Here is a 55453-nt window from a genome sequence, read left to right on the forward strand (position 1 = left end):
AGGGGTACGCCCCCGGCTCGCCCAGCTTCTCGGCCGGGTCCCAGCCCGCCTGGGTGTCGGGCCCGTAGACCGGCTCGATGGGCAGTCCGGACTCGGTGGATCGAGCACTGCCCGACTCGCGCGTCATGGTGCGTTGCCTCCCGCTGAGCATGTGTTCGAGCTGATCGGACCGACCGTCAGGTACTCGCCGGTACGGACCGAGCCTGCGACGGACTGTATCGGCGGGCGCGCACCCGGGTGGAGGGGCACGCGCTGGGACCTTCCTCACAACCGCGTTGCGGTCCCGGTCACAACGATGCCGTGCCGTTCGCGGCGCGTCATCCGCGGGGAGCATCTCCGGGGGACATCCGTGCGGAACCGCGAGACGACGGGGACTGTGATGCGCATGAGGGGCATGAGGAGCGGGCGGTACGGGCGGGGCGCGGTCGTCTGCGCCCTGGGCGCCGTGCTGGCGGCGGGCGGCTGCACGGTGCAGGGCCCCGGCATCGACGGCGCGGGCCGGCCGGTGCCGGGCGCCGGCGGCACGGGCGGACCGGTGCCCGGTGCCGAGGGTGCGGGGGGCGCGTCCGCGTCCGGTGCCGTCCCCGGGGTGCCGACGAGGCGGGCCCCGTCCGCCGGCCGGCCGGCCGCCGCCCCGCCCGCCGGTCCCCCGGCGCGGGTGCTGTGGTCGCGGGGCGCCACGGGTCGGGACGTCCGCGAGCTCCAGGCGCGACTGCGCCAGATCGGCTGGCTCGTCGACGGGCCGACGGGGACGTACGACGACCTGACCGAGCGGGCGGTGAGCGGCTTCCAGCGCAAGCGCGGGCTGCCGGTCACGGGCCGCACGGACACCGTCACCTGGCAGCGGCTGCTGGCGATGACGCGGGAACCGGGCAGGTGGCAGCTGTACCTGATGGGCGGGCAGCCGGCCGCCGCGCCCGACCCGCGCTGTCTGACCGGACGGGTGCTGTGCATCAGCAAGTCGAGCCGGACGCTGCGCTGGATGGTCGACGGACGGACGGTGTCGACGACGGCGGTGCGGTTCGGTTCCCAGTACACGCCGACCCGGGAGGGCGTCTTCCACGTCTACTGGAAGTCCCGCCACCACTGGTCGACGCTCTACCGCTCGCCGATGCCGTACGCGATGTTCTTCAGCGGCGGCCAGGCCGTGCACTACTCGTACGACTTCGCCGCCCGCGGCTACGCCGGCGCCTCGCACGGATGCGTCAACGTGCGGGACGAGGGGGCGATCGCGGACCTGTACGCGCGGGTGCGCAACGGCGACAAGGTCGTCGTGTACCGGTGAGACGGCGCGGGAGCGGAAGGGGCGCGGGCGGGACCGGGGGAACAAGTCCCACCCGCGCCGGGGTGCACGAGCCGTGGGTACGGGGGGAACCCGGGCTCGGTGCGAAAGCCGATGACCAGTCGGCTCACTCAGTACTGCGCCCCGGCGGCCAAAAGTGTCACACCTCCGCCGGAACACACGCCGCCCGCTGACGAAAACGCAGGTCAGGCGGTGTTGCCAAGCGACGTCAGCTCCTGCAGCGCGCGCGTGGGCCGCAGGCCCGGGAGGGGCAGGAGGACCGTGGGAGCACCCGTGACGTGGGCGGGCCGCAGCGCCGGGGCCCCTTGGCCGCGGGGAGTTGCGCGGACACCGTCACCGTCCTCGTCACCGCCGTCCTCCCCCTGCTTCGCACCGCCGCCGCCCTTGCCGCCCTTGCCGCTCTCGCCGCCCTTGTCGCCGTTGTCGCTCTTGTTGCCGTTGTCGCTCTTGTTGCCCTTGTCGTTCTTGCTGTCCTTGCTGTCCTTGCCGCTCTTGCTGTCCTTGCCGCCGGTGTCCTTCCGGGGCTTGCCGTCACCCGTCGCCCCGCGCAGAAGGCCCTCCGCGGCCTCTCCGGCACCGGCTCCGGCTCCGGTCCGGTTCCGGGTCGTGGCGTCGGGGCCGGCGAGGACGCTCCGGCAGAACGCGCCCACCTGTGAGGTGCCGCCGGCCGCCTCCGTCAGTGCGCGCCGGCGGGCGCCGTCGAGTTCCTTGCCCGAGCCCACGTCACGGCAGGACCTGGCGAGTTCCGGCCGCCGGCCGCCGGCGTCCGGGCCGTGGCCGCCGGCCGTGCCGCCGCCCGCCTCGTCGCGCGTGGTCCCGGAGGGGCCGGGCGTGGATCCGCCCCGCGGGTCGTCCAGCGGCGTGGGCGGGCCGAGCGTGCCGTCGGGGGTCACCGCCACCGAGGCGGTGGGCACGGGGTCCGGATCGGTACCGCCGAACGGCGTCGGCAGGACTCCGGTTCCGGCCGCGACCGCGACCCCGCCGACCATCCCGGCGGTCAGCGCCGCGGCCAGTCCGAGGCGCAGGGGACGGCCCCAGCGGGAGCGCCGGGCGCCGTCGCGACGCGGGCCGATGCGGACCAGTCCGGCGTCGGAGGGCCGTGCCGCGGCGCCGAGGGCGGACGGCGCGTCGGCCCGGTCCCCGGCGCGATCGGCGCGCGCCTCGCGGAAGGCGGCCAGCGCGGCGGCCTCACCGGGCAGTTCGCCGCCGGTCGGGGCGGGGAGCGCCGCGAGCGCGTCCAGGGTTCCGGCGAGCCGTTCGGCCCGGTCCCGGACCGCGGGGTCGACCGCTTCCAGTGACTCTCCGCGCAGCAGGATCTCCGCCGTTCCGCGGTCCAGCCACCCGTCCTGCTCGTCCGCCATCACATGTCCTTCTGCGTCCGTGCACGCGTATGCGTCACAGTCGCGGACGTCACCGCGCGGCGGCGCGGTTCTCGCTGGGGCGGCACGGCGTCGAGCACCCCGGTGGATTCCGGATCCCCGCCGAGCAGTTCGGCCAGGCGCTTCAGACCGCGGTGCGCCGCCGTGCGGACGGCGCCGGGGCGCTTGCCCAGCGTCCGGGCCGCGCTCTTGGCGTCGAGGCCGACGACCACCCGCAGGACGACCGCCTCGGCCTGGTCCTGGGGCAGCCGTGCGATGAGGGAGAGGGCGCTGTCGGTGGCCAGGGCCTCGATGGCCTCACCGGCGGTGTCGGACTCGGCGGGCCGGCCGGCCAGCTCGGTCTCGTCGCCGCCGATCGCGGGCCGGCGACCGCGCAGGCGGATGTGGTCCAGCGCGCGGTTGCGGGCGATACGGGCGGCCCAGCCGCGGAACCGGTCCGCGTCACCGTCGAAGCGCTCCAGGTCACGGGCTATCTGCAGCCACGTCTCCGATGCCACGTCCTCGGCGTCCGGATCACCGACCAGCGTCCGTACGTACGCGAGCAACCGCGGGTGCACCGCGCGGTACACGGTCCGGAACGCGGTCTCGTCCCCGCCCTGTGCCGCACGCACCGCGGCGGTCAGCTCCGCGTCGTCCCCCAGCACCGAACGCGCCTCTCTCTGCGCCTAGGCCGGCGCCGCTCTCGCGGACCGGGTACTCGCCGTCGTGGTTCCTCAATGAGTGGTTGCGGTGATCCACCGCTGTTCGGACGCGGGAGGGAACCCCCGCTGGTCGGCGCGAAAGGCACGTTACGTCTTGAAACCGTCGCTCGTCCATGTCCTCATCGCATTGCCGTACAAGACGCAACTAAGCCGTGACTCAGTGAGGTGTGACAGAAAACGCGGTGGCGGCGCTGTAGGGAGTACGGGCCGCCGCGCGGCCCGTGTCACGCGGCGGCCGGGGCCTCTCCTGTGGGGGGTGGCGGTCCCGGCCGTCGCCTTGGCCTCGAAGGCCCTGGACCGGGGCGGTGCGCGAAGTCCGCGGCGGGCCGGCCGGCTTTCCGGCGGGCTGCGGTCCGGGCGGGCGGCCCGCGTACGGCGGGCCGCGTGTCACAGCGGCAGCACGCCCAGCCGGTCGAGGAAACGGAAGAAGAGGTCCTCGGCCGTCGGCGCCACCCCGGACGCCGAGCCCGGGCCGGAAGCCGCGTCGTCCCCCGGCTCCGCCGCCAGCACCTCGGTCAGTTCCCCCGCGTCCGCGGTGCGCCCGGCCTCGGCGGCCCAGGCGACGGCGCGCTCGGCGGCGTCGCGGGGTTCGAGGAAGTAGTCCTCCAGCGTGAGCCCCTCGTTCTCGGCGCCGAGGTACCCGGCCATCGCGGCCCGCGCCAGACAGGTCGTCCACGCCCCGCTCCCGGGCGCCGCCGCCTCCACGGCCACGCAGTCGCTGTCCATGACGTACCCGAACAGCGCGGGCGCGCCGGTCTGCGCGGCCAGGTCGTTCATGTTCCCGACGTCGCCCTCGCCGCCCGGGTACTCCCACATCTGCCAGCCGTCCGGCGCGGACACCCGCAGGTTCATGCCCGCGGCGCCCGCCAGCGCGTCCAGCTCCGCGAGCGGCCGCTCGGCGCGGCCCACGACGAAATATCCCCAGTAGCCCATGTCCCGGCTCCCCCTGGCATGTCGGTTCAGCTCGTCCAAACATCACCACAGTCGTACGGGAGTTCGCAGCCGTATCGGACAATCCGGCGCGTCCGGCCCGCGTCCCCGGTCAGCCGAGCCGGCCGGCCAGCGCCTTGAAGTCCGTCCAGGACAGTTCGGGTTTTCCCGGGTCCCACAGCTTCTGGACCGTCGCCGCGAGCGGCAGCCGGATGCCGGCGGCGACCTGGGCCTGGGTCTGGGCGTTCGGGATGTCGCCCCAGACCGCGAAGCTGCCGCCGAGGATCTGGTCGTCGTACTTCGCGTCGACGGCCGTGGTGCCCCGCAGGACGCGCGGGGTCCACTGCTTGTAGATGCGCTCGCCGGTCGGGTAGACGAAGGTCTGCGGCTCGCCGAGCACGTAGTAGAGGAACTCGTCGTTGTAGTTGAGGACCTCGCGCCCCGCGCTCAGGTACTCCGTGGGCTTCCGGGCGCCGATCTCCTTGCCGGTCCAGTAGGCGACCTCGATGTCCTTCAGGGGCTCGACGGACGTGTTCTTGAAGAAGCCGTCGTTCCAGGCGCGCGGGGTGCGGTCGTCGGCCAGGACGGTCCTGGCGCGGCCGTTGAGCCAGCCGGTGGTGAGGTCGGCGACGGTGCCGCCGGTGCCGTAGGCCTTGCGGGCGGCCGCGGCCAGCGTCGGGTAGGAGGCTTCGGGGTCCGGCACCACGAGCGCCTGGTACTCGTCGGCGCCCAGGTGGAACCGGGAACCGGGGAAGAGACCGGCGTACTCGTTCAGCAGGTCGTCGACGATCTCGGCGGCCTGCGGTTTGGAGATGTCGATGGCGCCGCGCGTGGCCGTGCCCCGGGCGTTGCGCAGCTGGAGGTCGGGGTGGGCGGCGATCACCGCGCCGAGGTGGCCCGGCGAGTCGATCTCGGGGACGACGGTGATGTGCCGGGAGGCGGCGAGGTCGGTGATCTCCTTGACCTCGGCCTTGGTCAGGTGGTCCTGGGAGACGATCTCCGGGTGCGAGTCGGACTCGATGCGGAAGGCCTGGTCGTCGGAGAAGTGCAGGCCCAGCTCGTTGTACTTCAGGTCGCCCAGCTCGCGGACCCGGTCCTTGATCCAGTCGGCGTCGTAGTGCTTGCGGGCGATGTCGAGCATGAAGCCCCGCCTGGGCTTGGCCGGCTCGTCCTTCACGACGCCCTCGGGCGCGGTGCCGCCGCCGTCCACCGCCTGCTTCAGGGTGCGGGTGCCGTAGAAGACGCCCGCCTCGGCCGGCCCGCTGACGGTGACGCGTCCGTCGCGCACGGTCATGGTGTACGACTCCGGGTCGGCGCCCTTGTCGGCCTTGACCTCCAGCCGCAGGTCCCCGGCGCGCGCGTCGTCCTTCTCGCCGGCGTACGCCATCCCCAGCTCGCCGGCCACCAGACGTCCCTCGTCGGCGAGGGAGGCGTCGGTGACGACGACCCGGTGACCGGGGGCGGGCTTCCAGCCGGGGCCGCGGGCCGGGGTGTGCTGTCGTACGGCCGGTATGGTCCGTGGCGCCTCGGACAGGGCGTAGGAGCGGCTGGGGCCGGGTGGGGCGGAGGGGGCGGCCGCCTCGCCGGTGGACCGCGCCGCCGGACCCGCGGGCCCGCCGTCGCCGTCGCCGTCGGTGGCCCACAGGCCGACTCCCGCACCGAGCGCCGCGACCGCCGCGCCGGCGATCACCGCCCGCTGCCTCACCTTGTGTGCCGGTGTCCGGCGTCCGTGCTGGCTCACAGCGCCAACCTAAGTCCGCCGGCTCCACAACGCGTCCACCACATGTTCCGAAACTCTCCCGTTCGGGTGAAATTCGGGCAGCGTACGGACAGCTGACGCCCTTGCTCGATAACGTGACGCCACACCTTTCGCACAATCCCCTGCCGACACACACGTGACGCCCACAAGGACCCACGCTGCCTGCACCCCGTCTTCCAGAGCTCCCGGGCCGAGTCGCCATACCGGTGCCGGCGCAAACCCGCGCCGCGCCGGTCACCGGCTCTCCTCTGGCACGCTTCAACACCGCCCCCGCCGACGAGGCCGTCCGCACCCTGCTCACCTGCCTGAACAGCCACCGCTGGGCCCGGCGCCTCGCCTCCCACCGCCCCTACCCGGACCTGCCGGCCCTGCTGGCGGCGGCCGACGAGGCGGCGTACGACCTGGCCCCCGGGGATCTGGCGGAGGCCCTGGCCGCGGAGGCCCTGCCCGCCCTGCCGGAGGACACGTACGCGGCCGCCCACACGGCCCTGAGCGCGGCGACGGCTGCGTACGAGGCCCGCTTCGGGCACGCGTTCGTCATCTGCGTGGACGGTCTGGACACCGACGAGGCGCTGGACCACGTACTGGCGGCCATCCGGTCACGATTGGCGAACGATCCGGACGAGGAACGCCCGGTGGCGGCCGAGGAGCTCCGGCGCCTGGCGAGAGGCAGACTGACCAGCACCCTCACGGGCGCGGGGCGGTGACATCAGCGGCTCCGCCGCTCGGGCACGGGCAGCCGCTGACGCCCCGCACCCGGCAGAACCACCCAAACCCCCGCCCCGGCGGCCTGTCCGCAGTCGGCCGACTGCTCCTTTGAGTGCAACTTTGATCACACAAGCAGGCCCCCCGTAAGAGCCGCAGGCACACGTCGCTACCATGCTGGGGGCCGGTGGACCGTACCCGGCCGGGCCCGACCGACAAGGAAAGCCGGCGCGGCCCCAATCCCCGCTCCCGGAGGAAATTTCCGTGCCGGCTGGAACGCTGTACCGCGGCCGGGAAGGAATGTGGTCCTGGGTGGCTCACCGAGTCACCGGCGTCCTCATTTTCTTCTTCCTGTTCGTTCACGTGCTGGACACCGCGCTCGTCCGTGTGTCCCCCGAGGCCTACGACAACGTCGTGGCCACGTACAAGTCGCCGATCGTCGCGCTGCTGGAGTACGGCCTCGTCGCCGCCATCCTCTTCCACGCGCTCAACGGTCTGCGCGTCATCGCCGTCGACTTCTGGATCAAGGGCGCCCGCTACCAGAAGCAGATGCTCTGGACCGTCGTCGCCGTCTGGGTCGTGCTGATGCTCGGGGCGATCTACCCCGTCCTCGGCCACGCCGCTCGTGAACTGTTCGGGAGCTGACGCGTATGTCCACCTCTGAATCCACCGCTTCCGGGATCGGCCCCGTCGAGGGCGCCTCCGTCTACACGGTCGACAACCCGGCACCGCTGATCGAAGCTCCCCGCGCCCGGACCAAGAAGACCCCGAAGTCCACGCGCGGCAACTTCGAGCTGTACGGCTGGCTCTTCATGCGCCTGTCCGGCGTGGTGCTGGTCGTCCTGGTCCTCGGGCACCTGCTCATCCAGCTCGTGCTGGACGGCGGCGTCTCGAAGATCGGTTTCGCCTTCGTGGCCGGCCGCTGGGCGTCGCCGTTCTGGCAGGTCTGGGACCTGCTGATGCTCTGGCTGGCGATGCTGCACGGCTGCAACGGCCTGCGCACGGTCATCAACGACTACGCGGAGCGCGCGAACACCCGGCTGTGGCTCAAGGGCCTGCTCTACACCGCCACGGTGTTCACCATCCTGCTGGGCACGCTGGTGATCTTCACCTTCGACCCGAACATCCGCTAGGCACGGGGCTGCGAGAATCATGAAGATCCACAAGTACGACACCGTCATCGTCGGCGCCGGTGGCGCCGGCATGCGCGCGGCCATCGAGTCGACCAAGCGCAGCCGCACCGCCGTCCTGACGAAGCTCTACCCCACCCGCTCCCACACGGGCGCCGCGCAGGGCGGCATGGCCGCCGCGCTCGCCAACGTGGAGGAGGACAACTGGGAGTGGCACACCTTCGACACGGTCAAGGGCGGTGACTACCTGGTCGACCAGGACGCCGCCGAGATCCTGGCGAAGGAGGCCATCGACTCGGTCCTCGACCTGGAGAAGATGGGCCTGCCGTTCAACCGGACCCCGAACGGCACCATCGACCAGCGCCGCTTCGGCGGTCACTCCCGCAACCACGGCGAGGCCCCGGTCCGCCGCTCCTGCTACGCGGCCGACCGCACCGGCCACATGATCCTCCAGACGCTGTACCAGAACTGCGTCAAGGAGGGCGTGGAGTTCTTCAACGAGTTCTACGTCCTGGACCAGCTCATCACCGAGGTCGACGGCGTCAAGAAGTCCGCCGGCGTCGTGGCGTACGAGCTGGCCACCGGCGAGATCCACGTCTTCCAGGCGAAGTCCGTGATCTACGCCTCCGGCGGCACCGGCAAGTTCTTCAAGGTCACCTCGAACGCGCACACGCTGACCGGTGACGGCCAGGCGGCCGTGTACCGGCGCGGGCTGCCGCTGGAGGACATGGAGTTCTTCCAGTTCCACCCGACCGGCATCTGGCGCATGGGCATCCTGCTGACGGAGGGCGCCCGCGGTGAGGGCGGCATCCTCCGCAACAAGGACGGCGAGCGCTTCATGGAGAAGTACGCGCCGGTCATGAAGGACCTCGCGTCCCGTGACGTCGTCTCGCGCTCCATCTACACGGAGATCCGCGAGGGCCGCGGCTGCGGTCCCGAGGGCGACCACGTCTACCTGGACCTCACCCACCTGCCGCCGGAGCAGCTGGACGCCAAGCTGCCCGACATCACGGAGTTCGCGCGGACCTACCTCGGCATCGAGCCCTACACGGACCCGATCCCGATCCAGCCCACCGCGCACTACGCCATGGGCGGCATCCCGACCAACGTCCAGGGCGAGGTCCTCGCGGACAACACCACCGTCGTGCCGGGCCTGTACGCGGCCGGCGAGGTCGCCTGCGTGTCCGTGCACGGCGCCAACCGCCTGGGCACCAACTCGCTGCTGGACATCAACGTCTTCGGCAAGCGGGCCGGCATCGCCGCCGCGGAGTACGCGCAGAAGGCGGACTTCGTCGAGCTGCCGGAGAACCCGGAGTCCCTGGTCGTCGAGCAGATCGAGCGGCTGCGCACCTCCACCGGCTCCGAGCGGGTGTCGACGCTGCGCCGCGAGCTGCAGGAGACCATGGACGCCAACGTCATGGTGTTCCGCACCGAGCAGACGATCAAGACGGCCGTCGAGAAGATCGGCGAGCTGCGCGAGCGGTACAAGAACGTGGCGATCCAGGACAAGGGCCGCCGGTTCAACACCGACCTGCTGGAGGCCGTCGAGCTGGGCAACCTGCTCGACCTGGCCGAGGTCATGGCGGTCTCCGCGCTCGCCCGCAAGGAGTCCCGCGGCGGTCACTACCGCGAGGACTACCCGAACCGCGACGACGTCAACTTCATGCGCCACACCATGGCGTACCGCGAGGTGGGCGACGACGGCACGGAGTCCATCCGTCTGGACTACAAGCCGGTCGTCCAGACCCGCTACCAGCCGATGGAGCGTAAGTACTGATGGCTACCCCTGTCATGGAGAAGAGCGACAAGGCCCCCGAGCCCGGTTTCGCCGACTCCCCCTACATCACCGTCACCGTGCGGGTCCGCCGGTTCAACCCGGAGGTCTCCGCGGAGGCGACCTGGCAGGACTTCCAGCTGGAGATCGACCCGAAGGAGCGCGTCCTCGACGCCCTTCACAAGATCAAGTGGGACCTGGACGGCACGCTGACCTTCCGCCGTTCCTGCGCCCACGGCATCTGCGGGTCCGACGCCATGCGGATCAACGGCAAGAACCGGCTGGCCTGCAAGACGCTGATCAAGGACATCAACCCGGAGAAGCCGATCACGGTCGAGCCCATCAAGGGCCTGACGGTCCTGAAGGACCTCGTGGTCGACATGGAGCCGTTCTTCCAGGCGTACCGGGACGTGATGCCCTTCCTGATCACGAAGGACACCAACGAGCCGACGCGTGAGCGGCTGCAGTCCGCCGAGGACCGCGAGCGCTTCGACGACACCACGAAGTGCATCCTGTGCGCCGCCTGCACCTCCTCGTGCCCGGTGTTCTGGAACGACGGCCAGTACTTCGGTCCGGCCGCGATCGTCAACGCCCACCGCTTCATCTTCGACTCGCGCGACGAGGCCGGCGAGCAGCGGCTGGAGATCCTCAACGACCGCGACGGCGTCTGGCGCTGCCGCACGACCTTCAACTGCACGGACGCCTGCCCGCGCGGCATCGAGGTCACCAAGGCGATCGCGGAGGTGAAGCGGGCGCTGATCACGCGCCGCTTCTGACCTCCGCCGGCTGACGCCGCCTCACGTCCACGAGGGCCCCGCTTTCCCTGGAAGCGGGGCCTTCTGGCATATGCCACACGATCGGGTGGCAGGACGATGAAGGGCCTCGCCCGTCCGGTCCGGCCTACGATGATGCTCTCGACACCAGCCCCTAGGAGGCACGCGATGTCCGCAGCATCCGTCGAGCTGCCGCACGGCGAACTTCCGTTGATCGCGGAGGCGAACCGCATCATGGACCGGCTCCCGGGCTACCGCGTCGAGATCATCGGAGGCCAGCTCGTCGTGACCCCGCCACCGGACGTCCCGCACTCGCGTGCCCTGACCAAACTCATGCGCCCGTTCATCGCGGCGGGCCTCGATGACGGCGAGACCGAAGTTCACCAGGGCATCGGCCTCTGGCTGCCCACCGACGCCGAGGACTACGCCATTCCGGACCTGGCGATCGTGGACGCCGACATCGACGACCACCTCATCGAGAACAACTGCTACGACCCGGTCTGCTTCCGTCTCGTCCTGGAGGTCACCTCCAGCAACTGGAAGAACGACCTGAGGACCAAGGTCACCGCCTACGCCGCCGCCATGGTCCCCGTCTACGTCATCGTCGACCGCCAGCACCAGCGCCTCCACGTCCTCACCGACCCGGACTGCGCCGACTACTCCACCCACCGCGTCCACTCCCCCGGTGAGACCGTCACCCTCCCCGACTCCCTCGGCGCCGAGGTCACCCTGGACGTCGCCGGGATCCTTGCCGCCGGACGGCCCAATCCCGCACCCGACGAGGGCTGACAATCAGCCGTTCCGGGCGATGACCGTCCTAGCCTGACGGCATGTCAGATGACGAGTCGTACGAACTGCTCGGGTTCGACAACGTACTGCTGCCCGTCGGGGACCTCGGCGAGGCCGTCGGGTTCTACGAGCGGGCCGGTTTCCCGGTCGCGTTCCGGCTCGACGAGGCCGGGATCGCGCTGCTGAAGGTCGGGGGCGAGACGCCCGGGATCCTGCTGCGGGCCGAGGAGGAGTTCGGCCGGCGTCCGCCGCCGTGGCCCTCCGCGCGGGTGTGGCTGGAGGTGCCCGACGCCCGCACGGCGGCCCGGGCGCTGCGCGCGGCGGGGATCACGCCGCTCGACGAGCCGTTCCCCGGCGCCACCGGCTGGACCGTCGAGTTCACCGACCCCTGGGGCAACGTCGTCGGCCTCACGGACTACTCCAAGCGCCCCGAGCTGGGCCGCCGCCCGTAGCCGCCGCGCCCGCGGCCCCCGGCCGCGTGACGCGGACCACTCCGCCCTTGAGTTGAACACGTTCAAAAGCAGGTCTAGAGTCACTCCCGTCAGCGTTTTGAACGCGTTCAAGAAGGGGTGGGGCATGGACCGCACCGTCATCGCCTACGTCATCTACCTGGCCGTCAGCATCGGTCTGACCGCCTGGGTGGCCCGCACGCTCAGCCGCAACGGCCGGGTCTTCCTCGCCGACGTCCTGCACGGCAACGAGAAGCTCGCCGACGCCGTCAACCACCTCCTGGTGGTCGGCTTCTACCTCGTCAACCTCGGCTTCGTCGCCCTCTACCTGAGCGACGACGAGACGATCACCGACACCCGCGGCATCTTCGAGGCGCTGTCGACCAAGCTGGGCGTGGTGCTGCTGGTGCTCGGCGTGATGCACCTCGGCAACGTGTACGTCCTCAACAAGATCCGGCGGCGCGGGATGATGGAACGCGAGCAGGTGCCGCCGGTCCCGCCGCAGGGCTGGGTGACCCCGACGGCCGGGGCCTGAGCCGATGGCTCCCGTTCCCGGGACGGCCGGCGCCCCCGTGCGCCGGCTCACCGTCCTCTACGACGCCGAGTGCTCCCCGTGCACCCACGTACGGGACTGGCTGCTGCGGCAGCCCCGGCTGGTGCCGCTGGAGCTGGTCCCGGCGGGATCGGCCGAGGCGCGCCGGCGCTTCCCCGGCCTCGACCACGCCGGCACCCTCGACGAGGTCACCGCCGTCGGCGACGCCGGGCAGGTCTACCGGGGCGCCGCCGCCTGGGTGGTCGTCCTGTGGGCGCTGCGCAGGTACCGCCGGCTCGCCCACCGGCTCTGCACGCCCGCCGGCGCCGTGCTGGCCCGGGGCGCCGTCCTGGCCGCCGCCCAGTGGCGCGGCGGGCAGCGGCGGTGGGGCGGCAACGGGTACCGCAGGGCGGACGGCTGGGTCTACGAGCCGGGCCTCGGCTGGATGTACACCGGGCCGGGCTGCGACGACGGCGCCTGCGCCACTCGTTAGGCTCTCGTCCTGTGCCTGCGAAGAACGACGGCCCCGGCGACGGCGCCCCCCTCAGCAAGTCCGAGCAGACCCGCGCGCTGATCCTGGAGACGGCCATGCGGCTGTTCCAGGAACGCGGCTACGACCGGACGACCATGCGGGCCATCGCCCAGGAGGCCGGCGTCTCCGTCGGCAACGCCTACTACTACTTCGCCGGCAAGGAGCACCTGATCCAGGGCTTCTACGACCGGATCGCCGCCGAGCACCAGGCGGCGGTCCGCGAGGTCCTGGCGCGGGAGACCGACCTGGAGGCGCGGCTCGCTGGCGTGCTGAAGGTGTGGCTGGACATCGCGACGCCGTACCACGAGTTCGCGGTGCAGTTCTTCAAGAACGCCGCCGACCCGGACAGCCCGCTCAGCCCCTTCTCCCCCGAGTCGGAGCACGCGCGCAGGGAGGCCATCGGCGTCCACCGGCAGGTGCTGGCCGGCGCGAAGACCAAGGTGCCCGAGGAACTGCGGGACATCCTGCCCGAGCTGATGTGGCTCTCCCAGATGGGCCTCTGCCTGTACTGGATCTTCGACCGGACCGAGGGCCGCGAGCGCAGCTACCGGCTCGCCGAGCGCGGCGCCCGGCTCACCGCACGGGGCGTCGTGCTGGCCCGCTTCCGGGTGCTGCGCCCGCTGGTGCGCGAGGTGCACGAGCTGTTCACGGACTTCCTGCCCGGCATGACCAGGGCGCTGCCCGACCCGGCGGCCCGGAGGACCACCGGTCAGGCCTGACGGGACGCCAGCTCGATCACCGTGATGTCCGACGGCGCGCCCACCCGCGTGGGCGGGCCCCAGGCGCCCGCGCCCCGGCTGACGTACAGCTGGGTGTCGCCGTAGCGCTCCAGGCCCGCCAGCGTCGGGTTGGCGGCGCCCGCGATCAGGCTGCCGGGCCAGAGCTGGCCGCCGTGGGTGTGGCCGGAGAGCTGGAGGTCGACGCCGTGCTCGACGGCGTCGTGGATCTGCACCGGCTGGTGGGCGAGCAGCACGCAGGCGCGGGCCCGGTCGCGGTCGCCGAGGGCGCGGGCGTAGTCGGGACCCTGTCCCTCGTCCTCGCCCGCCACGTCGTTGACGCCGGCCAGGTCGAAGTGGGGCAGCTCGGTGCGGGCGTTCTCCAGCGGGATGAGGCCGAGGCGGCGCACCTCGGCGACCCACTGCTCGGCGCCGGAGAAGTACTCGTGGTTGCCGGTGACGAAGTACGCGCCGTGCCGGGCCCGCAGCCGGGCGAGGGGCGCCGCGGCCGGGCCGAGGTCCTTCACGCTGCCGTCCACCAGGTCGCCGACGACCGCGATGAGGTCGGGCTGCGTGGAGTTGACGGTGTCGACGACCGTCTGCGCGAAGCCCCGGCCGAGCACGGGGCCGAGGTGGATGTCGCTGACCACCGCGATGCGGAACCCGTGCGCCGCGCGCGGCAGCTTGGCCAGCGGCACGGTGACCCGCTTCACCCTCGGGCCGCGCAGCACGCCGTACGTGCCGTACCCGACCGTTCCGACGGCCGCCGCGGCGGCGGCACCGGCGACGACGCGGGAGACGAACAGGCGGCGCGAGGGGACGGCGAGGGGGCTCGGCGGTGTGGCGTCGGACGCGGCGGACGGCTCGGGACCGGCGGAGGGCGCCGTACCGGACGGTGCGGTCCCCGCCGGTGCGCGCTCGGGGGCCGGGGCCGGCAGCTCACCCGGCTCGGCCGACCGCGCGGCCCGCCGCTCCAGGAACCGGCGCAGCAGCGGCCGTACGGCCTCGCCCGCGAGCACCGCCAGCAGCAGGTAGATCGACAGGGCCAGCCACAGGAAGCCCGGCCAGGCCAGGACCCGCTGGAGCCAGAAGGGGGCGCCCGTGCGCTCGGCGACCAGCGCGCCGACGGCCAGCGCCCAGCCCCCGGCGATCACCACGGCGCCCACGCGGCGCGCGGTGCCGGGCCCACGGGTCGTGTCCCGGAACAGGCGCAGCCACACGTACCGGTTGGCCGCCACCAGGACACCCACCACGGCCAGCGCGACCAGCGCGAAGACGACCACCATGCCGTCGGACCCCCTCGTTCGTGACCCGCGTGACGCTATGACGTTCGGCGCAGTGCGCGCAGTCCGCGCAACCCGATGACCCCGACGGCCGTCCCCAAGAGGAAAGAGACAACGGCGAGCAGCAGGTGCACCCAGAAGTACGCCGTGGGGTCACCGTCCTCGAAGGCCAGCCCGCTGCCGTCCTTGACGAGGTTCTTGACGAAAGTGATCCAGATGACCCAGCTCCACACCCCGAAGGCGAGCAGGAACCAGGAGACGGGGCGGCTGAGCTTCATGGGTCCAGTATCGCCGCCGCCCGTCCGGTTCCGTGCCCGGGGTGGGGAGCGGGGTGGGAGCGTGCCGCTGCCGGGCGGTACGTTCTCGCTCGTGCCCGCATCCAAGAAGACCGCCAGGCGTTCTCTGCCGGTCACCGCCGCCGCCCTGACCGCGCTCACCCTCCTCGCGCCCGCCGCGCACGCCGCCCCGGGGCCCTCGACGAGTCCGCCGGCGAGCCCGTCGGCCACACCCCCGGCGACGATGTCGTCCGTGGGCGGCGCGCGGCTCGGGCGGCCCGGGACGCAGGTCGAGCTCGCGGGCGGGGCGCCCGTCCTGCCCAAGGACCTCACCGCCCGCTCCTGGATCGTGGCCGACGCCGAGTCCGGTGAGGTGCTGGCCGCGCACAACGCGCACTGGCGCCTGGCCCCGGCGAGCACCCTGAAGATGCTGTTCGCCGACACGCTGCTGCCGAAGTGGCCGAGGACCGCGCAGCACAAGGTGACGGTGTCCGATCTGGCGGGCGTCGGCGCCGGGTCCAGCCTGGTCGGCATCAAGGAGGAGGAGACCTACAGCGTCCACGACCTGTGGCTCGGTGTCTTCCTGCGCTCCGGCAACGACGCCGTGCACGTGCTGTCCGCGATGAACGGCGGGGTCGACAGGACCGTGGCGGAGATGAACGAGCACGCCGAGGAGCTGCAGGCCCTCGACACGAACGTGGTCAGCCCCGACGGCTACGACGCGCCGCGCCAGGTCTCCTCCGCGTACGACCTGACGCTGTTCGCCCGCTCGGGGCTGCAGAAGAAGGACTTCCGGGAGTACGCGTCGACGGTCCGCGCGAAGTTCCCGGGCAGGACGGCCAAGGACAAGAAGGGCAAGGTGTCCCGTGAGTCCTTCGAGATCCAGAACACCAACCGGCTGCTGGCCGGCGACTCGGACATAGGGGTGTACCCCGGCATCGCCGGCGTGAAGAACGGCAACACCACCAACGCGGGCGCCACCTTCACCGGGGTCGCCGAGCGGGGCGGCAAGGTGCTGCTCGTCACCGTCATGAACCCGGCGAAGAGCGAGCACAACGAGGTCTACAAGGAGACCGCCCGGCTGTTCGACTGGGGTTTCCAGGCGGTCGGCAAGGTGAAGCCGGTGGGTGAGCTGGTGCCGCCGAGGAGCGCGGTGGGGGCGAGCCCGGCGCCCGGCGCCTCGGGGCGGGACCAGGGCGTCGACGGGAAGGGCTCCGTGGGGACGAAGCCGGTGGCGGGCGCCACCGCCGCGGACGGTTCCACCGGCATCGGCGCCGCGGCCGGCATCGCCGCCGGGGTGCTGGTGCTGCTCGCGGGCGGTGCGTTCCTGGTCAACCGTCGCTGGCCGCTGCCGGAGCTGGTGCGCCGCCGGTCCCGTCGGTGAGTTCCTCGTCCTTGCCGCCCGTGGCCGTCCAGGCGGCGCAGAACAGCACCAGCTTCGAGGTGAAGTTGATCCACAGCAGCAGGGCGACGGGGACGCCGAAGGCGCCGTACATGCTCTTCGCGGCGACGCCCTGCATGTAGCCGCTCAGCAGCAGCTTGAGCAGTTCGAAGCCGATCGCGCCGATCAGCGCGGCCACCAGCAGGCGGCGGCGGGTGGGGTGGACGCCGGGGAGCAGGGTCAGCACGTACAGCAGGAGGAGGAAGTCGGCGAGGACGGCGACGGCGAAGGCGGCGGCGTGGAGCAGGACGCCGCCGAAGCCGCCCTCGGCGATGCCCAGTTGGCGGATGAGCCAGCCGACGAGCGCCGAGGCGACGGTGGAGATGCCGACGGTGACCAGGAGCGCGCCGCCGAGGCCGACGAGGACGCCCGCGTCCTTGGCCCGGTGCAGGAGCGGATTCTCGTCCTCGTCCGGCACCTCCCACACGGCGCGCAGACAGCCCCGGGTGGCGTCGACCCAGCCCATACCGGTGAACAGCAGCAGGAGGCCGGAGATGAGGCCGACGGTGCCGGCGTTGTCGATCAGTCCCTGGATGTCCAGCTGGTCGGAGATGCCCGGCACCTGTTCGGCGATCTTGTCCTGGAGTTCGTTCTGCTGGTCCTTGCTGAGCAGGGCGGCGGCGACGGCGGCGGCGAGGCTGAGCAGCGGGAAGAGCGCGACGAAGCTGGTGAACGTCATCGCGGCGGCCAGCCGTGTCCACGTGACCCGGTCCAGTCGTTCGTACGACCGCCACGCGTGCGTGATCATCAGCCGTGCGATCCACGGCCCCACCACGGGGAGCTTCTTCAGCCAGTCCATGATCCGACTCTGCCCCCGGTCGTCCCGGTCCATGATCCCGGCCGGTGGCCGGTCGTCTCCCCGGAGCGGAAGACCAGTGTCCGTGTGCCCCAGAAACGCAGGACCGTGGCCAGTGCCATGCCGATTCCCGCCCCCGCGACGGTGTCGGCGCGCTGCGAGGTGAGGCCGAGGGCGTAGTGGCTGACGGCCAGGCACAGCAGTTGTACGGCGGCGCCGGCGAGGTTCACGGCGAAGAACACGGCGTAGGGGCGCAGGCCGCGCGGGCGGGTGTGCCGGTAGGTGCCGAGCGCGTTGCCCGCGTAGGCGACGGAGCAGCCGGCCACGAAGGACAGGGACTTGGCGGTGAGGGGACCGAGACCGGCGGGGCCGCGCAGCACGGTGAACAGGCCGAGGTCGACGGCGTAGGCGAGCAGTCCGGCGGTGGCGAAGCCCAGCAGTTCGCGTCGGGCGGCTACCAATCGGCCACCGCCAGGCCGTACATCGTCACCCACACCACGCCGATCAGGGCGAGGGCCCGGTCGCGCAGGACGACGTCCTCGGGTTCGCCCGCGGTGCCGCGGTCGGCGAAGACGGCGTAGCGCAGGACGGCGAGGACGAAGGCGACCATGGACAGCTGGCGCCAGGGCAGCACGCTGGTGTGCGGGACGCCGCCCTCCTCCATGGCCCACATGCAGTAGGCGAGGACGGCGACGCCGGCCGCGAGCTGCCAGACGAAGCGGAGGTAGCCGGTGGTGTACTCGGTGAGCAGTGCGCGGGTGGCGCCCGCCTTGCCGGCCATCTGCACGGCTTCGCTGTAGCGCTTGGCGGAGACCATGAACAGGGCGCCGAAGCCGGTGGTGATGAGGAACCAGCGCGACAGCGGGATGCCGAGGGCGAGTCCGCCGATCATGGCGCGCATCAGGAAGCCGGTGGTGACGACGGCGAGGTCGACGACGAGGACGTGCTTGAGGCTGACGCAGTACGCCAGTTGCATCGCGAGGTAGGCGGTCAGCAGGGCGGCGACGGGTGGTGGGCACAGCCAGGCGGCGAGGGCGGGCGCGAGGACGCCCAGGGTGCCGCCGACGGCGTAGGCGGCCGGGACCGGGACCTGGCCGGCGGCGACGGGGCGGTGGCGTTTGACCGGGTGGGCGCGGTCGGCCTCGGCGTCGCGGGCGTCGTTGACGAGGTAGACGGCGGCGGCGCTGGCGGTGAACAGGGCGAAGACGAGGGCTAGTTGGGACAGGGCGTGCCGGGAGAACAGCTGGCCGGCGGCGGCCGGGGCGGTGACGACCAGGACGTTCTTGATCCACTGGCGGGGGCGCGCGGTCCGCAGCAGGCCGCCCGCGAGGCCGCCGCGGTGGGGCGGGGCGGGCCGCGGGGGCTGTTCGGGGGAGCGCTGCCGCAGGACGGCCGTGTCGGTCACCGGGTCCCTCCCCGCATCCAGTCGGCGCCGAGCCGGGCGGTGAGCGCGCCGAGGGCGGCGCCCGCCGCCACGTCGGACGGGTAGTGGACGCCGACGACCAGCCGGGAGACGCACACCGCGGCGGCCAGCGGCCAGGCCGCGCGCACGCCGAGCGCGCCGAAGACGACGGCGGCGGCCGCGGCGGAGGTGGCGTGGGAGCTGGGGAAGGAGTGCCGGCCCGCGGTGCGCACCAGGGGCTGGACGTGCGCGGGGCGGGGGCGGCGCACGACCCTCTTCACCCCCATGCTGGCCAGGTGCGCGCCCGCGGTGAGGGCGGTGCCGCGCAGCCAGGCCGCGCGTCGCGGGCCGTCCACGGCGGCCGCGGCGAGCCCCGCCGCGAGCCACAGTGCTCCGTGCTCCCCGGCCCAGGACAGGGCGCGTGCCGCACCGGCCACGCGCGGGTCCGTGCCGCAGGCTCTGAGCGCCGTCACGATCCGGTGGTCCATGTCGTCGAGGTCGTCCATGGGGACTCACTGTTCACTCCGCGGGCGCGTGAAGTCCGGCATGATCGGGCGACATACCATTAATCACCCGTTTCGGGGAGGGGCGGAATGTTCCGGAACTGATCGTTCGTCCTAGGGGGATACGGTCACCGGCATGTCTGCCGACACCGTTCCCGTCGCCGAGTGGGGCCCCGTCACCGGCTGGGGCCGTACTGCGCCCACCGCGGCCCGTCTGATCCGTCCGCGGACGTACGAGGAGGCCGCGGCGGCGGTCCGGGGCTGCGGGGTCCGGGGCGGCATCGCGCGGGGGCTGGGCCGGGCGTACGGCGACGCGGCGCAGAACGCGGGCGGTGCGGTGCTCGACATGACGGGCCTGGACCGGATCCACGCCATCGACGCCGACGGCGGCACCGTGCTGTGTGACGCGGGCGTCTCCCTGCACCGGCTGATGGAGGTCCTGCTGCCGCTCGGCTGGTTCGTGCCGGTGACGCCCGGCACCCGCTACGTGACGGTCGGCGGGGCGATCGGCGCCGACATCCACGGCAAGAACCACCACGTCTGCGGGTCCTTCGCCCGGCACGTGCTGTCCCTGGAGCTGCTCACCGCCGACGGCGGGGTCCGCACCGTGGAGCGGGGCACGCCGCTGTTCGACGCCACCGCCGGCGGCATGGGCCTGACCGGGGTGATCCTCACCGCGACCGTGCGGCTCCAGCCGGTCGAGACCGCGCTGATGTCGGTGGACACCGAGCGCGCCGCCGACCTGGACGACCTGATGGCCCGTCTGTCGGCCACCGACCACCGCTACCGCTACTCGGTCGCCTGGATCGACCTCCTCGCGCGCGGCGCGGCGACCGGCCGGGCGGTGCTCACCCGCGGCGACCACGCCCCACTGGACGCGCTGGACGCCCGGGCCCGGCGCGAACCGCTGGCCTTCCGCACCTCGCGCCTGCCGGCCGCTCCCGCTTTCCTGCCGGAGGGGCTGCTCAGCCGGACGAGCGTGGGCCTGTTCAACGAGTTCTGGTACCGCAGGGCCCCCCGTGCGCGGCGCGGGCAGCTCCAGCGGATCTCCACCTTCTTCCACCCGCTGGACGGGGTGCCCCACTGGAACCGGATCTACGGCCGCGGCGGCTTCGTGCAGTACCAGTTCGTCGTCGGCCACGGCCGGGAGGAGACCCTGCGCCGGATCGTGCGGCGCATCTCCGCCCGCCGCTGCCCGTCCTTCCTGGCCGTCCTCAAGCGCTTCGGTCGGGCCGATGCGGGCTGGCTGTCGTTCCCGATGCCCGGCTGGACCCTGGCGCTGGACGTCCCGGCCGGGCTTCCGGGGCTCGGCGCGTTCCTCGACGAGCTCGACGAGCAGGTCGCCGCGGCCGGCGGCCGGGTCTACCTCGCCAAGGACTCCCGGCTGCGCCCCGAGCTGCTCGCCTCGATGTACCCGCGCCTGGACGACTTCCGCGCGCTGCGCGCGGAGCTGGACCCGCGCGGGGTGTTCACGTCCGACCTGTCCCGGCGCCTCGCCCTGTGACCCCTTCTGGAGCTGTCGTGAAGGACGCCTTCGGCCTCCCCCAGTCCCTTCTCGTGCTCGGTGGTACGTCCGAGATCGCGCTGGCCACCGCGCGCCGTCTGATCGCCCGGCGCACCCGCACCGTGTGGCTGGCCGGCCGCCCCTCCCCCGCCCTGGACGCGGCGGCCGGGCAGCTGCGGGGGCTCGGCGCCGAGGTGCGCACCGTCGCCTTCGACGCGCTGGACCCCGCCTCCCACGAGGAGGCGCTCGGCAAGGTGTTCGCCGAGGGCGACATCGACCTGGTGCTGCTCGCGTTCGGCGTCCTCGGCGACCAGGCGCACGACGAGCGGGAGCCGCTGAACGCCGTGCGGGTCGCGCAGACCAACTACACCGGCGCGGTGTCTGCCGGGCTGGTCAGCGCCGGCGCGCTGCAGGCGCAGGGGCACGGCTCGCTGGTGGTGCTGTCGTCGGTGGCCGGGGAGCGGGCCCGCCGGGCCAACTTCATCTACGGCTCCAGCAAGGCCGGCCTGGACGCGTTCGCGCAGGGTCTGGGCGACGCGCTGCACGGCACGGGCGTGCACGTCATGGTCGTACGCCCCGGGTTCGTGCGGTCGCGGATGACGGCCGGGAGGGAGGAGGCGCCGTTCGCGACGACGCCCGAGGCGGTCGCGTCGGCCATCGAGCTGGGGCTGCGGCGCCGCTCGGAGACGGTGTGGGTGCCGGGGGCGCTGCGGCTGGTGATGTCGGCCCTGCGGCACCTGCCGCGACCGCTGTTCCGGCGGCTGCCGGTGTGAGGTACTGGTGCCGCAACAGGCGACGTTCGCCCCGTCGCGACGCCCGGCACGCTCCCCCGGAGGGGGTGCCCCCACTCGCCGCACCGGACGCCGCTCCTCACCGGGCGAACGTCGCCCGCCGCGGCACTAGCGGGTCGGCAGGGTGCCGCTCTCCACGCGGTCGGCCTGCGGGGGGACGACCGCACTGCCGAAGGGGAACTCGCGCAGCTTGCGCCACACCCCGTCGGCGCCCTGCTCGTAGAGCGCGAAGCCGGTGCAGGGCCACTGGGCCTCGTAGTCGGCCAGTTCCTCGTAGGCGCGGTCCATCGCGGCCTCGTCGATGCCGTGCGCGACGGTGACGTGCGGGTGGTAAGGGAACTGCAGTTCGCGCGGGACCGGCCCGGAGGAGTCGCGGATCCGCTTCTGGAGCCAGGAGCAGGCCGCGGCGCCCTCGACGACCTGGACGTAGACGACGGGCGACAGCGGGCGGAAGGTGCCGGTGCCGGACAGCCGCATCGGGAAGGGCCTGCCGCGGGCCGCCACCTCCGCCAGGTGCGACTCGACGGCGGGCAGCGCCGCGCCGTCGATCTCGGTCGGCGGCAGCAGCGTGACGTGCGTGGGGATGCCGTGTGCCGCGGCGTCGCCGAAGCCCGCGCGCAGCTGCTGAAGCCGGCTGCCGTGAGGCTCCGGGACCGCGATCGACACGCCGATCGTTACGGTCCCCACGTCGTCTCCCTGTCGTTCTGTCGGTGCCGCCCGCCCACCGGCGTGCGGCGGTGGCCACCGGTGCGGCCACCCGGATATCGACTGTACGGCCACGGCCCCGTCCCGGGCAGGCGCAACCGGAGTGATGTGCAGCGCTACGGCGGCGTGCCGGGCGCTCGGCGCGGTGCCGCCGGTCAGTGCTTGGCGGGCAGGAAGCCCATGCCGTCGTACGCCCGGGCCAGGGTCTCCGCGGCGACGGAACGGGCCTTCTCCGCGCCCTTGGCCAGCACCGCGTCGAGGGTCTCCGGGTCGTCCAGGTACTGCTGGGTGCGCTCCCGGAAGGGCGTCACGAACTCGATCATGATCTCGGCGAGGTCCGTCTTCAGCGCGCCGTAGCCCTTGCCCTCGTACCGCTGCTCGAGCTCGGGGATCGACGTGCCGGTGAGCGTGGAGTGGATCGTCAGCAGGTTGCTGACGCCGGGCTTGTGCTCACGGTCGAAGCGGATCACCGTGTCGGTGTCCGTGACCGCGCTCTTGACCTTCTTCGCGGTGGCCTTCGGCTCGTCGAGCAGGTTGATCAGGCCCTTCGGGGTGGCCGCCGACTTGCTCATCTTGGCGGTCGGGTCCTGAAGGTCGTAGATCTTCGCCGTCTCCTTGAGGATGTACGCGCTCGGGACGGTGAAGGTGTCGCCGTAGGTCTGGTTGAACCGGTCCGCGAGGTCGCGGGTCAGCTCCAGGTGCTGGCGCTGGTCCTCGCCGACGGGGACCTGGTCGGCCTGGTAGAGCAGGATGTCGGCGACCATCAGCATCGGGTACGTGAACAGGCCGACGGTGGTGCGGTCGCTGCCCTGCTTGGCGGACTTGTCCTTGAACTGGGTCATCCGGGAGGCCTCGCCGAAGCCGGTGATGCAGTTCATCAGCCAGCCGAGCTGGGCGTGCTCGGGCACGTGGCTCTGGACGAACAGCGTGCAGCGCTCCGGGTCGAGACCGGCCGCGAGGAGCTGGGCGGCGGCGACCCGGGTGTTCTCCCGCAGGACCTTCGGGTCCTGCGGGACCGTGATCGCGTGCAGGTCGACGACCATGTAGAACGCGTCGTGGGTGTCCTGCATGTCGACCCACTGGCGGACGGCGCCGAGGTAGTTGCCGAGGTGGAACGAGCCGGAGGTCGGCTGGATACCGGAGAGCACGCGGGGACGGTCATTCACCATGCCAGCCATTCTCTCAGGCCGTGGCGGTCGGTCGGGCACTGGTCCGGTACGGAGGTGTTCCCGGCCGTCCGCGGTGGTGTACCAAGGGGACCGGGGCCGGGAGGGGGCGTCATGCGACGGTCGGTGGGTGCGGTGGCCGCGGCGGCGGCGGTGCTGTTCGGGGGTGTGCCGGGGGCGGCGGCGGCACCGGGCGCGCCGCGCGATCAGCCCGACGTGGCGGTGGTCGTGTGGTCCGGTACCGGGCGCACCGCGTCCTGGCACGCCGGGGAGCCCGACTTCGACCGGCTGCGGAGCCTGCTGGAGCCGGCGCACCCGGAGACGGCGCCGATCCCCACGGAGCGGGTCCCTGAGGACTGGACGACGGGCGGGGCTCCGCCCGTGCGGTTCACCGTGCTGTGGGGACTGACCGGGGTCGGGGGCTGGCCGCAGACGCGGCGGGCGCCCGGCGGCGACGTGGCGATGCTGCGCCAGGACCAGGTGCTGGTGGCCGAGGACGGCACCCCGTGGGTGCGCACGGATCCGGCGCCGGACGTGGCGGACGACGACATCCGCTGGCACCGGGCACCGCGGCGGGTGTACGACCGGCTGGTCGCCGAGGGATTCATCGGCGAGGAGCCCGCGGCCACCGGTGACGGTGGCGCCGGCGGCCCGTGGGACGGGGTGCGGTGGGCCGCCGCGGGGCTCGCGGCGGGGGTCGCCGCGACCCTGCTGGTACGCCGCGCGGCGGCCCGGCGCGGTGCCGGCCCGCCGCGCGGCGGGCCGCGTCAGGAACTGATCGACCTCTGACCGCCGCCGGGCGGGTCAGCCCAGGTCGATCTCCGGGTACAGCGGGAAGCCGGCGACCAGGTCGGTCGCGCGGCGGGAGATCTCGTCGGAGATCTTCCCGTCCAGGACGTGGGACGCCTTGGAGGGGGCGCCCGACTTGGTGGTGCCGGGCTCGGCGGCCGTCAGGACGCGGTCGATGAGGCCCGCGACCTCGTCCATCTCGGCGGTGCCGAGGCCGCGCGTGGTCAGCGCCGGGGTGCCGACGCGGATGCCGGAGGTGTACCAGGCGCCGTTCGGGTCGGCCGGGATGGCGTTGCGGTTGGTGACGATGCCGGAGTCCAGCAGGGCCTGTTCGGCCTGGCGGCCGGTGAGGCCGTAGGAGGACGCCACGTCGATCAGGTTCAGGTGGTTGTCCGTGCCGCCCGTGACCAGGGTGGCGCCGCGGCGCATCAGGCCCTCGGCGAGGGCGCGGGAGTTGTCGACGATGCGCTGGGCGTAGTCCCGGAACGCGGGCTGCCGGGCCTCGGCGAGGGCGACGGCCTTGGCGGCCATGACGTGCGGGAGGGGGCCGCCGAGGACCATCGGGCAGCCGCGGTCGACCTGGTCCTTGAGGGAGTCGTCGCACAGCACCATGCCGCCGCGCGGGCCGCGCAGCGACTTGTGCGTGGTCGTGGTGACGATCTGGGCGTGCGGGACCGGGTCGAAGTCGCCGGTGAGCACCTTGCCCGCGACCAGGCCGGCGAAGTGCGCCATGTCGACCATGAGGGTCGCGCCGACCTCGTCGGCGATCTCGCGCATGATCCGGAAGTTCACCAGGCGCGGGTAGGCGGAGTAGCCGGCGACGATGATCAGCGGCTTGAACTCGCGGGCCTGGGCGCGCAGGGCCTCGTAGTCGATGAGGCCGGTCGTGGGGTCCGTGCCGTAGGAGCGCTGGTCGAACATCTTGCCGGAGATGTTCGGGCGGAAGCCGTGGGTGAGGTGGCCGCCCGCGTCGAGGGACATGCCGAGCATGCGCTGGTTGCCGAAGGCCCGGCGCAGCTCGGCCCAGTCGGCCTCGGTCAGGTCGTTGATCTGGCGGACGCCGGTCCTCTGGAGGAACGGCGCCTCCACGCGGTCGGCGAGCACGGCCCAGAAGGCGACCAGGTTGGCGTCGATGCCGGAGTGCGGCTGGACGTAGGCGTGGCGGGCGCCGAAGAGTTCCCGGGCGTGCTCGGCGGCCAGCGACTCGACGGTGTCGACGTTGCGGCAGCCGGCGTAGAAGCGGCGGCCGACGGTGCCCTCGGCGTACTTGTCGCTGAACCAGTTGCCCATGGTCAGCAGGGTGGCCGGGGAGGCGTAGTTCTCGGAGGCGATCAGCTTGAGCATCTCGCGCTGGTCGGCGAGCTCCTGGCCGATGGCGTCGGCGACGCGCGGCTCGACGGCGCGGATCGCTCGCAGCGCGGCACGGTAGGCGACGGACTCGGGGGTGAGCGGCTGCTCCGCGGACATGAGGACCTCCGGACGTAGTGGTCGGCGTTCGGGTCGGCCCAGGCGCACGGCTCTCATCGCTCGGGCCGCTCCCCGATGGTTGGTCCCATCCCAGCGCGCCAGTCACGGCCCAGGGTCAGCGTACCTGTGCGTGGGGAGGGGCGCGGGGGGTGTCCGGGATGCGGGAGGGTCCGCGCGGTCGTCGTCCGTCGCGGGCTGCGGACTCGGCGTGGCTGGTCGCGCCCACGCGGCAAAGCCGCCCGTGTCACAGCCCCGCGCCCCTTCGGGGTGCTTCCCCCGAGGCCTCCTAAAGGATCACGTGGGGCAGGAACCTCGCGTACTCGTCCGTCACCAGGCCCGAGGACTCCCTGATGCCCAGGCCCGCCGACTCGTTCTCCACGACCCAGGCGCCCAGGACGACGTGGTTGCCGTCGAAGGCGGGCAGGGGGGCCAGCTCCTGGTAGCAGCAGGGTTCGGCGCGGGGCGTCGGGTCGGTGCCGGGGGCGTGGATCGTGACGCCGGCGCCCTCGCGGCCGAGGAGGGGCTTGGCGACCCAGCCCGTGGTGCCGGCCAGCTCGCGCGGGCCGTCCAGGTACGCCGGGAGGAGGTTCGGGTGGCCGGGGTACAGCTCCCACAGGACCGCCAACAGGGCCTTGTTGCTGAGCAGCATCTTCCAGGCCGGCTCGATCCACAGGGTGGTGCCGGTGCCTCCGCCGTTGTCGAGGGTGTCCAGGACGTGGCCGGCGAAGCGGTCGGTGGTGAGCCACTCCCACGGGTAGAGCTTGAAGATGCTGCGGATGAAACGGAGCCTGTTGTCGACGAAGCGGCCGGAGAGGCGGTCCCAGCCGATCTCCTCCATGGAGATCCAGTCGGTGGCCAGGCCGGCCTGCTCGGCGGTCTCCTTGAGGTAGGCGACCGTCATCAGGTCCTCGCCGAGTTCGTCGTCCGAGGAGTGCGCGAAGTACAGGGGGCTGCCCGGTGGCAGGAGGGCGGCCTGTTTCTTCCAGGCGTCGACGAGGCGCTCGTGGAGGGAGTTCCACTGGTCGGCGCCGGGGAAGCGCTCCTCCATCCAGAACCACTGCGGGGAGGCCGCCTCGACCAGTGAGGTCGGGGTGTCGGCGTTGTACTCCAGGAGCTTGGCCGGGCCCGTGCCGTCGTGGCGCAGGTCGAAGCGGGCGTAGACGGAGGGGAGTTCGGCACGCCGCCGCCAGGCCTCGGTGACCGCGTGGACGACGCGCGGATCGGTGATGCCGAGGTCGGCGAAGCGGCCGGCGGTCACGATGTGCTCGGCCGCCGCCAGGCACATGCGGTGCAGTTCCTCGACGACCTCCTCCAGCGCCTCGACCTCGTCCAGGGGGAAGACGTAGTAGGCGCTCTCGTCCCAGTAGGGGCGCAGGGAGTCGTCGGGGTAGCGGGTGAGGGGGTAGATGAGCCCCTGCTCCTCGACGGTCCGCTGCCAGTCGGGGCGGGGGGTGATGGTGCGGCGTTCCATCGCGGCTCAGCCGCCGCCGCTGCCGGAGCCCGAGCAGCCGAAGCCGCCGCGGTCGACGGCCTCGTCGCGGCTGAAGGTGCCGGAGTCGGCCCAGCCGTTGCTGACGTCGGCGTCGTAGTACCAGTCGGCGTCCGTGACGCGGGAGGTCTTGCGGCCCTTGACGGAGGAGCTGCCGGACGAGCCCGTCCCGCAGTTCTTGTCGGCGACGACCTTGTAGCCGTTGAGGTAGTCGTAGCTGTCGCGGTCCACGCAGCGGCGGTCGGGGTCCGAGCCGCATGCGCTCAGGGCCGCCGCGAGCACTCCCATGCCGCCGAGCACCACGGTGCTGGACCGCAGCCGTCGCCGGGTCTGAGCCATGTCCTTGTCTCCCCGTTGTCCACGCAGCTGTACGACAGTTGGGCCGATCGAGTGAGTGTACGGACTCTACGGCAGCGCCCGGCACAGCGCATCCAAGGCGCCGGCCCAGGCGTGGTCGGGCGGGGTGCCGTAGCCGACGACCACGGCGTCCAGCGGTTCGGTCGCGGCCTCGGGATGGCGGAAGAGGGACAGGCCGTACAGGCCGAGGCCCTGCCAGGCCGCCGCCCGGACCACCTGCTGCTCGGTGCCGGGCGGCAGCCGGAGGACGGCGTGCAGGCCGGCCGCGATCCCGGTGACCCGCACCTCGGGCGCGCGGTCGGCGAGCGCCGCGACCAGGGCGTCCCGGCGGCGCCGGTAGCGCAGACGGGCGGCGCGGACGTGACGGTCGTAGGCGCCGGAGGTGAGGAACTCGGCCAGGGTCAGCTGGTCCAGCACGCCGCTGGTGTCGAGGCCCCCGCGGGACGCCGTGAGGTCGTCGGCGAGGCCCGGCGGGAGCACCGCCCAGGCCAGCCGCAGGCCGGGGGCGAGGGACTTGCTCGCGGTACCGAGGTAGACGACGCGGTCGGGGTCCAGGCCCTGGAGGGCGCCGACGGGCTGGCGGTCGTAGCGGAACTCGCCGTCGTAGTCGTCCTCCAGGACCAGGCCGCCGGTGCGCCGCGCCCAGTCCACGACGGCGGCCCGCCGGTCGGGGTGCAGGGGGACGCCCATCGGGAACTGGTGGGCGGGGGTGAGCAGCACGGCGCCCGCGCCGGCCGGCCCGACGGGGTCGGTGCCGCGCGCGTCGAAGGGCAGCGGGACGGTGCGCAGTCCGGCGGCGGACAGCAGGTCGCGGTGCACGTGCAGGCCGTACGACTCGACGGCGACGGTGTGCACGCCGCGCGCCTTCAGCACGGCGGCGAGCAGGGTCAGGCCGTGCGCGAACCCGCCGAGGACCAGCAGGCGTTCGGGGTCGGCGCGCACGCCGCGGGCCCGGGCGAGGTAGCCGGCCAGCGCGGTGCGCAGCTCCGGGCGTCCGCGGGGGTCGCCGTAGCCGAGGGCCTCGTGGGGGGCGGCGGTGAGGGCGCGGCGGGCGGCCCTGAGCCACTCGGCGCGCGGGAAGGAGGCGAGGTCGGGCGTGCCCGGGCGGAGGTCGTAGGCGGGGCGGGTGGGGGTGCGGGGGCGCGGGGTCGTGCCGGCCTGCGGGACGACGGCGCGGTCCGCGACGCGGGTGCCGGAGCCCTGGCGCGCGGTGAGCCAGCCCTCGGCGACGAGGTCGGCGTAGGCGTCGGCGACGGTGTTGCGGGCGATGCCGAGGTCGGCGGCGAGGCTGCGGGAGGAGGGCAGCCGGGTGCCGGCGGCCAGCCGTCCGGTGCGGACGGCCTCGCGCAGGGCGTCGGTCAGCCCGCGGCGCAGCCCCGGCCCGGCCGGTTCCAGGTGCAGGTCGACGCCGAGAGTGGCCCAGGGTTTCGCCATGGAAGTGGACCATACCCCTGGGCTGCTTCGTTCCTAGGGTCGAGGCATGACGACGCACACCGATGACACGACGACCACGGAGTACGCCTCCGAACTGCCCGTACGGCTGGAGTGGGCCAAGCACGCGCCCGAGGTGTACAAGGCGATGATCCGGCTGGACGCGGCCGCGCGGCGCGGGGTGGACCCCACGCTGTCCGAGCTGGTGAAGATCCGCGCCTCCCAGATCAACCGCTGCGCGCTGTGCGTCGACATGCACAGCAAGGACGCCCTCGCGGCCGGCGAGAGCGTGGAGCGGATCGTGCAGCTCAGTGCCTGGGAGGAGTCGCGGCACTTCTACACCGAGAGGGAGCTGGCGGCGCTGGAGCTGACGGAGGCCGTGACCGTGCTGACGGACGGCTTCGTGCCCGACGAGGTCTACGCGAGGGCCGCTGAGCACTTCGACGAGTCCGAGCTGGCACAGCTGATCGCCGTCATCACGGTGATCAACGCCTGGAACCGCTTCGGCGTGACCTGCCGCATGACCCCGGGTCACTACCGGCCGGGGCAGCACGGATGACGGCCCGTAGCCGGCTCCTGGACCGGGAGGTCGCCCAGGCCATGTCCGCGCTCAGCGCGGCGGCGAAGAAGGGGCTCGGCGACCCCGCGCTCGCCGAACTGGTGATGATCCGGGCCTCGCAGCTCAACCACTGCGCGTTCTGCCTGGACATGCACCTCGCCCTCGCCCGGAAGAACGGGGAGAGCGAGCAGCGGCTCGGCCTGCTCGACGCCTGGGAGGAGGCCGAGGAGCTCTACGACGAGCGGGAGCGGGCCGCGCTCGCGCTGACCGAGGCGGTGACGGTCCTGACGGAGGGCTTCGTGCCCGACGCCGTGTACGAGCGGGCCGCCGCGCACTTCACGGACGGCGAGCTGGCCCACCTCGTCGGGCTGATCGCCGTCATCAACGGCTGGAACCGGCTGATGGTCAGCCGCCGGATCCCGCCGGGGGGATACACCCCCTGAGCAGGGCCGGCATCTTCCGCGCCCTGCCCAGCGCCCGTGAGTCACGCGGATGTCGTCCGCGGGGCCGGGTGCTCATGCCCTGGGCCCGAAGGCGTGCGGTTGCGGGAACGGAAGTGCGCCGGGTCCGCCGGTGTCCGTACGAGGGCCGCGGCGACCCCCGACGCACGTGGAGTCCGGCGACTTCGGGCGAGTCGGCGGGCAGCGGCACAGGGGAGCGACGGGACCGGCAGGACCGGAACGCCGACAGGGCGCCGGGTGGGACGTCGACAGGGTGCCGGCCGAAACGCACCGGTCCCCGGGCCGCCGGGGCGGCACCGGGGACCGGTGCACCGATCGGACGACCGATCCGTCGGTGTCGTGGTGCGGGGTGTCAGATGAGGCCGAGGCCGCGGACCGCCTCGCGCTCCTCCGACAGCTCCTTGACGGAGGCGTCGATGCGGGCGCGGGAGAACTCGTTGATGTCCAGGCCCTGGACGATCTCGTACTTGCCGTCCTCGCAGGTGACCGGGAAGGAGGAGATCAGGCCCTCCGGGACGCCGTAGGAGCCGTCGGACGGGATGCCCATGGAGGTCCAGTCGCCCTCGGCGGTGCCGTTGACCCACGTGTACACGTGGTCGATGGCGGCGTTGGCGGCGGAGGCGGCCGAGGACGCGCCGCGGGCCTCGATGATGGCCGCGCCGCGCTTGGCGACGGTCGGGATGAAGTCGTCGGCCAGCCACTTCTCGTCGCCCACGACCTCGGCGGCGTTCTTGCCGGCGACCGTGGCGTGGAAGATGTCCGGGTACTGGGTGGCGGAGTGGTTGCCCCAGATGGTCAGGCGCTTGATGTCGGCGACCGACGTGCCCGTCTTCTTCGCGAGCTGGGTCAGCGCGCGGTTGTGGTCGAGGCGGGTCATCGCGGTGAAGCGCTCGGCCGGTACGTCCGGGGCGGCGGCCTGGGCGATCAGGGCGTTGGTGTTGGCCGGGTTGCCGACGACGAGGACCTTGATGTCGTCCGCGGCGTGGTCGTTGATGGCCTTGCCCTGCGGCTTGAAGATGCCGCCGTTGGCCTCGAGGAGGTCACCGCGCTCCATGCCCTTGGTGCGGGGGCGGGCGCCCACGAGGAGGGCGACGTTGGCGCCGTCGAAGGCCACGTTCGGGTCGTCGGTGATCTCGATGCCCTGCAGGAGCGGGAACGCGCAGTCGTCCAGCTCCATCGCGGTGCCCTCGGCGGCCTTGAGCGCCGGAGTGATCTCCAGGAGGCGCAGCTTGACCGGCACGTCCGCGCCGAGCAGCTGGCCGGAGGCGATGCGGAAGAGCAGGGCGTAACCGATCTGGCCGGCCGCGCCGGTGACGGTGACGTTCACGGGAGTGCGGGTCATGGCGTTCTCCGTATGACAGCTGGCGGTGGGGCGTCCCTGCCCCGGGGTGCGGGATCCCGCTCCGGCTCGTGACCGGCCCGCCGTGATGATCGATCGCCGGTACGGATGGATCACCGACGGATGATCGATCTCTTGGCGTCAAGAGAGATCCAGCGGTCAGGCTATCGCGCCCGCGGTGTCCGGGACGTCCGGGTCGGTGTGGCCCGTCCCACAGACCCGTGTCCGGTCACCCGGAGGACGCACGGGCCGCGCGGCGGCGCGGTCGGGAAGCGGGCCAGGAAAAGGCGGCCGCCTGTCCGGGAGAGGAGGGACTGAGGCGACCGCCGTTCGGGGGCCGTTGCCGGACTCCCGTGGGGGGACACCTGTCGCGTGCCCCCGAAGGCGTCGGCCATGCCTGTGCGGGGAAGATTTTCTTCCGCACCTTCGCGATCTCCCCCGAACGGCCCATCGCGCCCCCGCGCGAGCAGCGGTTCCGTCCCTCCCGCACCCGAGCCGCCGGCCCGACACCGCCGGGGTGCGGCGCGCTCCGTCCCGGGCCGCGCCCCTCCGGCCGGGGCGCCGCTCCGGCGCGGGAGCCGCGCCCGGACCGGCGGACCTTCAGCCACGCCGCCCGCACGTTGTCCTGCCGGGACATCCGCTCCCATCGGGGGAGTCCGGGACGCGCCCGACAGCCGTCGGGTGGATTCGCCGACAGCGTTCCCGGCCCGGACGCGGGGCTCGGGCACCGGCCCGGGGCAGGTCCCTCAGTTCGTGCAGCCCTGGCCGCCCGCCGCCAGGGTCACGCATGCCTTGGCCTCGTCCGCGGTCTTCACCGCCACCATCGGGGTGTACGCGACCGTGGAGCCGGCGCTGGTGACCTTGCCCGTCTGCTCGTTCTTGCCGCCCGCGCTGACGTGGACCTCGTCACCCTGGGCGGCCTGGGTGACGCGGGCCCACGCGGTGCCGCAGGTCTTGCTGTAGCGGACCTCGACGGACGCCGTGCCGACGGTGGCCTTCGCGGCGGTGGTCACCAGGTCGCCGCCGCAGCCCATGGTCTCGGGGTCCTTGCCGGTGCACTGGTCGCCGCCGCACTTCACCCCGGGTGGCAGCTGGGTGCTGGTGCTGACGGTGGGCGACGGGGACGGCTTGGTGCTCTCGTCCTTCTTCTCGCCGCCGCCGTTCAGCAGGAAGAACGCGCCGGCGACCACGACGAGCACACCGACGACGCCCGCGGCGAGCATCCCCGTCCGCTTGCCGCCCCCCGAGGCGCCGTTCCGCGCCCCGGAGCCGCCCTGCGCGGGCTGGCTGTACGCGTCCGCGGCCCCGCGGCTCTCCGGCACCGGTGCGGTGGCGGCCGGACCGTTCTCGTACCCACCGGCCCCGGTGCGCGGTGCGCGCTCGCCGGTGGGTGCCGGCCCCCGGTATCCCGCGAGCCCCCACGAGTTGCCGTCGGAGGGCCCACCGGAGGACGTGACCGAGGGCCCGCCGAGCGCACCACCGCCCCGGACCCGGCCGACGGCCGAGTCGGGGCTGTCGGCGGCCGTCGGCTGCGCGGGGACCGTCGTCGGCGGCAGCGTGGGCGCCACACCGCCCGGCCCGGCGATCCCCGGCTTGGCCGCCGCGTCGCCGCTGTGCCGGCCCGGCTTGCCGGTCCGGCCCTTCCTGGAACCGGCCGCGGGCGTGCCCAGCTCACCGAGCGCGGCACGCGCCTGCGAGATCCGGATGGCCTCCATGGTCATGTCGTGGCGCATCTCCGAGCGGCTCCAGGCGCGCTCGGCCAGCTCCCACATGGTGGTCAGGTGGACGGGACTGGTCCCCGTCACCTCGGCCAGGGCCACGATCGCGCCCTTGGGCGCGAGCAGCCGGCCGTTCAGATAGCGCTCCCAGGACGTCTTGCTGTAACCCGTGGCGTCGGCCAGCGACGCGATGCTCAGGTCGCTGCGGTCCACGAGTCGGCGCAACTGGCCGACGAACTCTCTGATCTGTGGATCGAGTTCCTCCGGCAAGGCCTTCCAACGAGGCATCGCTTCCCCCCTCTTCCCCCGGTGACGTGCTGTTTCTTTCCCCGCTCGTTCCCCCGCGGCCCTCGCGCGCGGCGTCCCGCGGCGAGTCCCCGTTCTGGCTACCCACAGGGATGCGCCCGGTCAGGATCTCAGTTCCCGGGGTGGGGGCGCACAGGAGCATGGAGGCCGCGAGCATGCACCGTCGCACGCCCGCTGGTCCGTGGTCCAGTGTCCCACCGGCGTTCCTGTGCATCGAACGGAACCCCCGCCGTCGTACGGAACGACCCGACCGCCGTGCGGAACACCCCCGGCCCCCGACCCCGTAGGGGGCGTCCCGGGCCGTCCCGGTCGACCACGCTAGCCCCGCCCCTGAGCGGCTCGGGGCACATCCGCGAACTTGTCGACACTTCGGCACACGGAACGCACATGTCCGATCACACCGGGCACAAGGACCCCGTCATTCACGGACTCCGTAGCGGAACGGTCACTTCCGTGCCACAGCGCCCCGCCAGGCGTTGAACAGGGCGTTCCGTATGCAGGAGGGTTGGTCGCGGCGGCGGCCCGTCCTCCCACGGGGGTGGAGGACGGGCCGCCGCGGGCCGGTCACTGGCCTTCTTGGCTGACCGTGAAGTGCAGGGCGTCCTTCAGGAACGGGAGCTGCAGCACCGGATGGGGCTGGGCCATCAGCGCCAGCAGGGAGATGCAGAGCCCCAGGACGGTGTACGTGGCGATGTCCGTGAAGCGCGAGCGCACCGCGAGCATGCCGACGTCGGGCACCGTCCAGCGCAGCGCGGCGCCGACCAGCAGCGCGACACCGATCAGCACCGTGCCCCAGCGGAAGACGTCCAGCGCGGTCAGCAGCAGACCGGTCCCGACGAGGCCCGCCACCGTGAGCAGCGGCCACTGCCGGGCGGGCGCCGGGGCGTCCCGGGGCGCGGCCCGGCCGCCGCCCTCGGGGCGCGCGGTGTCCCGCGTGAAGAGCGGGAACCGCCGGGTGACGCGCCGCGGCCTGCCCTCGGCGTCGGGCGCGCTGACGGGATCCCGGACGGTGAGCTCGTCCTCCGGGCGCTCGTCCTCGCCCCCGGTCCCCTTCTTCCCCTCGGCCGACACCGCGCCGCGCCTCTCAGCCGGCACTGCGCTCCGCCGCCTCGACCACGTTGACGAGCAGCTGGGCCCTGGTCATCGGGCCGACGCCGCCGGGGTTCGGGGAGATCCAGGCGGCCACCTCGGCCACGTCCGGGTGGACGTCGCCGACGATCCTGCCCTCGGCGTTGCGCGAGACGCCGACGTCGAGGACGGCCGCGCCGGGCTTGACGTCCTCGGCGCGCACCAGGTGCGGGGAGCCGGCCGCGGCGACGATGATGTCCGCGCGCTTGAGGTGGGCGGACAGGTCGCGGGTGCCGGTGTGGCACTGGGTCACGGTGGCGTTCTCGCTGCGGCGGGTGAGCAGCAGCGGCATCGGGCGGCCGATGGTGACGCCGCGACCGACGACCACGACCTCGGCGCCCTTGATCTCCACGCCGTAGCGGCGCAGCAGGGTGAGGATGCCGTTGGGGGTGCAGGGCAGCGGGGCCGGCTCGTTGAGGACGAGGCGGCCGAGGTTCATCGGGTGGAGGCCGTCGGCGTCCTTGTCCGGGTCCATCAGTTCGAGGATGCGGTTCTCGTCGATGCCCTTGGGCAGCGGCAGCTGGACGATGTAACCGGTGCAGGCCGGGTCCTCGTTCAGCTCGCGGACGACCGCCTCGATCTCCTCCTGGGTCGCCGTGCCGGGCAGTTCGCGCTGGATGGAGGCGATGCCGACCTGGGCGCAGTCGCGATGCTTGCCCGCGACGTACTTCTGGCTGCCGGGGTCGTCGCCGACCAGGACGGTGCCGAGGCCGGGCGTGACGCCCTTCTCCTTCAGCGCCGCCACGCGGGCGGTCAGTTCGGACTTGATCGCGGCTGCGGTGGCCTTGCCATCGAGAATCTGGGCGGTCATGCCCCCATCCTCGCGGATGACCGGCCCCCTGTTCCAATCCGGCCACCCCGCGGACACCGGCCGGGGAGTCCCGGGCGCCCGGGGACGAGGCCCACCGTGTGCGGCCGTGATCAGGGATGTTGCACTTGCACAACACCTGGCGGAACCGGCTGGACAAGCAAGTGACAGTCGAGAACGATGGTGCAGCACAGTGCCGCGGGCAGTACCGGGGGGACGAACCGCAACCATCTGGAGAAATTCCTCCGAGCCGTGCCGCGCGTCCCCGCACACGGAGCACATCGGAGGAAGGACCGCCATGAGTTTCGGCGACCCGAACAATCCCTACGGGCCCCCGCCCGCACAGCCGCCCGCCGCACCGCAGCAGGGCTACGGCTTCCCGCAGCAGCCGCCCGCCGCTCCCCAGCAGGGCTACGGCTTCCCGCAGCAGCCGGCGTACCCGGGTTACCCGGGCGGGAACCAGATGTCACCGCAGTCGATGCCGGGGCTGATGGTCACCTCCCGCGTGCTCCTCTACATCGTGGCCGCCGTGCAGATCCTCATCGGCCTGCTCGCGATCCTCGGCGCCGCCGCCGTCAACGACGCCTCCAACGCGGGCGAGGACACCTTCGGCGACAACGCCCTCTCCGACTTCGGCCACGCCTCGGCCGGTGTCATGCTCGTGATCGCGCTGCTCTTCCTGGGCCTGGCCGCGCTGTCGATCACGCTGGGCGTGAAGTTCGGCCGCGGTGGTCAGGGCATCCGGATCACCACCGCGGTGTACGGCATCCTGGGCGCCCTCTTCGGCGTCCTGATCCTGATAGGCGCGGCCGGCGAGGGCTCCACCGTGGGACTGGTGTGGGCGCTGCTGTGGATCGCGTTCGGCGGCATCATGGCGGCGTCGATGCTCGCCCCGTCCGGTTCCGCCTGGTTCAGCCGCCCCCGCTACTGAGGGCGCACGGCGACTGAACAGTTCGCGCCAATCACTCCCCAGGGCCGTGTCTCACCCGTACGAGGGCAGACACGGCCCTGGTGCGTCGCCCTAGTCTGACGTGGGTAGCCGTCAGGCACGGGGAGACGCACCTTGTACAGCATCATCGTGGTACCTCCGCCGACCACGGAGGACGAACGCGACCGCACCCGCCCCCAGTTCCGGCTCGCTCCCGGCGAGCGGCTCGTCTTCGGACGGTCCGTGCCCGAGGGCGGCCTGCGGATCGGGCACGACGGGGTGTCCCGCAGAGCGGGTGAGATCACCGCCCACGGCACCTTCTGGACCCTGAGCAATCTGTCGTCCCGCCAGACGTACGTGGTGGAGAACCCGGAGGGCGCGGGCGAGCACATCAAGGTGGCGCCGGGGCGGCTGGACGCTCCGGTGCCGTTCGAGTTCTCGCGGATCGTGCTGCCCGCCGCGGGCGATCTGCTGCCCGTCGAGGTGTGGGCGCCGCGCCACGACTACCTGCGCGACGAGGGCGGCACCGACGGCGAGCCGACCGCCCCGGCCTTCTCCGTGGACCGCACCAAGCGGTACTTCGCGGTCCTGGCCGCCCTGTGCGAGCCACGGCTGCGGGGCACGCCGCACGCGCCGCTGCCCACCATGGACCAGGTCGTCGAGCGGCTGCGCCCGACCTGGCCGGCCGCCTCCCGTACGTCGGTGCAGTGGAACATCGACTATCTGGCCGTGAAGCTGCGCCTGAAGCCGGGCCCGGAGACGGCCGAGCCGGGTCCGCGGCTGAACGGCAAGAAGGAGTCGCTGGTCTCGCTGGCGCTCCGCTTCGACCTGGTCCGCGAGGACGACCTGGCGGTCCTCGCGGCACCGTCCGAACGGCCGCCGCGGTGAGCGAGCCGTACGCCGTGCCGGTGCCCCGGGGGTACCGGGTGGGCGTCTGGGAGGTGCGCGAGCCGATCGCGACGGGGGCCTTCGGCAGCGTGTACGCCGCCCGCCGCACCGGCGACGCGGGCGCCGGCCTGCCCCGCACGGCCGCCCTGAAGTTCCTGCCCACCGGCACGGGCACCCCGCGCCAGCTCACCCACCTGCGCGAACTGATCGAGCGTGAGGTCCAGTTGCTGCGGCGACTGCGGCAGCCCCGGCTGATCCGGATGTACGAGACCCTCACCGTCGACGACCCGGACCGTCCCCGGCTCGACGGTGCCACCGTCCTGGTGCTGGAGCGGGCCGAGGGGTCCCTCGCGGCCCGGCTGGCCGCGACGCCCCGCCCGCCGGACGGGCCGGCGCTGCTGGCGCAGGTCTGCGCGGGGCTGGCCCAGCTGCACCGGGCGGGCTGGGTGCACGGGGACCTGAAACCGGCCAACGTGCTGCTGATGGCCGACGGTTCGGTCCGGCTCGCCGACTTCAACATGGCCGCCGAGCTGGAGGGCACCCACGCCTACACGCCCGCCTTCTCCACCCCCGACTACACGCCGCCCGAGCTGCTGTGGTCCGAGATCGGCGAACGGGGCCGCAGGATCCGCCCGTCCGCCGACGTGTGGGCCTTCGGCGTCCTGGCCCACCTGGTCCTCACCGGCGCCTTCCCGCTGCCCGGCGGCACCCCGGCCGCCCGCCGCGACGCCGCCGTCGCCTACGCCCGCGGCACGGACGAGCTGCGCCTGTCGCCCGGACTGCCGGACATCTGGCGGGACATCGTGCGGGACTGTCTGACCCGTACGCACGCCGGACGCGTCGGCACGGACACGCTGCTGCGACGCGTGGCGGCGGCCACGGGCGGTGCGGGCGGTGCGGGCGGTGCGGCGGGGGCCGTACGCCGGTTCCGTGCGCGTCCCCGGCGGGCGGTGCTCGCCGCGTCGGCCGCGGGGATCACCGCCCTCGCCGCACTCGGCTACGGCATCACCGCCCTGGCCGGCGGCGGCCGGGACCCGTCCGGCCCGGCATCCGGCGGCCGGGGCGACGGCGCCGCCACGGTGGCCGCCGCCTACGGTGCCGCCGAGCTGCGCACCGACCGGGGCGTGCCGCCCGCCTACCGCCTGCTGATCGTCGAGACGGCGCACGACTGCGACCGCGAGGAGGTCACCCCGGCCCTCATCGCGGCGATGCTCAAGGTGGAGAGCGACTTCGACCCCGCCCTGTCCGACCCCGCGAAGGACGAGTACGGCATCGCCCGCTGGACCCCGACCGTCCTGCGCTGGTGGATGAACGCCGACGGCACGCCCGGGGAGACCGTGCCCGAGCCCCCCTTCCCGCCCGCCGAGTCCATCCCGGCGATGGGCAGGTACCTGTGCTGGATCGCGCCCCGCCTGGACGCCGGCCTGCCGGGCGACCGCCGGGTGCTGGTCGCCGCCGCCTACCGGACGTCGTACAAGAAGGTGAACGACGCGGACGGGGTTCCCCCGAAGTACCGCGACTACGCCGACCGCGTCGCCCACTTCCTCAAGGAGTACACGCCGCCCGCGCGGAAGTGACCCTGAGAGATGCGAGGTACCGCGCGGCGGGGGCCCCGGGCACGGTGTGAGCACACCGCTTCGGCGGTACGGAACACCGACGTTCATGGGGGAACCACAGTGAACATCACCACTTCCGCCGCACTGCTCCTCGCGGTATCGGCCCTGGTCGCCGGCTCCACGACCGCGGCCACCGCCGCCGACCCGGCCGGCACCCGCGTCACCGCCCTCCAGAAGGCGGCCGACGAGGTGCTGGCCGACAAGCCGAAGCCCCTGCGCGTGACCGCCGACGCGGTCACGTACGAGGGCCTGACCGTCACCAAGGCGGCCAAGACCAAGGCCGCCCAGGACCTGGCCTGCGGCTACGGCCACCTGTGCATGGTCGTCAAGGGCACCAAGTTCGACTTCTACAAGTGCCAGACGTGGAACCTCACCAACTGGTCCGGCGACGGTCCGTTCACCAACAACCAGACGCCGGGCACGGTGGCGAAGTTCTTCAACCGGGACGGCAGCGTCCGCTGGACGTCCACCGCCTACCAGGCCGGCACGGCCACCTGGGACCCGATCTGGTCCCTGCGTCCCTGCTGACCCGGACCCGCCCGACGGCGGTGGCCTCCGGTCCCTCGCAGGAGGGGCCGGAGGCCACCGCCGTCGGCGTGCCGGTCCTCGGCCCCAGGAGGGTCAGGGGGCCCGGCCGGGCCGGCGTTCGTAGACGGTCACCCGCCGGCCGCGGACCCGCTCGTCCGCCACCACCGTGAAGTGCTCGCGCAGGACGGCCACTTTCACCCCGTCCCGCGCGCCCGGTACCGGCCCGTCCGGCAGGGACGCGTCCGTCACCAGCAGAACCCGCCGCTCGGCCAGCGTCAGGGCCCGGATCCTGGCCGCCTCCGCCTCCACACCGCCCAGCGTCCCGGACTCCGCGGGGCTCCGGACCAGCGCGATGTCCCGCAGCCCGGCGAACGCGTCGGGCGAGACCAGCGCGGTGTCGCGCCGGAACGCGGGAACGAAGAGCACCGCGTCCCCGTCCCCGCGCAGTCTGCGCACCTGGTCCGCGACCGCCAGCACGTCGTCGACCCTGCTGCCCGGTGACCGGGTGGCCAGTGACTGCGGCAGCAGTGCGGCCACCGCCACGACGGCCACCGCGGGGACCAGCCACCCGGACGCCCGCGGGAACCGCGGGGCCGCGGCCCGTGCCGCCGCGTCGAGTGCGGCGCCGATCAGCAGGGCCAGTCCGAGCTGGCTGAACGCGACGTACCGGTCCAGGTACACCGGCTGGACGAACGAGAGGCCGATCAGGCCGAGGTGCGGCACCGCCAGCAGCGGCAGCCCGACGGCCGCCGCCGACAGCCGGCCCGCCCTGGGACGGGTCGACAGGGCGGCGAGGGCTCCCACCGCCAGCAGGACCGCCGGGGCGATCACCATGTGCCAGGTCAGGGGCGGTATCCAGGCCACCTGCCCGGACTGGTCCCGGCTGTAGAGGACCAGCGGCAGCGTCCCGGCCACGGCGAACGCCGAGGCCCCGGCCCACCGCGCCCACACCCCGCGCCCGGCCCGCGCCCAGACCAGCGTCACCGCGTGCGCGGGAAGGACCAGCAGGGAGAGCCAGTGCAGCAGCGCGCCCACCAGGACCACGCCGCCGTAGGCGGCCCACCTCGCCGGCCGGCCGCGCTCCCGCACCAGCGGGACCAGCAGCAGCGTCGAGAGACCGGTGCAGGCCGCGACCAGCGCGTACGAGCGGCCTTCCTGGAGCTGGAACTGCACGGCCGGCAGCAGCGCCAGGGCCAGCCCGCCCACCAGTCCCGCCCGGAATCCGCCCAGCCGGTGCCCGATGAGCGCGACGCAGGCCGCCGCCGCGGCCATGGCCAGCACGGAGGGCAGCCGCAGGGTCGTGATACCGGGTCCGAAGCAGCGGAAGAGGGCGTGCATCCACAGGTAGTAGAGCCCGTGCACGGCGTCCGCGTGCTGGAGCGTGTGCCATATCTGACCGGTCGTCCGCTGGGCCACCAGCCAGGTCGCCGCCTCGTCCCGCCACACGCTGTGCTGCCGGGAGAGCCCCCACAGGCCGAGGAGGACGGTCCACAGCGCCGGGACCGCCCAGACGGATGTGCGCGGCCGGGGGGTGGTCATGGAACGGCCAGGTCCTCACTGCGCTGATCACCGGGACGGGTCGCACCAGTATGGACGGCCGACCGCCGGATGGTGATCGACTGTGAGGAATTGGCCAACGATGGGGCGCGAACCTGTCGCCGCCCGGCCGGACGGGGAGGCACAGCCGGCACGCGGCGAGGGCGCGGCGCCACGGTGTCGCTCGTGCCGCCGCGCCCTCGCACGGTGATCGGTGGTCAGTAGCCGGTGGTCAGTGGGCAGTGGCCGGTGACCACCGGTCGCTGTCCGGTGCCCGGTGTCCGGTGATCAGTGGAAGAAGTGGCGCGTCCCGGTGAAGTACATCGTCACGCCGGCCTTCTTCGCGGCCTCGACGGCCAGCTCGTCACGGATCGAGCCGCCCGGCTGCACGATGGCCCGCACACCGGCGTCGATCAGGATCTGCGGCCCGTCGGGGAACGGGAAGAACGCGTCCGACGCGGCGAAGGAGCCGCGCGCCCGCTCCTCGCCGGCCCGCTCCACCGCGAGGCGGCACGAGTCGACGCGGTTGACCTGGCCCATGCCGACGCCGACCGAGGCGCCGTCCTTGGCGAGCAGGATCGCGTTGGACTTCACGGCCCGGCACGCCTTCCAGGCGAAGGCCAGCTCGGCCAGCTCCGCCTCGGACAGGGCCTCGCCGCTGGCCAGCGTCCAGGTCTTCGGGTCGTCGCCCTCGGCCTGCAGACGGTCGGCGACCTGGAGGAGGGCGCCGCCGTCGATGGGCTTGACCTCGACCGGGGCCGCGGGCGCCTCGGGGGCGCGCAGCACGCGGATGTTCTTCTTCCTGGTGAGGGCTTCGAGGGCGCCGTCCTCGTAGTCCGGCGCGACGATGACCTCGGTGAAGATCTCCGCGACCTGCTCGGCCATCTCCTTGGAGACCGGGCGGTTGACCGCGATCACGCCGCCGAACGCGGACAGCGGGTCGCAGGCGTGCGCCTTGCGGTGGGCCTCGGCGACGTCCGCGCCGATCGCGATGCCGCACGGGTTGGCGTGCTTGATGATCGCGACGCAGGGCTCGTCGTGGTCGTACGCGGCACGGCGGGCGGCGTCCGTGTCCGTGTAGTTGTTGTACGACATCTCCTTGCCGTGCAGCTGCTCCGCCTCGGCGAGGCCGCCGGTGCCCGCGGTGTAGAGGGCGGCGGGCTGGTGCGGGTTCTCGCCGTAGCGCAGGGTGCGCGCGCGCTCCAGGCTGGTGGCGGAGAACTCCGGGAACGGCGAGTCGTCGGCCGGCGCGTAGGCGGAGGCGAACCACGAGGAGACCGCGATGTCGTACTCGGCGGTGTGCCGGAACGCCTCGGCGGCCAGCCGCTTGCGGGCGGCGAGGTCGAAGCCGCCGTCCCGTACGGCGGTGAGGACGTCGCCGTACCGGGCCGGGCTGGTGACGACCGCGACGGACGGGTGGTTCTTGGCGGCGGCGCGGACCATGGACGGGCCGCCGATGTCGATCTGCTCGACGCACTCGTCGGGGGTGGCCCCCGAGGCGACGGTCTCGCGGAACGGGTAGAGGTTCACCACGACCAGGTCGAACGGCTCCACGCCCAGCTCGCCGAGCTGCTGCCGGTGGCTGTCCAGGCGCAGGTCGGCGAGGATGCCGGCGTGCACCTTCGGGTGCAGGGTCTTGACCCGGCCGTCCAGGCACTCGGGGAAGCCGGTGAGGTCCTCGACCTTGGTGACGGGCACGCCGGCGGCGGAGATGCGGCCAGCGGTGGACCCGGTGGAGACGAGTTCGACGCCGGCCTCGTGGAGCCCGCGGGCGAGTTCCTCGAGCCCGGTCTTGTCGTAGACGCTGACGAGCGCGCGACGGATGGCCCGCTTGTTGCTCTCGGCGGTGGCGGTCACTGGATAACTACCTTTCGTCCCTCAATGCGATAGCCGTTGCGGGCGAGCCGCCCCACGACATCGACGAGCAGCCTTCGCTCGACTTCCTTGATGCGCTCGTGCAGAGCGCTCTCGTCGTCCTCGTCCCGGATCTCCACCACGCCCTGCGCGATGATCGGCCCGGTGTCGACGCCGTCGTCGACGAAGTGGACGGTGCAGCCGGTGACCCTGGCGCCGTACGCGAGTGCGTCCCGCACGCCGTGGGCCCCCGGGAAGCTGGGGAGGAGGGCGGGGTGGGTGTTGACGAGACGCCCGCCGAACCGCGCGAGGAACTCCTTCCCCACGATCTTCATGAACCCGGCCGAGACGACGAGGTCCGGCTCGTGGGCGGCGACGGCCTCGGTGAGCGCCGCGTCCCACTCCTCCCTCGTCCCGTAGTCCTTGACCTTCCTCACGAAGGTCGGCAGTCCGGCGCGCTCGGCGCGGGCGAGGCCCTCGATGCCGTCGCGGTCGGCGCCGACGGCCACGATCTCGGCCCCGTAGGCGTCGACGCCGGTGGCGGCGATCTCGTCGAGGAGCGCCTGCAGGTTGGTGCCGGATCCGGAGACCAGCACGACGAGGCGCTTGGCTCGCTGGGCCACGGGCTTGGCGGCCACGGTGGGGGCCTTTCTCGGGGGAGCGGGTCTGGCGGTCGGTCCCCGCATTCGCCGGTTCGTGCGGACCTACGAATGCTTCGCGCCCCGGGATACGGGGGAGTCTACGAAGTGGCCGACCGCCAGCAACGATACCGGCACACCGGACGGCCCCCTCGGGACGGGGGCGCGGCCGACAGGTAGCGTCTGCGGGAAACCGGACCGGGAACGGGACCCGCGTGCCGCACGTTCACCAGTCGTGCGGCCCGTTCGCGCCCTCCGCTCCGGCGCCGCCCGTTCGTTATCGCCAAGGGGAAGACGCTCACTTGATGCCGGACCGCAGCCTGCGACTGCTCACGCTCCCCCAGCAGTCGGCGCAGCCAGACCAGCGCAGCGCCGTGTTGCTGCGGGAACGCCCCTCCACGCCGCCCGACGCCTCCTCGGACCGGAAGAGCGGCGACGAGCAGGGCGATGGCACTCCCCAGGACGACAACCCGTTCGCCCCGCCCCCGGAGGGCTCGCCGGACCAGCCCTGGCGGCCGCGGCACCCGTCGGGCGGTGACGGCTCGCAGGGCCCGCAGGGCGGCGGCGGGCGCTCCCCGTGGGGCCAGTGGAGCGACCGCCAGCCCGGCCGCTCCTCCGGCGGCTTCGGCGAGCGGCCCGGCGGCTCCGGCCCCGAGGGCCCGGGCGGCGCCGGGGGCCCGCGCTGGGACCCGATGGACCCCGCCCAGCGACGCGCCCGCTACGCCCTGCTGTGCGGCATGTGGGCCCTGTTCCTCGCGATCTTCTCCTGGTCGTACGTGGCCCTGCTGCTCGGCGTGCTCGCCCTGTACTGGGGCATCAGTTCCCTGCGCGCCAAGCCCCGCGCGGCCACCGCCCCGGACGATCCGGCCCCGGCCGCCCCGCAGGACACCCGTGCCCAGCGGACCGCCGCGATCACCGGCCTGGTCACGTCCTCCCTGGCCGTCCTCTTCGTCGCCTCGTCCTTCACCGCGCAGCTGGTCTACAACGACTACTACACGTGCCGGAACGACGCCCTGACCCACGAGGCGGAACAGACCTGCGACAAGCTGCTCCCCGAGCCTCTGCGCGACATTCTGAGCACGGACGACTGACCCGGCCCCGCCGCAGCCCGTCCGGCACGACCCCACCCCGCCCGGCGTGGACGCACCCCGCCGCCCGCCCCACCAGCCCGTCCCCGGGGCACCCCACCGGGGCGCCCCGGGACGAGGCCGTTCAGGTCTAGTGCCGCGGCAGTCGACGTTCGCCCGGTGAGGAGCGGCGTCCGGTGCGTGCTCTGGACCCCCCGGCCGGAGGCTGGGGGAGTGCCGGTCGGAAGCCCCCGTACTGGACGCACGCGGGCTTCCGACCGGTGCGGCGAGTGGGGGCATCCCCTCCGGGGGAGCGTGCCGGGCGTCGCGACGGGGCGAACGTCGCCTGCCGCGGCACTAGGCGGGGCCCCGGAGGGGCACAGCTCCCGGGGCCGGGAACGGGGGAAGGCGGCAGGGACGGAAGAAGCCCTGCGAACGGCCGAGGCGGACGGCCGAGGCGGACGGCCGCTCAGGGCCTCCGGGGCGGCTCCTCCGGCGCGTCGACGGGCAGCAGGTCGTACGCCTCTCCGCCCCCGGGCGTCCGCACCGCACCACGCCCCCACCAGCCCCCCACCGAGGGCACCCACCCCCGCGTCCTCCCCCACCACGACCCCTCGCCGACCCCGGCACGGGCACCCGCGCCCGCCCCCCGGCACAGCCACCACCGCCCCGCCACCGCCACCGGCACGGCCACCACCGCGACCCACGCCACCGTCGCACCCCCGGCCTGCCACCACACCGGCCCGAACCGCGCCAGCCCCGCACCCCCGAGCGGTCCACCCGCCCACGCGGCCAGCACGGCGACCATCACCCCGCACAACAGCGCGGCCACCCAGGCCGCGCCCACGGTCCGCCGCACGGCCCACGGCTCACCGGCCTCCTCGTCCCCCGCACCCCCGCCGCTCCCCCCGGCCTTCTCCCGGCCGCCCGTCCCCGTCGTGGCGAACCTCGCCGTACCGAACCCCACCGTGACGAACTGCGCCGTGGCGAACCCCACCGCCCCGCCCCCCGCCGCGGCGACCCGCGCCGTGAACCACCCCACGACCGCCCCCGCCGCCAGCGGCACCACCCCCGCCGCCCAGTGCAGCGGCGTACCGGCCCCCGCCTCCGGCACCGCCGCCAGCAGCGGGAACGGCGGCAGCAGCGGAGCCGGTGCGGTGGACAGGGGCCCCACCACATGCCCGGTGCCGAGCACGAAGCCCGGCCCGAGGCCGTACACCGCCGCCCAGACGGCCGCGTTCGGCACCAGCGTCAGACAGAGCAGCAGCACGGCGAACTGCCCCGACCACCCCTCGCTCAGCCGCTGGAACGCCCCGCGGGCGGCGCCGCCGTGCCACACCAGGGAGACCGCGAGCAGCAGCGCCCCGCCCCCGACGAGCGCCGCCACCCCCGCGGCCGCGGCGCGCGTCGCGACACCCAGGCGGGCGTCCGGTTCCACGAGCAGGTCCCGCAGGTTCCGGGGCAGCACGCGCAGCGCCCGCCCCACCGGCCCGCCGGGGCGGCCGAACGCCGTCCACGCGCCCGCGCCCGCCGCCGCCATGGTGACCAGCGGCAGGCACACCGCGGCCCGGAGCGGGGAGGGCCGCAGTTCCCCGCCCGCCGTGTACAGCACGACGGGCGCGGCGACGGAGAGGTAGCCCACGACGACCCCCGCCCAGGCGAGGCGCGCGGAGAGAGGGTGGGGCCCCGCGTCCCGCCCCCCGGCGCCGCCCAGGCGCACACCGACGCCCGCCTTCACGCCCGCGCCCACGGCCACCCCCACACCGTCCCCGGGGTCCGTGGCGTCCCGTGCCGCCCGGTGCACCAGCCACACGGGCGGTGCGAGCAGCAGCAGCGGGGTGACACCCACGGGCGCGGGAACGCCGGAGAGCGTGTCGGTGCGGATCAGCTCGACGCCGTGCGCCAGCACCCACAGCGCCGCGGCGACGTGCAGGGTGTCGTCGGGCCCGTGGTCGGGGTACGGCGAACCGATCCACAGCAGGGTGACGAGCACGGCGACCGCGGCCAGCCCCAGGGCCGCCGCGAACACACCGCCCAGGAGGCCGGCGGCCATCCCGGGCGCCCGGTCGTGCCACCGGGCGCGGAGCAGGGACAACGGGGCTCGGCGAGCGGTCGTCTGGATCACGCCCGCCATGCTCCCAACGACACGCGCTTTCGCGACGTAACGGGCGAAGCTCCGTTGTGTCGCTCAATATATGTTTATGTACTTTTTCGTACGAAGGGGTGTCCTGTGAAACGGAGCCCCGCACCCCCGCTCCCTCCTCCCCCGGTGCGCCGACAGCTGCGCGAGGCCGCCGCGCTGACGCAGGATCAGCTCGCCGCGCGGGTGGGCGTCACCCGCGAGACGGTCGGTGCGTGGGAGAGCGGCCGCGAGACTCCACGCGGCCGCAGAGGGACGGCGTACGCGAAGCTGCTGGGCGTCCTGGCCGACGAGGCGGCGGCCCGGCGGCCGGAGCCCGGTCCGGCGGCGCCGCCCGCCTTGACGCCCGCTCAGGCCTTCGACGCGCTGTACGAGTTCGGCGCCCCCGCCCTCGTACGCCAGACGTACCTGCTGACCGGCCGCCGCGAGCTGGCGCGCGAGTCGGTGGAGAGGGCCTTCCAACGCGCCTGGGAGCTCTGGCCCGAGGTGGCCCGTGACCGGGATCCGGTGGGCTGGGTGCGGGCGACGGCGCACGAGTACGCCCTCTCGCCCTGGCACCGGTTCCGGCGGCGCCACCGGCAGCCGGAGCCGCCGCCCGCCGATCCCGGCGACCGCACCCTGCTGAACGTCCTGCTGAGGCTCCCCCCGCCGCACCGCCGCACGCTCCTGCTGTACGACGGCGTCGGCCTCGGCCTGCCCGAGACGGCCGCGGAGACGGAGGCGAGCACCCCGGCGGCGGCCGGCCGACTGCTGCGCGCCCGTGAGGCCGTCGCCGACCGGCTGCCCGAGCTGGGCGACCCGCAGGTGCTGCACCGGCGGCTGGCCGAGCTGGCGTCCACCGAGCGGCTGCGGGCGTCCCGGCCGCAGACGGTGCGGGCGGGCAGCGAACGCCGGGCGCGGCTCTGGACGCGGGCGGCGATCGCCTTCACGGCCGCCCTGATCGGGACCACGGCCCTGACACTGCGCACCGCTCCCACGCACTACGAACCGCCCGTGCCCCCGGGGCAGGCGATCCACGGCGTGCCACCCCGGGTGGCACCGGGCGCGCTGTCGGACGAGGAGCTGAGGCTGCGCCAGAAGCTTCGGGACCAGCTGCAGGACGGGCCGGAGAGACTGGTGCCCCGGCCGGGGTGAGCGGGGCCCGCCGGAACGCCGAGTGGGCCCGCCCCCGTGCGGGGGCGGGCCCACTCGTGTGGCGCGGTGGCTCAGCCGGCGAGGATCTCGCGAGCGAGCTCGGCGGTCTCGGTCGGCGTCTTGCCGACCTTGACGCCGGCGGCCTCCAGGGCTTCCTTCTTGGCCTGTGCGGTGCCGGAAGAACCGGAGACGATGGCGCCGGCGTGGCCCATGGTCTTGCCCTCGGGCGCGGTGAAGCCCGCGACGTAGCCGACGACCGGCTTGGTCACGTTCTTCGCGATGAAGTCCGCGGCCCGCTCCTCGGCGTCGCCGCCGATCTCGCCGATCATGACGATCAGCTCGGTCTCGGGGTCGGCCTCGAACGCGGCGAGCGCGTCGATGTGCGTGGTGCCGATGATCGGGTCGCCACCGATGCCGACGGCGGTCGAGAAGCCGATGTCACGCAGCTCGTACATCATCTGGTACGTCAGCGTGCCGGACTTCGAGACCAGGCCGATGCGGCCCGGCTTGGTGATGTCACCCGGGATGATGCCGACGTTCGACTGACCCGGGGTGATGATGCCGGGGCAGTTCGGGCCGATGATCCGGGTCTTGTTGCCCTTCTTGCCGGCGTACGCCCAGAAGGCGGCCGAGTCGTGCACGGCGATGCCCTCGGTGATCACGACGGCCAGCGGGATCTCGGCGTCGATGGCCTCGACGACCGCGTCCTTGGTGAACTTCTCCGGCACGAAGATGACGGAGACGTCGGCGCCGGTCTTCTCGATGGCCTCCTTGACGGTGCCGAAGACCGGTACCTCGGTGCCGTCGAAGTCCACGGACTGACCCGCCTTGCGCGGGTTGACGCCGCCCACGACGTTGGTGCCGTCGCCGAGCATGAGCTTGGTGTGCTTCATGCCGGTGGCGCCGGTCATGCCCTGGACGATGACCTTGCTGTCCTTGTTGAGCCAGATAGCCATGGTGTGTTGGTGTCCTCGTCCTGAGTGCTTACTTGGCGGCGTGGGCCAGCTCGGCGGCCTTGTCGGCCGCGCCGTCCATGGTGTCGACGCGCTGGACCAGCGGGTGGTTGGCGTCGGTGAGGATCTTGCGGCCCAGCTCGGCGTTGTTGCCGTCGAGGCGGACGACGAGCGGCTTCTCGACCTTCTCGCCGCGGTCCTCCAGGAGCTTCAGCGCCTGGACGATGCCGTTGGCGACCTCGTCGCAGGCGGTGATGCCGCCGAAGACGTTGACGAAGACGGACTTGACGTCCGGGTCGCCGAGGATGATCTCCAGGCCGTTCGCCATGACCTGGGCGGAGGCACCGCCACCGATGTCCAGGAAGTTGGCGGGCTTCACGTTGCCGTGCTTCTCACCGGCGTAGGCGACGACGTCCAGGGTGCTCATGACGAGACCCGCGCCGTTGCCGATGATGCCGACCTCGCCGTCGAGCTTGACGTAGTTGAGGTTCTTCTCCTTGGCGGCGGCCTCGAGCGGGTTGGCCGCGGCCTTGTCGTGGAGGGCCTCGAAGTCGGGGTGACGGAACTCGGCGTTGTCGTCCAGCGACACCTTGCCGTCCAGGGCGATGACGTCACCGGAGGCGACCTTGGCCAGCGGGTTGACCTCGACCAGGAGGGCGTCCTCCTTGATGAAGGTGTCCCACAGCTTGACCAGGACGTCGGCGACCTTGTCGGCGACCTCGGCCGGGAACTTCGCGGCCGCGACGATCTCGCGCGCCTTCTCGGGCGTCACGCCGTCGATCGCGTCGATCGGGGTCTTGGCGACGGCCTCCGGACGGGTGGCCGCCACCTCCTCGATCTCCATGCCGCCCTCGACGGACGCGATGGAGAGGAAGGTGCGGTTGGCACGGTCGAGGAGGAAGGAGACGTAGTACTCCTCGACGATCTCGGGGGCGGTCTCGGCGATCATCACCTTGTGGACCGTGTGGCCCTTGATGTCCATGCCGAGGATGTCCGTCGCGCGGGCGACGGCCTCGTCCGGGGTGGCCGCCAGCTTCACGCCACCGGCCTTGCCGCGGCCACCGACCTTCACCTGAGCCTTGACGACGGACTTGCCGCCCAGACGCTCGGTGATCTCGCGCGCCGCCTCAGGCGTGTCGATGACTTCACCGGCCAGCACCGGTACATCGTGCTTGGCGAAGAGGTCCCTCGCCTGGTACTCGAACAGGTCCACGCGCTTCCGTCCCTATCAGTGATCTCGCGGTTCGTTGGATGCGTGGGCGTGCCGCGAAGGGCAACGTGACGTCCGCTGTGTCACAAGGGGGGCGCACACGGTGACCGAGCGCGCGGCATGTCCGTCTCGCAGGTTATCGCCGCATGCGGGGGGTCTCTAAATCGCGGGTCACACCTGAGCGGTGATACCTGTCACATGATGCCGCCCTCACTGGCACGGGGTGCCTGGCGTGAGGGGGTGGGCGGGGGCGGGCGGGGACGACGGAGACCGGGCGCGGGGCGCTGCGCGGCGGGCGGGAGCGGGTGACGGGTGAGGGACCTCACCGGGTTGGGGTTGGCCCGGTGAGGTCCGTCGTGCTCCTCCGGAGGGCCGCGCGGGGCGGCTCCTGCGGAGGGTGGGCCGGCCGGTCCCCATCCCCAATGGGGATCGGCCGGTACCGTCCGCGGGGTTTCGCCCGGACGGAGACCGACGGCTTTCGGCCGTCCGTCCGGGGTCTTGGGGCCCCGCGGAGTCCTGGAGTCCTTTTCGTTCGCCCAGTCCGCCCGGCGCCGTCACCCCGGTCGCCCACGGACCGCGCTGCGCCGCTGGTGGCACGGGACGGTCCGGGTCGGGCGCGGATCGAGTCGGGGGCGGATCGAGTCGGGGGCGGGACGGGGCAGAGGTCGCGCAGGGGCCCGTCCGGTACTTCCCCGGCGGCTTCCGTACAAAGAGGCGGGAGAGGCGGAGGTGTCCCGGAGGACGGGCAGACCTGTCTGCGACCTGCGCGGCAGGACCGCGACGGAGGGCGCTTGTCCTAGGCGGGGGAGACGGGAATGTCCCGGTACCGCTCTTGGGGCTCGGGCACGTCGGCGTCCGCGACGTCGCCGGGCACGAGCCGGAACGGCACCTGGTGGTGCGGGGCGATCGCGTGGGCGTCGCCATGGCGCGGTGTACCGCCGTCGGCGCCCGCGCCGGTCCCCAGCACTCCGTCGGCATCCCCGGTGGGTGCCCGGTGGACGGGGGCGTGGGCGGGAGGCCCTGCGAGGACAGCACGGGCGTCACCGCGCGCCGCGAGACGCGCCCCGCCGTCCCCGCCGTCCCCGCCGTCCCCGCCGTCCCCGCCGAGCCTCGGCCCGTACGCGGTGGTCGTCGCGTACGCCGGACCGGCGGACGCGGGGCCGCCGGAGGCTGCCGGGGTGCCGGTGGTGCGGGTCTCGGTGGTGCGGGTCTCGGTGGCGTCGGTGTCGGCGTCCCGAGCGATCGGCAGTGCGGTCGCGGGGACCGGCGCCTGGCCGTCCGGGTGCAGCCGAACCGGCGGTCCGGGCAGGCCGGGCAGGCCGGGCAGGCCGGGCAGGCCGGAAACGTCCGGCAGCGTCGACGGCGGCGACGGGGGCTCCGCGGGCAGGGCGGGCGACGGTGGCAGCGCCTCCGACGGTGGCATCTCCGCCCGCACGGCCGCCCCGAGCTCCTCGGTCACCGCTCCCACCACGTCACCGACCGGCCGCACGATCTGGTCCGTCACGGCGCGGACGACGTGACCGGTCACCGGGCGGGGGTCGTCCGGAACCGCCGGACCGGCGGCCCGCCCGGGCCGGGAGTCCGCTGCGGCGGGGACCGCCCCGGCGGCGGGGGACGCCTGCGCGCGTTCCACCGGAACGACGTCCAGGACCCTGCCGACCGCGTCCGGCACCGACGGCACTCCCTCGGCCGCCCGCGCCCGCTCCCCGCAGAGCACACCGAGCACGAACACTCCGCCCACCAGCAGCACCAGTCGCAGTGCACGCCACCCGGCCGCCGCGCGCATCACGCGCAGAGCGGCACCGGGCAGGACTGCTGACGACATCGAGGGGGGAGATTCCTCCCGTGCGGCGGAACGGACGCGCGATCCTCGCACGGGACTCCGGAGGTTGCGCAAGCCCTCCGTTACCGATGGGTAGTCATGTCCGTTTTGCTGTACGGGAACGGGCCGCCGCGCATCAATAAATCGTCACCCGGCGTCGGGTATCGGCAGTGGCCGCTTCTCGAGCGCCGCCGCCATCACCTCCGGGAAGAGATCCGGCGTGCAGGCGAAGGCCGGCGTGCCCAGCGCGGCGAGCGCCGCCGCGTGCTCCCGGTCGTACGCGGGCGCCCCCTCGTCGGACAGGGCCAACAGCGTCACGAACTGCACCCCCGCCGCCTTCATCGCCGCCACCCGCTTGAGCATCTCGTTCCGTATGCCTCCCTCGTACAGGTCGCTGATCAGCACGACCACCGTCTCCGCGGGCCGGGTGATCTGCGACTGGCAGTAGGCCAGCGCCCGGTTGATGTCCGTCCCGCCGCCCAGCTGTACGCCGAAGAGCACGTCCACCGGATCGTCGAGCTGGTCGGTGAGGTCGACGACGGCCGTGTCGAAGACGACCAGCCGGGTGTCGATCGACCGCATGGAGGCCAGTACCGCCCCGAACACGGAGGCGTGGACGACGGACTCCGCCATCGACCCCGACTGGTCGATGCAGAGGACGACCTCCTTCTTCACCGACCGCGACGCCCGCCCGTAGCCGATGAGCCGCTCCGGCACCACGGTCCGGTGTTCGGGCAGGTAGTGCTTGAGGTTGGCCGCGATCGTGCGGTTCCAGTCGATGTCGTGGTGGCGGGGCCGGCCGACCCGCGCGCTGCGGTCGAGGGCTCCGGTGAGGGTGGCCCGGGTGCGGGTGGCGAGCCGCTTCTCCAGGTCTTCGACGACCTTGCGGACGACGGCCCGTGCCGTCTCCTTCGTCGTCTCCGGCATCGCCTTGTGCAGGGACAGCAGCGTGCCGACGAGGTGGACGTCGGCCTCCACGGCCTGGAGCATCTCCGGCTCCAGCAGCAGGGAGGCGAGGCCCAGCCGGTCGATGGCGTCCCGCTGCATGACCTGCACGACGGAGGACGGGAAGTAGGTCCGGATGTCCCCCAGCCAGCGCGCCACGGACGGCGCCGAGGCACCGAGCCCCGCCGAACGGTCCCGCCGCGCCCCCGGTCCGCCGCTCTTCCCGTAGAGCGCGGCGAGCGCCCCGTCCATCGCGGCGTCCCGTCCGGACAGCGCGCACCCGGTGCCGTCGGCCGTGTCGCCGCCGAGCACGAGCCGCCACCGTCGCAGCCGCTCCCCCGCCGTGTCCGTGTCCGTGCGCACGGTCGTCATGCGTCCACCCCCACGAGGTCGTTGTCGTCCGCGTCCAGGCCGAGCAGGAGCCGGACCACCGGCAGCACGGCGTCGGCGCGTGCGGTGTCGAGCCCGGTGCCGAAGCCGGGCGCGGCCGGGCCGGCCGTCGTCACGGCACCGCGCCCCTGCGGTCCGCGCCGGACCAGCTCGCCGAGGGTGCGGCGCACCCCTGGTTCGTAGGCCGAGAAGGTGCGTCGCAGCAGCGGCAGCACGTCCGTGAACGCGTCCGCCGGTACGCCGGTCAGCCAGGCGTCGACCAGGGCGAGCAGCCGCTCGTCGTGGACGAGGAGCATCCCGCCACCGGAGCCGCCTCCGACGAAGCCCTCGATCCAGGCCGCCGCGTCCGCCGGTGGTGTCCCCGGTGAGAGGACGAGCGCCATGAGCCGCGCCGTCTCGTCCGCCGCGAGCACACCGTCGTCCAGCAGGAGCCGCACGGCGCGGCCCCGGACGACGCCGGCCACGGTGTCCCGCGTGGACAGTGCCCGCAGCACGGCCTGCCAACGGGGCCGCAGGCCGCCGTGGCCGGGCGCGGGGTCGTCGCCGAGCAGGCCCACCGCCCCGTGCACGGCGTCCACGTGGCGCCGCATCTCCTCGGCGGCGTCGGCGTCCAGCGCGGCACAGGCCGTGGGGAGGCCGACGAAGATCCGCTCGGCGAGACCCGCGGCGACGGTGGCCAGCGCGCCGGTGTCGGTGCCGCGCACGTCGCCGTAGCGCAGCGCGCGGACGAGGGCGGGCAGTGCCTGGGCGAGGTGGCCGACGTCCGTGTCGAGCGCCGCCCGGTCGGTGAGGACCCGCATGACCGTGGGGAGCGCGTCCGGCAGTCCGGCGGGCAGGCAGCGCTCGGCGAGCGCGGTGACCTCGGCGAGCCCTCGGGCGGTGAGGGCGTCCGCCTCGGCCTTGGCGGTCGCGGCGTCGAGCACCGTCGTGCCCCACACCCCGGCCTCGGCGACCCGCACGGACAGCTCGGGCTCCCAGCGCAGCCGCCAGGTCTCCCGGAACGTGCCCGTGCCGCCCCGCGAGCCGGCCGGCTCGCCCCATCCGATGCCGAGCAGTCGCAGCCTGTGCAGCAGTCTGCTGCGGCCCGCGTCGGTCTCCTTGCGCAGGTCGAGCTCCAGTTCCCGCTCCCGCGCCTCCGGTTTGAGCCGCAGCCGTCGCTGGGTCCGCGCGAGGTCGCGCTGCAACGGCACCGCGGGCGCCCCCGCCGGCACCTCCCCCAGCACGTCCCCGACGACCAGCCGGTCGTGCACCAGGGCCAGCGGCACGTCCGAGCCCTCGCACATCACCGCCCGTACGGCGTCCGTCGTCTCGCTCAGCCCGGGCAGCGGACGGCCGCGCATCACCGCGAGGGTCTCGGCCAGCCGTACCGCCTCGATGACGTGGGCCGGGGAGACGGTCCGGTCCTCCTCCCGCAGCAGTCCGGCCACCTTGGTCAGCCAGCGTTCGACGGGGCGGTCCGGGGCGCTGAACAGGTGCCCGTACCAACCGGGCGAGTCGATGCCCGCCCCGTACCCGCCGGCCCGGGACAGCCTGCGATGGGTCCAGGGCACCCAGGTCATGTCCACCTTGGTCCTGGGCAGCCCCTTCAGCAGGGCCCGGTCGGCGGCGACGGTGGTCCTGCGGCGCAGCGCGGGCACGTGCCAGGCCCCGCACACCACGGCCACGCCCGCCTCGAACTCGCGTTGCGCGGCCCGCACCTGGAGCCGCATGTACGCCTCGCGGACGAGGTCCCGGTCGCGCCCGCCGTCCCGCTCCGTCTCCCGCAGCGCCCCCATCGCCTCTTCCAGCGCGGTGAACGGCGCGAGCGCGTCCCCCTCCGCGGCGCTCCGGTGCTCGACGACGTCCTCCCACCACCGCTCCGGATCGTCGTGGCCGGCGGCCTGCGCGAGCACCGCCAGCGGGTCGGCCCGCACGTCGGAGCCGGCATCCGGCCCGTGTCCCTCCCCCGGGCCGGCCTCCCCCTCGCCCCCCGTCTCCGGGCCGGGCTCCCCCTCCTCCGGACCCGTGTCCGGTGTTTCGCCCCCCGGGGTGTCCCACGCCAGCGTGTGGGTGGCCGGGAGGTCGATGAAGCGGGCCGGTACGTCGTGTTCCAGGGCCCAGCGGACGGCCACCCACTCCGGGGAGAACTCGGCCAGCGGCCAGAACACCGAGCGGCCCGGTTCGTCCACGGCATGGGCGAGCAGAGCGACCGGAGGCCTCATGTCCTCGTCGGCGGCCAGCGGAATGAGGGCGTCGGCCTCGGGCGGTCCCTCGATCAGCACGGCCCCAGGCCGGGCCGCCTCCAGCGCCGCCCGGACCGCCCGCGCCGACCCGGGCCCGTGATGGCGTACGCCGAGCAGCAGCGGTCCGTCCCCGGGCTTCCACCCGGTCTCCCGGTCAGCGACCGTCATGCCGTCCCCCCTCGCCTCCGGGACCAGGTCGAGTCCCCGTCGTCCCCCGTCGGGCCGGTCCCCGGAAGGGCCGACCGCGTCCGCACGCCGTTCACGCGCTCACCTCCCGGCAGGCGCGGTAGAAGTCCTTCCAGCCGTCGCGTTCGCGGACGACGGTCTCCAGATATTCCTGCCAGATGACGCGGTCGGCCGCCGGGTCGCGGACGACGGCGCCGAGGATGCCT

At 73.5% G+C, this 55453-nt stretch carries 53 protein-coding genes and 1 riboswitch (1 of these 54 cut by a window edge); of the genes, 23 read left to right on the forward strand and 30 right to left on the reverse strand.

Annotation, left to right across the window (positions count from 1 at the left end; all coding sequences use genetic code 11):
• The first annotated feature begins 379 nt into the window (after positions 1-379).
• Positions 380-1285 carry a L,D-transpeptidase family protein gene (locus ACIRFH_RS02145; RefSeq protein ID WP_403516656.1) on the forward strand — a complete coding sequence of 302 codons (906 nt, stop codon included), beginning with the start codon at positions 380-382 and terminating at the stop codon, positions 1283-1285.
• Between the two features lie 203 nt (positions 1286-1488).
• On the opposite strand, the gene ACIRFH_RS02150 is transcribed toward ACIRFH_RS02145, so the two are convergent.
• The 4 genes from ACIRFH_RS02150 to ACIRFH_RS02165 all read right to left on the reverse strand — a co-directional run bounded on the left by ACIRFH_RS02150 (position 1489) and on the right by ACIRFH_RS02165 (position 6003).
• Positions 1489-2664: a hypothetical protein gene (locus ACIRFH_RS02150; protein WP_403516657.1), complete on the reverse strand. Its 1176-nt coding sequence runs from the start codon at positions 2662-2664 to the stop codon at positions 1489-1491.
• The gene (locus ACIRFH_RS02155) at positions 2664-3326 is read right to left on the reverse strand and encodes an RNA polymerase sigma factor (protein ID WP_403516658.1); all 663 of its coding nucleotides are present in this window, start codon (positions 3324-3326) and stop codon (positions 2664-2666) included. The genes ACIRFH_RS02150 and ACIRFH_RS02155 overlap by 1 nt, the downstream gene beginning before the upstream one ends.
• A gap of 444 nt (positions 3327-3770) precedes the next feature.
• A complete protein-coding gene (locus tag ACIRFH_RS02160; protein ID WP_403516659.1) occupies positions 3771-4316 on the reverse strand; it encodes a hypothetical protein in 546 nt (181 codons plus the stop codon).
• Between the two features lie 109 nt (positions 4317-4425).
• On the reverse strand, positions 4426-6003 hold the full coding sequence (locus ACIRFH_RS02165) for a glycoside hydrolase family 20 protein (protein ID WP_403516950.1): 1578 nt from the start codon (positions 6001-6003) through the stop codon (positions 4426-4428).
• Between the two features lie 275 nt (positions 6004-6278).
• Here ACIRFH_RS02165 and ACIRFH_RS02170 point away from each other — a divergent pair, with 275 nt between their 5' ends.
• From ACIRFH_RS02170 to ACIRFH_RS02215, 10 genes are all read left to right on the forward strand, one after another.
• A complete protein-coding gene (locus ACIRFH_RS02170) occupies positions 6279-6779 on the forward strand; it encodes a 2-oxo-4-hydroxy-4-carboxy-5-ureidoimidazoline decarboxylase (protein ID WP_403516660.1) in 501 nt (166 codons plus the stop codon).
• Positions 6780-7041: 262 nt separating this feature from the next.
• Positions 7042-7422 carry a succinate dehydrogenase, cytochrome b556 subunit gene (gene sdhC / locus ACIRFH_RS02175; protein WP_403516661.1) on the forward strand — a complete coding sequence of 127 codons (381 nt, stop codon included), beginning with the start codon at positions 7042-7044 and terminating at the stop codon, positions 7420-7422.
• Positions 7423-7427: 5 nt separating this feature from the next.
• Positions 7428-7910, forward strand: coding sequence for a succinate dehydrogenase hydrophobic membrane anchor subunit (locus ACIRFH_RS02180; protein ID WP_403516662.1), 483 nt, complete (start codon positions 7428-7430; stop codon positions 7908-7910).
• 19 nt (positions 7911-7929) lie between these two features.
• Entirely contained in the window at positions 7930-9684 is a 1755-nt protein-coding gene (gene sdhA / locus ACIRFH_RS02185; protein WP_403516663.1) for a succinate dehydrogenase flavoprotein subunit, read from the forward strand.
• On the forward strand, positions 9684-10457 hold the full coding sequence (locus ACIRFH_RS02190; RefSeq protein ID WP_403516664.1) for a succinate dehydrogenase iron-sulfur subunit: 774 nt from the start codon (positions 9684-9686) through the stop codon (positions 10455-10457). The genes sdhA and ACIRFH_RS02190 overlap by 1 nt, the downstream gene beginning before the upstream one ends.
• A gap of 165 nt (positions 10458-10622) precedes the next feature.
• Positions 10623-11243 (forward strand): Uma2 family endonuclease, encoded by a 621-nt coding sequence (locus tag ACIRFH_RS02195; RefSeq protein ID WP_403516665.1) that lies wholly within the window; start codon positions 10623-10625, stop codon positions 11241-11243.
• Between the two features lie 41 nt (positions 11244-11284).
• Positions 11285-11695, forward strand: a complete 411-nt coding sequence (locus ACIRFH_RS02200) for a VOC family protein (protein WP_403516666.1) — start codon at positions 11285-11287, stop codon at positions 11693-11695.
• 124 nt (positions 11696-11819) lie between these two features.
• Complete coding sequence (locus ACIRFH_RS02205; protein ID WP_403516667.1) at positions 11820-12227, forward strand: hypothetical protein; 408 nt, start codon at positions 11820-11822, stop codon at positions 12225-12227.
• A gap of 4 nt (positions 12228-12231) precedes the next feature.
• Complete coding sequence (locus ACIRFH_RS02210) at positions 12232-12717, forward strand: thiol-disulfide oxidoreductase DCC family protein (RefSeq protein WP_403516668.1); 486 nt, start codon at positions 12232-12234, stop codon at positions 12715-12717.
• An 11-nt stretch (positions 12718-12728) separates the two neighbouring features.
• The gene (locus ACIRFH_RS02215) at positions 12729-13475 is read left to right on the forward strand and encodes a TetR/AcrR family transcriptional regulator (protein ID WP_403516669.1); all 747 of its coding nucleotides are present in this window, start codon (positions 12729-12731) and stop codon (positions 13473-13475) included.
• Here ACIRFH_RS02215 and ACIRFH_RS02220 read toward each other — a convergent pair.
• Positions 13466-14758 (reverse strand): metallophosphoesterase, encoded by a 1293-nt coding sequence (locus ACIRFH_RS02220; RefSeq protein WP_403516670.1) that lies wholly within the window; start codon positions 14756-14758, stop codon positions 13466-13468. The genes ACIRFH_RS02215 and ACIRFH_RS02220 overlap by 10 nt on opposite strands.
• Before the next feature lie 35 nt (positions 14759-14793).
• The gene (locus ACIRFH_RS02225) at positions 14794-15033 is read right to left on the reverse strand and encodes an SCO4848 family membrane protein (RefSeq protein WP_403516671.1); all 240 of its coding nucleotides are present in this window, start codon (positions 15031-15033) and stop codon (positions 14794-14796) included.
• A 91-nt stretch (positions 15034-15124) separates the two neighbouring features.
• Between ACIRFH_RS02225 and ACIRFH_RS02230 the strand changes: the two genes are divergently transcribed.
• Positions 15125-16414 carry a D-alanyl-D-alanine carboxypeptidase family protein gene (locus ACIRFH_RS02230; protein WP_403516672.1) on the forward strand — a complete coding sequence of 430 codons (1290 nt, stop codon included), beginning with the start codon at positions 15125-15127 and terminating at the stop codon, positions 16412-16414.
• Here the strand turns inward: ACIRFH_RS02230 and ACIRFH_RS02235 are convergent.
• The 4 genes from ACIRFH_RS02235 to ACIRFH_RS02250 are packed head-to-tail and all read right to left on the reverse strand — an operon-like array spanning position 16362 to position 19175.
• Positions 16362-17270 (reverse strand): YihY/virulence factor BrkB family protein, encoded by a 909-nt coding sequence (locus ACIRFH_RS02235; protein ID WP_403516673.1) that lies wholly within the window; start codon positions 17268-17270, stop codon positions 16362-16364. The genes ACIRFH_RS02230 and ACIRFH_RS02235 overlap by 53 nt on opposite strands.
• Positions 17258-17728: a GtrA family protein gene (locus ACIRFH_RS02240; protein WP_403516674.1), complete on the reverse strand. Its 471-nt coding sequence runs from the start codon at positions 17726-17728 to the stop codon at positions 17258-17260. The genes ACIRFH_RS02235 and ACIRFH_RS02240 overlap by 13 nt, the downstream gene beginning before the upstream one ends.
• The gene (locus tag ACIRFH_RS02245; RefSeq protein ID WP_403516675.1) at positions 17722-18672 is read right to left on the reverse strand and encodes a decaprenyl-phosphate phosphoribosyltransferase; all 951 of its coding nucleotides are present in this window, start codon (positions 18670-18672) and stop codon (positions 17722-17724) included. The genes ACIRFH_RS02240 and ACIRFH_RS02245 overlap by 7 nt, the downstream gene beginning before the upstream one ends.
• Entirely contained in the window at positions 18669-19175 is a 507-nt protein-coding gene (locus tag ACIRFH_RS02250; protein WP_403516676.1) for a phosphatase PAP2 family protein, read from the reverse strand. Before ACIRFH_RS02250 ends, ACIRFH_RS02245 begins: the two co-directional genes overlap by 4 nt.
• 133 nt (positions 19176-19308) lie before the next feature.
• On the opposite strand from ACIRFH_RS02250, the gene ACIRFH_RS02255 reads away from it, so the two are divergent.
• Both ACIRFH_RS02255 and ACIRFH_RS02260 read left to right on the forward strand, forming a co-directional pair.
• Positions 19309-20676 carry an FAD-binding protein gene (locus tag ACIRFH_RS02255; protein WP_403516677.1) on the forward strand — a complete coding sequence of 456 codons (1368 nt, stop codon included), beginning with the start codon at positions 19309-19311 and terminating at the stop codon, positions 20674-20676.
• Between the two features lie 17 nt (positions 20677-20693).
• Positions 20694-21449 (forward strand): decaprenylphospho-beta-D-erythro-pentofuranosid-2-ulose 2-reductase, encoded by a 756-nt coding sequence (locus ACIRFH_RS02260; RefSeq protein WP_403516678.1) that lies wholly within the window; start codon positions 20694-20696, stop codon positions 21447-21449.
• Between the two features lie 126 nt (positions 21450-21575).
• Here ACIRFH_RS02260 and ACIRFH_RS02265 read toward each other — a convergent pair whose 3' ends face one another.
• On the reverse strand, positions 21576-22154 hold the full coding sequence (locus ACIRFH_RS02265; RefSeq protein ID WP_403516679.1) for a 2'-5' RNA ligase family protein: 579 nt from the start codon (positions 22152-22154) through the stop codon (positions 21576-21578).
• Between the two features lie 173 nt (positions 22155-22327).
• Positions 22328-23341 (reverse strand): tryptophan--tRNA ligase, encoded by a 1014-nt coding sequence (gene trpS / locus ACIRFH_RS02270; RefSeq protein WP_403516680.1) that lies wholly within the window; start codon positions 23339-23341, stop codon positions 22328-22330.
• Positions 23342-23452: 111 nt separating this feature from the next.
• Here trpS and ACIRFH_RS02275 point away from each other — a divergent pair, with 111 nt between their 5' ends.
• Positions 23453-24127, forward strand: a complete 675-nt coding sequence (locus ACIRFH_RS02275; RefSeq protein ID WP_403516681.1) for a hypothetical protein — start codon at positions 23453-23455, stop codon at positions 24125-24127.
• Between the two features lie 15 nt (positions 24128-24142).
• On the opposite strand, the gene ACIRFH_RS02280 is transcribed toward ACIRFH_RS02275, so the two are convergent.
• The 4 genes from ACIRFH_RS02280 to ACIRFH_RS02295 form a co-directional block, all read right to left on the reverse strand.
• Positions 24143-25594, reverse strand: a complete 1452-nt coding sequence (locus ACIRFH_RS02280; protein ID WP_403516682.1) for a glycine hydroxymethyltransferase — start codon at positions 25592-25594, stop codon at positions 24143-24145.
• Between the two features lie 29 nt (positions 25595-25623).
• A riboswitch (ZMP/ZTP riboswitch) is annotated at positions 25624-25710 on the reverse strand.
• A 170-nt stretch (positions 25711-25880) separates the two neighbouring features.
• A complete protein-coding gene (locus tag ACIRFH_RS02285; protein WP_403516683.1) occupies positions 25881-27065 on the reverse strand; it encodes a glutathionylspermidine synthase family protein in 1185 nt (394 codons plus the stop codon).
• Positions 27066-27071: 6 nt separating this feature from the next.
• The gene (locus ACIRFH_RS02290) at positions 27072-27422 is read right to left on the reverse strand and encodes a hypothetical protein (protein ID WP_403516684.1); all 351 of its coding nucleotides are present in this window, start codon (positions 27420-27422) and stop codon (positions 27072-27074) included.
• Positions 27423-27488: 66 nt separating this feature from the next.
• Complete coding sequence (locus tag ACIRFH_RS02295) at positions 27489-28874, reverse strand: PLP-dependent aminotransferase family protein (RefSeq protein ID WP_403516685.1); 1386 nt, start codon at positions 28872-28874, stop codon at positions 27489-27491.
• Between the two features lie 46 nt (positions 28875-28920).
• Between ACIRFH_RS02295 and ACIRFH_RS02300 the strand changes: the two genes are divergently transcribed.
• Complete coding sequence (locus tag ACIRFH_RS02300) at positions 28921-29430, forward strand: carboxymuconolactone decarboxylase family protein (protein ID WP_403516686.1); 510 nt, start codon at positions 28921-28923, stop codon at positions 29428-29430.
• Positions 29427-29873 (forward strand): carboxymuconolactone decarboxylase family protein, encoded by a 447-nt coding sequence (locus tag ACIRFH_RS02305; RefSeq protein WP_403516687.1) that lies wholly within the window; start codon positions 29427-29429, stop codon positions 29871-29873. The genes ACIRFH_RS02300 and ACIRFH_RS02305 overlap by 4 nt, the downstream gene beginning before the upstream one ends.
• 370 nt (positions 29874-30243) lie before the next feature.
• Here ACIRFH_RS02305 and ACIRFH_RS02310 read toward each other — a convergent pair whose 3' ends face one another.
• From ACIRFH_RS02310 to ACIRFH_RS02325, 4 genes are all read right to left on the reverse strand, one after another.
• Positions 30244-31233: a malate dehydrogenase gene (locus ACIRFH_RS02310; protein ID WP_403516688.1), complete on the reverse strand. Its 990-nt coding sequence runs from the start codon at positions 31231-31233 to the stop codon at positions 30244-30246.
• 743 nt (positions 31234-31976) lie between these two features.
• Positions 31977-33236, reverse strand: a complete 1260-nt coding sequence (locus ACIRFH_RS02315; protein WP_403516689.1) for a DUF2690 domain-containing protein — start codon at positions 33234-33236, stop codon at positions 31977-31979.
• Positions 33237-33818: 582 nt separating this feature from the next.
• Positions 33819-34325 carry a DUF3017 domain-containing protein gene (locus ACIRFH_RS02320; RefSeq protein WP_403516951.1) on the reverse strand — a complete coding sequence of 169 codons (507 nt, stop codon included), beginning with the start codon at positions 34323-34325 and terminating at the stop codon, positions 33819-33821.
• 13 nt (positions 34326-34338) lie between these two features.
• Complete coding sequence (locus ACIRFH_RS02325) at positions 34339-35193, reverse strand: bifunctional methylenetetrahydrofolate dehydrogenase/methenyltetrahydrofolate cyclohydrolase (protein ID WP_403516690.1); 855 nt, start codon at positions 35191-35193, stop codon at positions 34339-34341.
• Positions 35194-35488: 295 nt separating this feature from the next.
• On the opposite strand from ACIRFH_RS02325, the gene ACIRFH_RS02330 reads away from it, so the two are divergent.
• The 4 genes from ACIRFH_RS02330 (at position 35489) to ACIRFH_RS02345 (ending at position 39150) form a co-directional block, all read left to right on the forward strand.
• Positions 35489-36121 carry a hypothetical protein gene (locus tag ACIRFH_RS02330; RefSeq protein WP_403516691.1) on the forward strand — a complete coding sequence of 211 codons (633 nt, stop codon included), beginning with the start codon at positions 35489-35491 and terminating at the stop codon, positions 36119-36121.
• Between the two features lie 132 nt (positions 36122-36253).
• Entirely contained in the window at positions 36254-37006 is a 753-nt protein-coding gene (locus tag ACIRFH_RS02335; protein ID WP_403516692.1) for an FHA domain-containing protein, read from the forward strand.
• Complete coding sequence (locus ACIRFH_RS02340) at positions 37003-38583, forward strand: protein kinase (RefSeq protein ID WP_403516693.1); 1581 nt, start codon at positions 37003-37005, stop codon at positions 38581-38583. Before ACIRFH_RS02335 ends, ACIRFH_RS02340 begins: the two co-directional genes overlap by 4 nt.
• A gap of 99 nt (positions 38584-38682) precedes the next feature.
• Positions 38683-39150, forward strand: coding sequence for a hypothetical protein (locus ACIRFH_RS02345; RefSeq protein ID WP_403516694.1), 468 nt, complete (start codon positions 38683-38685; stop codon positions 39148-39150).
• A 93-nt stretch (positions 39151-39243) separates the two neighbouring features.
• Here the strand turns inward: ACIRFH_RS02345 and ACIRFH_RS02350 are convergent, their stop codons facing one another.
• The 3 genes from ACIRFH_RS02350 to purN all read right to left on the reverse strand — a co-directional run bounded on the left by ACIRFH_RS02350 (position 39244) and on the right by purN (position 43178).
• Positions 39244-40689 carry a hypothetical protein gene (locus ACIRFH_RS02350; protein WP_403516695.1) on the reverse strand — a complete coding sequence of 482 codons (1446 nt, stop codon included), beginning with the start codon at positions 40687-40689 and terminating at the stop codon, positions 39244-39246.
• Between the two features lie 285 nt (positions 40690-40974).
• Complete coding sequence (purH, locus tag ACIRFH_RS02355) at positions 40975-42543, reverse strand: bifunctional phosphoribosylaminoimidazolecarboxamide formyltransferase/IMP cyclohydrolase (protein ID WP_403516696.1); 1569 nt, start codon at positions 42541-42543, stop codon at positions 40975-40977.
• Positions 42540-43178, reverse strand: a complete 639-nt coding sequence (gene purN / locus ACIRFH_RS02360; RefSeq protein WP_403516697.1) for a phosphoribosylglycinamide formyltransferase — start codon at positions 43176-43178, stop codon at positions 42540-42542. Before purN ends, purH begins: the two co-directional genes overlap by 4 nt.
• Positions 43179-43483: 305 nt before the next feature.
• Between purN and ACIRFH_RS02365 the strand changes: the two genes are divergently transcribed.
• Positions 43484-44269 carry a hypothetical protein gene (locus ACIRFH_RS02365; RefSeq protein ID WP_403516698.1) on the forward strand — a complete coding sequence of 262 codons (786 nt, stop codon included), beginning with the start codon at positions 43484-43486 and terminating at the stop codon, positions 44267-44269.
• 445 nt (positions 44270-44714) lie between these two features.
• Here ACIRFH_RS02365 and ACIRFH_RS02370 read toward each other — a convergent pair whose 3' ends face one another.
• Positions 44715-46379 carry a DUF6350 family protein gene (locus tag ACIRFH_RS02370; RefSeq protein ID WP_403516699.1) on the reverse strand — a complete coding sequence of 555 codons (1665 nt, stop codon included), beginning with the start codon at positions 46377-46379 and terminating at the stop codon, positions 44715-44717.
• A 96-nt stretch (positions 46380-46475) separates the two neighbouring features.
• On the opposite strand from ACIRFH_RS02370, the gene ACIRFH_RS02375 reads away from it, so the two are divergent.
• Positions 46476-47519 carry a helix-turn-helix domain-containing protein gene (locus ACIRFH_RS02375; protein ID WP_403516700.1) on the forward strand — a complete coding sequence of 348 codons (1044 nt, stop codon included), beginning with the start codon at positions 46476-46478 and terminating at the stop codon, positions 47517-47519.
• Between the two features lie 71 nt (positions 47520-47590).
• Here ACIRFH_RS02375 and sucD read toward each other — a convergent pair whose 3' ends face one another.
• From sucD to ACIRFH_RS02405, 6 genes are all read right to left on the reverse strand, one after another.
• Entirely contained in the window at positions 47591-48475 is an 885-nt protein-coding gene (gene sucD, locus ACIRFH_RS02380; RefSeq protein ID WP_403516701.1) for a succinate--CoA ligase subunit alpha, read from the reverse strand.
• A 28-nt stretch (positions 48476-48503) separates the two neighbouring features.
• Positions 48504-49685 (reverse strand): ADP-forming succinate--CoA ligase subunit beta, encoded by a 1182-nt coding sequence (gene sucC / locus ACIRFH_RS02385; RefSeq protein WP_403516702.1) that lies wholly within the window; start codon positions 49683-49685, stop codon positions 48504-48506.
• A gap of 793 nt (positions 49686-50478) precedes the next feature.
• Positions 50479-51507 carry a hypothetical protein gene (locus tag ACIRFH_RS02390; protein ID WP_403516703.1) on the reverse strand — a complete coding sequence of 343 codons (1029 nt, stop codon included), beginning with the start codon at positions 51505-51507 and terminating at the stop codon, positions 50479-50481.
• 144 nt (positions 51508-51651) lie between these two features.
• Positions 51652-52821, reverse strand: a complete 1170-nt coding sequence (locus ACIRFH_RS02395) for a vWA domain-containing protein (RefSeq protein ID WP_403516704.1) — start codon at positions 52819-52821, stop codon at positions 51652-51654.
• Positions 52818-55229: a DUF5682 family protein gene (locus ACIRFH_RS02400; RefSeq protein ID WP_403516705.1), complete on the reverse strand. Its 2412-nt coding sequence runs from the start codon at positions 55227-55229 to the stop codon at positions 52818-52820. Before ACIRFH_RS02400 ends, ACIRFH_RS02395 begins: the two co-directional genes overlap by 4 nt.
• 91 nt (positions 55230-55320) lie before the next feature.
• Positions 55321-55453 carry the final stretch of an AAA family ATPase gene (locus ACIRFH_RS02405; protein WP_403516706.1) on the reverse strand. 1001 nt of this gene lie beyond the right edge of the window, so the window shows 133 of its 1134 coding nt (coding positions 1002-1134); the start codon falls outside the window, past its right edge; the stop codon is at positions 55321-55323.

Origin of the sequence: Streptomyces sp. NPDC093586 (assembly GCF_044764905.1) — a bacterium.
Lineage (GTDB): Bacteria > Actinomycetota > Actinomycetes > Streptomycetales > Streptomycetaceae > Streptomyces.

Excerpts from the sequence above, each read along its gene's own strand:
- ACIRFH_RS02280 (WP_403516682.1), bottom strand. The coding sequence starts at position 25,594 with ATGTCCGCGGAGCAGCCGCTCACCCCCGAGTCCGTCGCCTACCGTGCC.
- ACIRFH_RS02195 (WP_403516665.1), top strand. The coding sequence starts at position 10,623 with ATGTCCGCAGCATCCGTCGAGCTGCCGCACGGCGAACTTCCGTTGATC.
- ACIRFH_RS02255 (WP_403516677.1), top strand. The coding sequence starts at position 19,309 with ATGTCTGCCGACACCGTTCCCGTCGCCGAGTGGGGCCCCGTCACCGGC.
- ACIRFH_RS02210 (WP_403516668.1), top strand. The coding sequence starts at position 12,232 with ATGGCTCCCGTTCCCGGGACGGCCGGCGCCCCCGTGCGCCGGCTCACC.
- ACIRFH_RS02395 (WP_403516704.1), bottom strand. The coding sequence starts at position 52,821 with ATGACGACCGTGCGCACGGACACGGACACGGCGGGGGAGCGGCTGCGA.
- ACIRFH_RS02370 (WP_403516699.1), bottom strand. The coding sequence starts at position 46,379 with ATGGCGGGCGTGATCCAGACGACCGCTCGCCGAGCCCCGTTGTCCCTG.
- ACIRFH_RS02275 (WP_403516681.1), top strand. The coding sequence starts at position 23,453 with ATGCGACGGTCGGTGGGTGCGGTGGCCGCGGCGGCGGCGGTGCTGTTC.
- ACIRFH_RS02350 (WP_403516695.1), bottom strand. The coding sequence starts at position 40,689 with ATGACCACCCCCCGGCCGCGCACATCCGTCTGGGCGGTCCCGGCGCTG.
- ACIRFH_RS02310 (WP_403516688.1), bottom strand. The coding sequence starts at position 31,233 with ATGACCCGCACTCCCGTGAACGTCACCGTCACCGGCGCGGCCGGCCAG.
- sdhA (WP_403516663.1), top strand. The coding sequence starts at position 7,930 with ATGAAGATCCACAAGTACGACACCGTCATCGTCGGCGCCGGTGGCGCC.
- ACIRFH_RS02220 (WP_403516670.1), bottom strand. The coding sequence starts at position 14,758 with ATGGTGGTCGTCTTCGCGCTGGTCGCGCTGGCCGTGGTGGGTGTCCTG.
- ACIRFH_RS02200 (WP_403516666.1), top strand. The coding sequence starts at position 11,285 with ATGTCAGATGACGAGTCGTACGAACTGCTCGGGTTCGACAACGTACTG.
- ACIRFH_RS02150 (WP_403516657.1), bottom strand. The coding sequence starts at position 2,664 with ATGGCGGACGAGCAGGACGGGTGGCTGGACCGCGGAACGGCGGAGATC.
- ACIRFH_RS02300 (WP_403516686.1), top strand. The coding sequence starts at position 28,921 with ATGACGACGCACACCGATGACACGACGACCACGGAGTACGCCTCCGAA.
- ACIRFH_RS02390 (WP_403516703.1), bottom strand. The coding sequence starts at position 51,507 with ATGTCGTCAGCAGTCCTGCCCGGTGCCGCTCTGCGCGTGATGCGCGCG.
- ACIRFH_RS02250 (WP_403516676.1), bottom strand. The coding sequence starts at position 19,175 with ATGGACGACCTCGACGACATGGACCACCGGATCGTGACGGCGCTCAGA.
- ACIRFH_RS02315 (WP_403516689.1), bottom strand. The coding sequence starts at position 33,236 with ATGCCTCGTTGGAAGGCCTTGCCGGAGGAACTCGATCCACAGATCAGA.
- ACIRFH_RS02365 (WP_403516698.1), top strand. The coding sequence starts at position 43,484 with ATGCCGGACCGCAGCCTGCGACTGCTCACGCTCCCCCAGCAGTCGGCG.
- ACIRFH_RS02325 (WP_403516690.1), bottom strand. The coding sequence starts at position 35,193 with ATGACCGCCCAGATTCTCGATGGCAAGGCCACCGCAGCCGCGATCAAG.
- ACIRFH_RS02145 (WP_403516656.1), top strand. The coding sequence starts at position 380 with ATGCGCATGAGGGGCATGAGGAGCGGGCGGTACGGGCGGGGCGCGGTC.
- ACIRFH_RS02400 (WP_403516705.1), bottom strand. The coding sequence starts at position 55,229 with ATGACGGTCGCTGACCGGGAGACCGGGTGGAAGCCCGGGGACGGACCG.
- ACIRFH_RS02225 (WP_403516671.1), bottom strand. The coding sequence starts at position 15,033 with ATGAAGCTCAGCCGCCCCGTCTCCTGGTTCCTGCTCGCCTTCGGGGTG.
- ACIRFH_RS02285 (WP_403516683.1), bottom strand. The coding sequence starts at position 27,065 with ATGGAACGCCGCACCATCACCCCCCGCCCCGACTGGCAGCGGACCGTC.
- ACIRFH_RS02190 (WP_403516664.1), top strand. The coding sequence starts at position 9,684 with ATGGCTACCCCTGTCATGGAGAAGAGCGACAAGGCCCCCGAGCCCGGT.
- ACIRFH_RS02290 (WP_403516684.1), bottom strand. The coding sequence starts at position 27,422 with ATGGCTCAGACCCGGCGACGGCTGCGGTCCAGCACCGTGGTGCTCGGC.
- ACIRFH_RS02180 (WP_403516662.1), top strand. The coding sequence starts at position 7,428 with ATGTCCACCTCTGAATCCACCGCTTCCGGGATCGGCCCCGTCGAGGGC.
- ACIRFH_RS02205 (WP_403516667.1), top strand. The coding sequence starts at position 11,820 with ATGGACCGCACCGTCATCGCCTACGTCATCTACCTGGCCGTCAGCATC.
- trpS (WP_403516680.1), bottom strand. The coding sequence starts at position 23,341 with ATGGTGAATGACCGTCCCCGCGTGCTCTCCGGTATCCAGCCGACCTCC.
- ACIRFH_RS02160 (WP_403516659.1), bottom strand. The coding sequence starts at position 4,316 with ATGGGCTACTGGGGATATTTCGTCGTGGGCCGCGCCGAGCGGCCGCTC.
- ACIRFH_RS02330 (WP_403516691.1), top strand. The coding sequence starts at position 35,489 with ATGAGTTTCGGCGACCCGAACAATCCCTACGGGCCCCCGCCCGCACAG.
- ACIRFH_RS02295 (WP_403516685.1), bottom strand. The coding sequence starts at position 28,874 with ATGGCGAAACCCTGGGCCACTCTCGGCGTCGACCTGCACCTGGAACCG.
- sucD (WP_403516701.1), bottom strand. The coding sequence starts at position 48,475 with ATGGCTATCTGGCTCAACAAGGACAGCAAGGTCATCGTCCAGGGCATG.
- ACIRFH_RS02305 (WP_403516687.1), top strand. The coding sequence starts at position 29,427 with ATGACGGCCCGTAGCCGGCTCCTGGACCGGGAGGTCGCCCAGGCCATG.
- ACIRFH_RS02235 (WP_403516673.1), bottom strand. The coding sequence starts at position 17,270 with ATGGACTGGCTGAAGAAGCTCCCCGTGGTGGGGCCGTGGATCGCACGG.